This is a genomic window from Pseudomonas sp. R3-56, from assembly GCF_051132075.1.
In the GTDB taxonomy this organism is placed as follows: Bacteria; Pseudomonadota; Gammaproteobacteria; order Pseudomonadales; family Pseudomonadaceae; genus Aquipseudomonas.
The window spans coordinates 1,015,001-1,072,671 of record NZ_CP071657.1 but is presented as its reverse complement, the minus strand read 5'-3'; the positions used below and the strand labels follow the sequence as shown (position 1 = coordinate 1,072,671).

General features: G+C 60.8%; 49 protein-coding genes, 2 tRNA genes, 2 rRNA genes and 2 pseudogenes (2 of these 55 running past the window's edge). 30 read left to right on the top strand and 25 right to left on the bottom strand.

Annotated features, from left to right (window positions below; genetic code table 11):
• On the top strand, positions 1-880 hold the 3' portion of the coding sequence (gene mqo / locus J3P96_RS04990; RefSeq protein WP_434628379.1) for a malate dehydrogenase (quinone). It extends 629 nt beyond the left edge of the window; only the last 880 of its 1,509 coding nucleotides appear in the window; the start codon falls outside the window, past its left edge; it ends in the stop codon at positions 878-880.
• Positions 881-991: 111 nt separating this feature from the next.
• Here the strand turns inward: mqo and J3P96_RS04985 are convergent, their stop codons facing one another.
• Positions 992-1,279 carry a PA4642 family protein gene (locus tag J3P96_RS04985; protein WP_434628377.1) on the bottom strand — a complete coding sequence of 96 codons (288 nt, stop codon included), beginning with the start codon at positions 1,277-1,279 and terminating at the stop codon, positions 992-994.
• 61 nt (positions 1,280-1,340) lie between these two features.
• On the bottom strand, positions 1,341-1,826 hold the full coding sequence (locus J3P96_RS04980) for a hypothetical protein (RefSeq protein WP_434655730.1): 486 nt from the start codon (positions 1,824-1,826) through the stop codon (positions 1,341-1,343).
• A gap of 296 nt (positions 1,827-2,122) precedes the next feature.
• On the opposite strand from J3P96_RS04980, the gene dauA reads away from it, so the two are divergent.
• The gene (gene dauA / locus J3P96_RS04975; protein WP_434655727.1) at positions 2,123-3,862 is read left to right on the top strand and encodes a C4-dicarboxylic acid transporter DauA; all 1,740 of its coding nucleotides are present in this window, start codon (positions 2,123-2,125) and stop codon (positions 3,860-3,862) included.
• Positions 3,863-3,870: 8 nt separating this feature from the next.
• Here the strand turns inward: dauA and J3P96_RS04970 are convergent, their stop codons facing one another.
• Complete coding sequence (locus tag J3P96_RS04970) at positions 3,871-4,428, bottom strand: hypoxanthine-guanine phosphoribosyltransferase (protein WP_434571871.1); 558 nt, start codon at positions 4,426-4,428, stop codon at positions 3,871-3,873.
• Between the two features lie 163 nt (positions 4,429-4,591).
• Here J3P96_RS04970 and upp point away from each other — a divergent pair, with 163 nt between their 5' ends.
• Positions 4,592-5,230, top strand: a complete 639-nt coding sequence (upp, locus tag J3P96_RS04965; RefSeq protein ID WP_305498871.1) for a uracil phosphoribosyltransferase — start codon at positions 4,592-4,594, stop codon at positions 5,228-5,230.
• 2 nt (positions 5,231-5,232) lie between these two features.
• Positions 5,233-6,507, top strand: coding sequence for a uracil-xanthine permease family protein (locus J3P96_RS04960; protein ID WP_434655723.1), 1,275 nt, complete (start codon positions 5,233-5,235; stop codon positions 6,505-6,507).
• 126 nt (positions 6,508-6,633) lie between these two features.
• Here the strand turns inward: J3P96_RS04960 and hemH are convergent, their stop codons facing one another.
• Together hemH and J3P96_RS04950 are read right to left on the bottom strand one after the other, a co-directional pair.
• Positions 6,634-7,659: a ferrochelatase gene (hemH, locus tag J3P96_RS04955; RefSeq protein WP_434655720.1), complete on the bottom strand. Its 1,026-nt coding sequence runs from the start codon at positions 7,657-7,659 to the stop codon at positions 6,634-6,636.
• Positions 7,660-7,672: 13 nt separating this feature from the next.
• Positions 7,673-8,572, bottom strand: coding sequence for a TIGR01777 family oxidoreductase (locus J3P96_RS04950; RefSeq protein ID WP_434571863.1), 900 nt, complete (start codon positions 8,570-8,572; stop codon positions 7,673-7,675).
• Between the two features lie 196 nt (positions 8,573-8,768).
• On the opposite strand from J3P96_RS04950, the gene J3P96_RS04945 reads away from it, so the two are divergent.
• From J3P96_RS04945 to J3P96_RS04920, 6 genes are all read left to right on the top strand, one after another.
• A complete protein-coding gene (locus J3P96_RS04945) occupies positions 8,769-9,755 on the top strand; it encodes an NAD(P)/FAD-dependent oxidoreductase (protein WP_434571861.1) in 987 nt (328 codons plus the stop codon).
• 172 nt (positions 9,756-9,927) lie between these two features.
• Positions 9,928-10,890, top strand: a complete 963-nt coding sequence (locus tag J3P96_RS04940; protein ID WP_434655717.1) for a YbgA family protein — start codon at positions 9,928-9,930, stop codon at positions 10,888-10,890.
• Positions 10,890-11,828: a MerR family transcriptional regulator gene (locus tag J3P96_RS04935; protein WP_434628354.1), complete on the top strand. Its 939-nt coding sequence runs from the start codon at positions 10,890-10,892 to the stop codon at positions 11,826-11,828. The genes J3P96_RS04940 and J3P96_RS04935 overlap by 1 nt, the downstream gene beginning before the upstream one ends.
• A 12-nt stretch (positions 11,829-11,840) precedes the next feature.
• Positions 11,841-13,274 (top strand): deoxyribodipyrimidine photo-lyase, encoded by a 1,434-nt coding sequence (gene phrB, locus J3P96_RS04930; protein ID WP_434655714.1) that lies wholly within the window; start codon positions 11,841-11,843, stop codon positions 13,272-13,274.
• A 111-nt stretch (positions 13,275-13,385) separates the two neighbouring features.
• Positions 13,386-14,150 (top strand): SDR family NAD(P)-dependent oxidoreductase, encoded by a 765-nt coding sequence (locus tag J3P96_RS04925; protein ID WP_434655711.1) that lies wholly within the window; start codon positions 13,386-13,388, stop codon positions 14,148-14,150.
• A gap of 28 nt (positions 14,151-14,178) precedes the next feature.
• Positions 14,179-14,484 carry a YkgJ family cysteine cluster protein gene (locus J3P96_RS04920; protein WP_434655708.1) on the top strand — a complete coding sequence of 102 codons (306 nt, stop codon included), beginning with the start codon at positions 14,179-14,181 and terminating at the stop codon, positions 14,482-14,484.
• A 109-nt stretch (positions 14,485-14,593) separates the two neighbouring features.
• Here the strand turns inward: J3P96_RS04920 and J3P96_RS04915 are convergent, their stop codons facing one another.
• From J3P96_RS04915 to hemA, 6 genes are all read right to left on the bottom strand, one after another.
• Positions 14,594-15,112: an acyloxyacyl hydrolase gene (locus tag J3P96_RS04915; RefSeq protein ID WP_434571851.1), complete on the bottom strand. Its 519-nt coding sequence runs from the start codon at positions 15,110-15,112 to the stop codon at positions 14,594-14,596.
• Between the two features lie 112 nt (positions 15,113-15,224).
• Positions 15,225-16,016, bottom strand: a complete 792-nt coding sequence (gene murI / locus J3P96_RS04910) for a glutamate racemase (RefSeq protein WP_434655706.1) — start codon at positions 16,014-16,016, stop codon at positions 15,225-15,227.
• Complete coding sequence (locus J3P96_RS04905; protein WP_434655704.1) at positions 16,009-16,764, bottom strand: molybdopterin-synthase adenylyltransferase MoeB; 756 nt, start codon at positions 16,762-16,764, stop codon at positions 16,009-16,011. Before J3P96_RS04905 ends, murI begins: the two co-directional genes overlap by 8 nt.
• Positions 16,758-17,588: a peptide chain release factor N(5)-glutamine methyltransferase gene (gene prmC, locus J3P96_RS04900; RefSeq protein WP_434655702.1), complete on the bottom strand. Its 831-nt coding sequence runs from the start codon at positions 17,586-17,588 to the stop codon at positions 16,758-16,760. The genes J3P96_RS04905 and prmC overlap by 7 nt, the downstream gene beginning before the upstream one ends.
• 14 nt (positions 17,589-17,602) lie before the next feature.
• Positions 17,603-18,685 (bottom strand): peptide chain release factor 1, encoded by a 1,083-nt coding sequence (gene prfA / locus J3P96_RS04895; RefSeq protein ID WP_434628333.1) that lies wholly within the window; start codon positions 18,683-18,685, stop codon positions 17,603-17,605.
• Positions 18,685-19,971, bottom strand: coding sequence for a glutamyl-tRNA reductase (hemA, locus tag J3P96_RS04890; RefSeq protein WP_434571844.1), 1,287 nt, complete (start codon positions 19,969-19,971; stop codon positions 18,685-18,687). Before hemA ends, prfA begins: the two co-directional genes overlap by 1 nt.
• A gap of 181 nt (positions 19,972-20,152) precedes the next feature.
• On the opposite strand from hemA, the gene J3P96_RS04885 reads away from it, so the two are divergent.
• The 8 genes from J3P96_RS04885 (at position 20,153) to ychF (ending at position 27,069) form a co-directional block, all read left to right on the top strand.
• Positions 20,153-21,877 (top strand): tetratricopeptide repeat protein, encoded by a 1,725-nt coding sequence (locus tag J3P96_RS04885; RefSeq protein WP_434628330.1) that lies wholly within the window; start codon positions 20,153-20,155, stop codon positions 21,875-21,877.
• A gap of 3 nt (positions 21,878-21,880) precedes the next feature.
• On the top strand, positions 21,881-22,498 hold the full coding sequence (gene lolB / locus J3P96_RS04880; protein WP_434601833.1) for a lipoprotein insertase outer membrane protein LolB: 618 nt from the start codon (positions 21,881-21,883) through the stop codon (positions 22,496-22,498).
• 1 nt (position 22,499) lies between these two features.
• Entirely contained in the window at positions 22,500-23,351 is an 852-nt protein-coding gene (ispE, locus tag J3P96_RS04875; protein WP_434571840.1) for a 4-(cytidine 5'-diphospho)-2-C-methyl-D-erythritol kinase, read from the top strand.
• 37 nt (positions 23,352-23,388) lie between these two features.
• Positions 23,389-23,463 (top strand) — tRNA-Gln (locus J3P96_RS04870).
• Positions 23,464-23,510: 47 nt separating this feature from the next.
• A complete protein-coding gene (locus tag J3P96_RS04865) occupies positions 23,511-24,452 on the top strand; it encodes a ribose-phosphate pyrophosphokinase (protein ID WP_003171603.1) in 942 nt (313 codons plus the stop codon).
• Between the two features lie 142 nt (positions 24,453-24,594).
• Positions 24,595-25,197, top strand: a complete 603-nt coding sequence (locus J3P96_RS04860; RefSeq protein WP_186612429.1) for a 50S ribosomal protein L25/general stress protein Ctc — start codon at positions 24,595-24,597, stop codon at positions 25,195-25,197.
• A gap of 164 nt (positions 25,198-25,361) precedes the next feature.
• Positions 25,362-25,946, top strand: coding sequence for an aminoacyl-tRNA hydrolase (pth, locus tag J3P96_RS04855; protein WP_047735973.1), 585 nt, complete (start codon positions 25,362-25,364; stop codon positions 25,944-25,946).
• 22 nt (positions 25,947-25,968) lie between these two features.
• Positions 25,969-27,069, top strand: a complete 1,101-nt coding sequence (gene ychF, locus J3P96_RS04850; RefSeq protein ID WP_434655700.1) for a redox-regulated ATPase YchF — start codon at positions 25,969-25,971, stop codon at positions 27,067-27,069.
• A gap of 53 nt (positions 27,070-27,122) precedes the next feature.
• Here the strand turns inward: ychF and J3P96_RS04845 are convergent, their stop codons facing one another.
• Both J3P96_RS04845 and J3P96_RS04840 read right to left on the bottom strand, forming a co-directional pair.
• Positions 27,123-29,198 carry a calcium-binding protein gene (locus tag J3P96_RS04845; RefSeq protein WP_434655697.1) on the bottom strand — a complete coding sequence of 692 codons (2,076 nt, stop codon included), beginning with the start codon at positions 29,196-29,198 and terminating at the stop codon, positions 27,123-27,125.
• A gap of 298 nt (positions 29,199-29,496) precedes the next feature.
• Positions 29,497-30,714: an MFS transporter gene (locus J3P96_RS04840; protein WP_434571834.1), complete on the bottom strand. Its 1,218-nt coding sequence runs from the start codon at positions 30,712-30,714 to the stop codon at positions 29,497-29,499.
• 334 nt (positions 30,715-31,048) lie between these two features.
• Between J3P96_RS04840 and J3P96_RS04835 the strand changes: the two genes are divergently transcribed.
• The 4 genes from J3P96_RS04835 (at position 31,049) to J3P96_RS04820 (ending at position 35,432) form a co-directional block, all read left to right on the top strand.
• Positions 31,049-33,106 (top strand): methyl-accepting chemotaxis protein, encoded by a 2,058-nt coding sequence (locus tag J3P96_RS04835; protein WP_434655694.1) that lies wholly within the window; start codon positions 31,049-31,051, stop codon positions 33,104-33,106.
• Between the two features lie 103 nt (positions 33,107-33,209).
• Positions 33,210-33,286: transfer RNA gene (locus J3P96_RS04830), tRNA-Met, on the top strand.
• A 675-nt stretch (positions 33,287-33,961) separates the two neighbouring features.
• Positions 33,962-34,537, top strand: a complete 576-nt coding sequence (locus J3P96_RS04825) for a DUF6932 family protein (protein WP_434655691.1) — start codon at positions 33,962-33,964, stop codon at positions 34,535-34,537.
• Positions 34,524-35,432 (top strand): hypothetical protein, encoded by a 909-nt coding sequence (locus J3P96_RS04820; protein WP_434655688.1) that lies wholly within the window; start codon positions 34,524-34,526, stop codon positions 35,430-35,432. The genes J3P96_RS04825 and J3P96_RS04820 overlap by 14 nt, the downstream gene beginning before the upstream one ends.
• Before the next feature lie 224 nt (positions 35,433-35,656).
• Here J3P96_RS04820 and J3P96_RS04815 read toward each other — a convergent pair whose 3' ends face one another.
• Positions 35,657-36,982 (bottom strand): APC family permease, encoded by a 1,326-nt coding sequence (locus J3P96_RS04815; protein ID WP_434655685.1) that lies wholly within the window; start codon positions 36,980-36,982, stop codon positions 35,657-35,659.
• Positions 36,983-37,204: 222 nt separating this feature from the next.
• Positions 37,205-38,026, bottom strand: a complete 822-nt coding sequence (locus J3P96_RS04810) for a carbon-nitrogen hydrolase family protein (protein ID WP_434655682.1) — start codon at positions 38,024-38,026, stop codon at positions 37,205-37,207.
• A gap of 124 nt (positions 38,027-38,150) precedes the next feature.
• Between J3P96_RS04810 and J3P96_RS04805 the strand changes: the two genes are divergently transcribed.
• Together J3P96_RS04805 and ggt are read left to right on the top strand one after the other, a co-directional pair.
• Complete coding sequence (locus tag J3P96_RS04805; RefSeq protein ID WP_434655680.1) at positions 38,151-38,951, top strand: response regulator transcription factor; 801 nt, start codon at positions 38,151-38,153, stop codon at positions 38,949-38,951.
• Positions 38,952-39,075: 124 nt separating this feature from the next.
• The gene (gene ggt / locus J3P96_RS04800) at positions 39,076-40,920 is read left to right on the top strand and encodes a gamma-glutamyltransferase (protein ID WP_434655678.1); all 1,845 of its coding nucleotides are present in this window, start codon (positions 39,076-39,078) and stop codon (positions 40,918-40,920) included.
• 160 nt (positions 40,921-41,080) lie between these two features.
• On the opposite strand, the pseudogene J3P96_RS04795 reads toward ggt, so the two are convergent.
• Positions 41,081-41,512 (bottom strand): annotated as a pseudogene (locus tag J3P96_RS04795) (methyl-accepting chemotaxis protein); the annotation flags it as partial.
• Positions 41,513-41,668: 156 nt separating this feature from the next.
• Positions 41,669-42,241 (bottom strand): annotated as a pseudogene (locus tag J3P96_RS04790) (PAS domain-containing protein); the annotation flags it as partial.
• Between the two features lie 374 nt (positions 42,242-42,615).
• On the opposite strand from J3P96_RS04790, the gene J3P96_RS04785 reads away from it, so the two are divergent.
• The gene (locus J3P96_RS04785; protein ID WP_434601839.1) at positions 42,616-44,034 is read left to right on the top strand and encodes a short-chain fatty acid transporter; all 1,419 of its coding nucleotides are present in this window, start codon (positions 42,616-42,618) and stop codon (positions 44,032-44,034) included.
• A gap of 111 nt (positions 44,035-44,145) precedes the next feature.
• Positions 44,146-45,306, top strand: coding sequence for a hypothetical protein (locus J3P96_RS04780; protein ID WP_434655676.1), 1,161 nt, complete (start codon positions 44,146-44,148; stop codon positions 45,304-45,306).
• Positions 45,307-45,398: 92 nt separating this feature from the next.
• On the opposite strand, the gene can is transcribed toward J3P96_RS04780, so the two are convergent.
• A complete protein-coding gene (gene can / locus J3P96_RS04775) occupies positions 45,399-46,043 on the bottom strand; it encodes a carbonate dehydratase (protein WP_434655675.1) in 645 nt (214 codons plus the stop codon).
• Between the two features lie 133 nt (positions 46,044-46,176).
• On the opposite strand from can, the gene J3P96_RS04770 reads away from it, so the two are divergent.
• Complete coding sequence (locus tag J3P96_RS04770; protein ID WP_434628302.1) at positions 46,177-46,581, top strand: serine kinase/phosphatase; 405 nt, start codon at positions 46,177-46,179, stop codon at positions 46,579-46,581.
• A gap of 203 nt (positions 46,582-46,784) precedes the next feature.
• On the opposite strand, the gene rimI is transcribed toward J3P96_RS04770, so the two are convergent.
• Positions 46,785-47,237, bottom strand: a complete 453-nt coding sequence (gene rimI / locus J3P96_RS04765; RefSeq protein WP_003205585.1) for a ribosomal protein S18-alanine N-acetyltransferase — start codon at positions 47,235-47,237, stop codon at positions 46,785-46,787.
• Positions 47,230-47,973: an energy transducer TonB gene (locus J3P96_RS04760; protein WP_434658090.1), complete on the bottom strand. Its 744-nt coding sequence runs from the start codon at positions 47,971-47,973 to the stop codon at positions 47,230-47,232. The genes rimI and J3P96_RS04760 overlap by 8 nt, the downstream gene beginning before the upstream one ends.
• 220 nt (positions 47,974-48,193) lie before the next feature.
• Between J3P96_RS04760 and mksB the strand changes: the two genes are divergently transcribed.
• From mksB to mksF, 3 genes are read left to right on the top strand one after another with little or no spacing between them, the layout of a single operon-like run.
• Entirely contained in the window at positions 48,194-49,489 is a 1,296-nt protein-coding gene (gene mksB, locus J3P96_RS04755) for an Mks condensin complex protein MksB (protein WP_434655673.1), read from the top strand.
• Positions 49,479-50,180: an Mks condensin complex protein MksE gene (gene mksE / locus J3P96_RS04750; RefSeq protein WP_434655671.1), complete on the top strand. Its 702-nt coding sequence runs from the start codon at positions 49,479-49,481 to the stop codon at positions 50,178-50,180. Before mksB ends, mksE begins: the two co-directional genes overlap by 11 nt.
• Positions 50,177-53,017 (top strand): Mks condensin complex protein MksF, encoded by a 2,841-nt coding sequence (mksF, locus tag J3P96_RS04745; RefSeq protein ID WP_434571817.1) that lies wholly within the window; start codon positions 50,177-50,179, stop codon positions 53,015-53,017. Before mksE ends, mksF begins: the two co-directional genes overlap by 4 nt.
• 195 nt (positions 53,018-53,212) lie before the next feature.
• On the opposite strand, the gene J3P96_RS04740 is transcribed toward mksF, so the two are convergent.
• The 5 genes from J3P96_RS04740 to J3P96_RS04720 form a co-directional block, all read right to left on the bottom strand.
• Positions 53,213-55,516, bottom strand: a complete 2,304-nt coding sequence (locus J3P96_RS04740) for an MlaD family protein (protein ID WP_434655668.1) — start codon at positions 55,514-55,516, stop codon at positions 53,213-53,215.
• Complete coding sequence (locus J3P96_RS04735) at positions 55,509-56,132, bottom strand: paraquat-inducible protein A (protein WP_434655666.1); 624 nt, start codon at positions 56,130-56,132, stop codon at positions 55,509-55,511. The genes J3P96_RS04740 and J3P96_RS04735 overlap by 8 nt, the downstream gene beginning before the upstream one ends.
• Positions 56,119-56,778 (bottom strand): paraquat-inducible protein A, encoded by a 660-nt coding sequence (locus J3P96_RS04730; protein ID WP_434655664.1) that lies wholly within the window; start codon positions 56,776-56,778, stop codon positions 56,119-56,121. The genes J3P96_RS04735 and J3P96_RS04730 overlap by 14 nt, the downstream gene beginning before the upstream one ends.
• A 147-nt stretch (positions 56,779-56,925) precedes the next feature.
• A 5S ribosomal RNA gene (gene rrf, locus J3P96_RS04725) occupies positions 56,926-57,041 on the bottom strand.
• A 164-nt stretch (positions 57,042-57,205) separates the two neighbouring features.
• Positions 57,206-57,671, bottom strand: a 23S ribosomal RNA gene (locus tag J3P96_RS04720); it runs 2,426 nt beyond the window's last position.

Genomic DNA, 57,671 nt, shown 5'->3' with positions numbered 1-57,671 from the left:
CCTCAAGCGCAAGGGCGATGGCTGGACCGTGAGCATCAAGGACGTCAATTCCGGCAGCACCCGTGAAGTCGACGCCAAATTCGTCTTCCTCGGTGCCGGCGGCGCCGCGTTGCCGCTGCTGCAAGCTTCGGGCATTGAAGAAAGCAAGGGCTTCGGCGGTTTCCCGGTCAGCGGCCAGTGGCTGCGTTGCGACAACCCGGAAGTGGTCAAGCATCACCAGGCCAAGGTCTACAGCCAGGCCGCGGTGGGCTCGCCGCCGATGTCGGTGCCGCACCTCGATACCCGCGTGGTCGATGGCAAGAAATCCCTGCTGTTCGGGCCATACGCCGGCTTCACCACCAAGTTCCTCAAGCACGGCTCGCTGATGGACCTGCCGCTGTCGGTACGCGCCGGCAACATCGGCCCGATGCTGGCCGTGGCCCGGGACAACATGGACCTGACCAGGTACCTGATCAGCGAAGTGATGCAGTCCATGGAGCAGCGCCTGGAATCCCTGCGGCGCTTCTACCCCGAGGCGAAAGCCGAGGACTGGCGCCTGGAAGTGGCTGGCCAGCGCGTGCAGATCATCAAGAAAGATCCGAAGAAAGGCGGCATCCTGCAATTCGGTACCGAACTGGTGGCGGCCAAGGACGGCACTCTCGCCGCCCTGCTCGGCGCTTCACCAGGCGCTTCGGTCACCGTGTCGATCATGCTCGAACTGATCGAGCGCTGCTTCCCGGAAAAAGCCAAGGGAGAGTGGGCCGCCAAGCTCGCGGAAATCTTCCCGGCCCGGGAGAAGGTGCTGGAAACCGATGCGGCGCTGTATCGCAAGGTCAACGCGCAGAACAACATCGCGCTGGAACTGGTTGAAGCAAGCAGCGAAACCCAAAGCTACGCTTGATTCGCCCGGATAAAAAAACGCCCCGTTCTCCATGAGAGCGGGGCGTTTTTTTTGCAGCTTTTCGTGGCGAGGGAGCTTGCTCCCGCTGGCCTGCGCAGCAGGCCTAATCAATCAACCGCGAGCTTTCTTGATCAACTCAATATATTCCTCTGCATTGCGCTGATCATGGATCAACGCAACGAAATCGTTACCCTGTTCGTCCTTGCCATTCAGGTCGTAACCCGCCTCGACGAAAAAACCCAGGAAGCGCTCGAAATCGTCGACACGCAGCCCACGGTAGGCCTTGATCAGTTTGTGCAGCGACGGCGAAGTGGCATCGACGGGCTCGAAATTGAGGAACAGCTTGATCTGTTCGTCGCCAATCTCGTCACCAATCACTTGTTTCTTGTCTTTACGCATTGCCGGCTCCAGCTCGCACAGTTCACGGGGCGGGCAGTTTACCCCCGGCGGGCCTCGGGGCTCAACGCGGGCGTGCGGCGCCAGTGTGCAGGTCGGCCCAGATATGGCCGTTGGCGTAGCTGAGGAACTGCACGTAGACCGTGTCGTTGCGCAACAGATCGATCACCACCCGGTACTGGGCCTGTGGATAAGACAGCGTCAGGGTCTTGCTCGCCTCATCGAATACCGGTTTCTTCAGGCTTTTGCTTTCGCCATCAAAATTGAGGATCACCTGGTTGATGGTGGCTCCCTTGTTCAGGGGCTTGCCCTTGAGCCGCACCATCAGCGGCGAAGTGACCGGGATCGGCTGCTGGTTGGATGGGCGCTGGTTGCCCAGTACCACCGAATACTCGGTGACTTGCAGCAACTGCTGCTGTTCGGGCTGTTCCTGACGCGCCACCAGGTCATCGGGGGGCAGGAACTGGCTGTGCATCGGCGCGGCCACCGCCAGCAATGGCAGGCCGCAGATCAGCAGCAGAGCGGCACAGCGGCGGATCGATACACTCATGACAGGCTCCGGAAGGCATGGCTGGGCACGCTAGCACTCCTTGAAAAAATATGCGACCCGGGTCAATACAGCGGGGCTTGCGGCGCGGCATACTCCGTGAGGCCATCGGTGTCGGCCCGCTGGCATATGCCGTTGTGGCGAGGGAGCTTGCTCCCGCTCGGCGGCGCAGCCGTCGTAAATCGGCTAGCGCACTCCGTCTGAAAGATTTCAATGGCCCATCTTGGGTCTGCTGCGCAGCCCAGCGGGAGCAAGCTCCCTCGCCACGGGTTTATTGTCCAGTCTATGCGAGGAGCATCATGGCCTTCTCCGCCCCACCGCTGTTCGCCGCCTGGCGCCAAGCCTGGCGTGCCGGTTACACCCTTGAGCGCCTGCGCGGTGACCTCGTAGCCGGGCTTACGGTCGGCATCATCGCCATCCCCCTGGCCATGGCCCTGGCAATCGCCGTTGGCGTGCCGCCACAACACGGTCTTTACACCGTGCTGGTGGCCGCCCCCTTGATTGCCCTGACCGGCGGCTCGCGATTCAACGTGAGCGGGCCGACGGCCGCATTCGTTGTCATCCTGCTCCCCATCACCCAGCAATACGGCCTGGGCGGCCTGCTGCTGTGCACAATGCTTGCCGGCCTGATCCTGATTGCGCTGGGGCTGATGCGCGCCGGGCGCTTGATCCAGTTCATCCCTTATCCGGTGATCCTCGGTTTCACCGCCGGGATCGGCGTGGTGATCGCGACGCTGCAATTGAAGGACCTGTTGGGCCTGAACACTGCGGGCCAGGCCACGCATTACATCGAACAGCTCGGCGAATTGATCGTGGCGCTGCCCGGCGCACGGCTTGGCGATGCCATTATCGGCGCGGCATGCCTGGCCGTATTGATTGCCTGGCCGCGCTGGGTGCCACGCGTCCCGGGCCATCTGGTCGCGCTGCTGATCGGCGCGTTGCTGGGGCTGGCCATCGAGCGCGCCGGGCTGCCGGTCGCAACGCTGGGCGAACGCTTCAGCTACGTCGTCGACGGCATGGTCTACCCCGGCATCCCGCCTTTCCTGCCGAGCTTCGACTGGCCCTGGAACCTGCCGAATGGCCAGGGCGGTGCGTTGATACTTTCCTATGACCTGTTCCGCCAATTACTGGGCCCGGCCTTCGCCATCGCCATGCTCGGCGCCATCGAGTCATTGCTCTGCGCCGTGGTGGCGGATGGCATGACCGGGAGCAGGCACGACCCCAACGCCGAATTGATCGGCCAAGGCCTGGGCAACCTCGTGGCGCCGTTGTTCGGCGGCATCACCGCCACTGCCGCAATTGCCCGCAGCGCAACCAACGTGCGCAGCGGCGCGTCATCGCCCCTGGCGGCAATCATTCACAGCCTGGTGGTGCTGGTGGCGATTGTGTTGCTCGCGCCGCTGTTCAGTTATTTGCCGATGGCGGCACTGGCGGCGTTGCTGGTGATGGTCGCCTGGAACATGAGCGAGGCCGGGCATGTGCTGCATACCCTGCGCATCGCCCCGCGCAGCGACGTGCTGGTGCTGCTGACCTGCCTGGGCCTGACGGTGCTGTTCGACATGGTCCTGGCCGTCGCCGTCGGCCTGTTGTTGGCCGCCGGGCTGTTCATCAAGCGCATGAGCGAACTGACCGACAGCGCTGAACTGCCACGCCATGCCCACCAGGCCTTGCTGGACATGCCCGAGCATATTCGCTGCTACGCCATTCGCGGGCCGCTGTTCTTCGGTGCGGCGGAGAAGGCCCTGGATGTATTACGCCGGTTCGACCCGGGTGTCCGGGTGGTGGTCGTGGACATGAGCGCCGTGCCGATGCTGGACATGACGGCCCTGGCCGCGCTGGAAAATATCCTCAGGGACTATCGAAAGCAGGGCATCGGCCTGATCCTGGTCGCGACCGCACCGAGGGTACGCCTGAAATTGCGCCGCGCCGGGGTCCATCGCCAGCAGCGGCAGTTGGCGTATGTGCAGACGCTGGAACAGGCGCGGAGCAAAAGTGAGCGTTGGTTGGCCGCGAGCGCAGCGTCCTCAAGACTGGTTTGATTGTGTGGTTACATTCCCTTGACGGCAAAAATACCATTGGCGTTACGCCAGTAGCCTTTGTAGTCCATGCCGTAGCCAAAGATGTAGCGATCGATGCACGGCAGCCCGACGAAGTCGGCCTTCAGGTCGGGACGGGCCTTGCGGTCGTGGTCCTTGTCGATCAGCACGGCGGTATGTACGGCACGGGCGCCAGCGTGTTTGCAGAAGTCGATGATCGCGCCCAAGGTGTGACCTTCATCGAGGATATCGTCGATGATCAGCACGTCGCGGTCGATGAACGAGACTTCCGGCTTGGCTTTCCAGAACAGGTCGCCGCCGCTGGTTTCGTTGCGATAGCGGGTGGCGTGCAGGTAGGAAGCTTCCAACGGGAAGTTCAGGCAGGTCAGCAGCTTGCCGGAGAAAATCAGCCCGCCGTTCATCACGCAGAACACCACCGGGTTGCGGTCAGCCAACTGATCGTTGATTTGCGCACCGACACGGGCAATGGCCGCTTCGACTTCAGCTTCGGTGTACAGGCAGTCAGCCTCTCGCATGACTTGACGGATATGCTCGAGATCAGCGGACATGGCGCTCTCCAAGGGTGGCGTTTGCGGAAAAGCGGGCAAAGGTACGCATCCCGCCCGGCCAGATCAAGCGTTTGTGGACTAACGTTCTGTATTGTCTATAGGACAACACCCTCGGATAGATTAATCTAGGCCGGTTTTTTTGCCCGCCGCCGGAGCCTTCCCCATGCCCATCCTCGAGATCCGCCACCCGCTGATCAGACATAAACTCGGCCTGATGCGCCGCGCCGACATCAGCACGAAGAACTTCCGCGAGCTCGCCCAGGAAGTCGGTGCCCTGCTCACCTACGAAGCCACCAAGGACCTGCCGCTGGAATCCTACGAGATCGCCGGTTGGGCGGGCACGGTGCAGGTGGAAAAAATCGCCGGCAAGAAGATTACCGTGGTGCCGATCCTGCGAGCCGGTATCGGCATGCTCGAAGGCGTCCTGAGCCTGATTCCGGGTGCCAAGGTCAGCGCCGTCGGCGTGGCCCGCAACGAGGAAACCCTGCAGGCCCATACCTACCTGGAAAAACTGGTGCCGGAGATCGACGAGCGCCTGGCGATGATCATCGACCCGATGCTCGCGACCGGCAGCTCCATGGTTGCCACCATCGACCTGCTGAAAAAAGCCGGTTGCCGGGACATCCGCGCCATGGTCCTGGTCGCCGCGCCCGAAGGCATCAAGGCCGTGGAAGATGCCCACCCCGACGTGACCATCTACACCGCCTCCATTGACCAGAAACTCAACGAGCACGGCTACATCATCCCGGGCCTGGGCGATGCCGGCGACAAAATCTTCGGCACCAAGCAGAAGGACGCCTGAGCATGCAGGACGAATTCAACGATCCGCTCTGGCGTCAGGTGCTCTCCGGCGCGCAGATGCTGTTCGTCGCCTTCGGCGCGCTGGTGCTGATGCCGCTGATCACCGGCCTGGACCCGAACGTGGCGCTGTTCACCGCGGGCCTGGGGACGATCATGTTCCAGATCGTTACCGGGCGTCAGGTGCCGGTGTTCCTGGCGTCGAGCTTTGCCTTCATCACGCCGATCATTCTTGCCAAAGGCCAGTTCGGCCTGGCGGCGACCATGGGCGGCGTGATGGCGGCCGGTTTCGTCTATACGTTCCTGGGCCTGGCGGTGAAGATCAAGGGCACCGGCTTCATTGACCGGCTGCTGCCACCGGTGGTGATCGGCCCGGTGATTATTTCCATCGGCCTGGCGATGGCGCCAATCGCCGCCAACATGGCGATGGGCAAGGCCGGCGACGGCACCGAGCTGATTCACTATCAGACGGCGATGCTGATCTCGATGCCGGCGTTGCTCACTACTCTGATCGTCGCCGTGTTCGGCAAAGGCATTTTCCGCCTGGTGCCGATCATCTCCGGCGTATTGGTGGGTTTTGCCATGGCCTTTTTCTTCGGCGTCGTCGACACCGCGAAAATCGCCGCCGCCCCCTGGTTCGCCCTGCCGGCCTTCACCGCGCCGGAGTTCAACTGGCAAGCGATCCTGTTCATCGTGCCCGTAGCCCTGGCGCCAGCGATCGAACACATCGGCGGGGTAATTGCCGTGGGTAGCGTGACCGGTCGCGACTACCTGAAAAAACCCGGCCTGCACCGCACGCTGTTCGGTGACGGTATCGCCACCACCGCAGCCGGCCTGTTCGGTGGCCCGCCCAACACCACCTATGCCGAAGTGACTGGCGCGGTGATGCTGACCAAGAACTACAACCCGAAGATCATGACCTGGGCCTCGATCTTCGCCATCAGCCTGGCGTTCATCGGCAAGTTCGGCGCACTGCTGCAAAGCATTCCGGTGCCGGTGATGGGCGGGATCCTGTGCCTGTTGTTCGGTTCGATCGCGGCGGTGGGCATGAATACGCTGATCCGCCACAAGATCGACCTGGGCGAAGCACGCAACCTGGTGATCGTTTCGGTGACGCTGGTGTTCGGCATCGGCGGCGTACTGGTCGGCACCGGTACCGGCCCGGACGACTTCGGCCTCAAGGGCATCGCGCTGTGCGCCGTGGTGGCGATCGCGTTGAACCTGATCTTGCCGGGCAACGATGGCTGGAAGCAGAAGAAGGCGGATGAGCCGCTGATCTGAGTTTTCGTCGTCAGTCAGAAGCTTCGCGAGCAGGCTCGCTCCCACAGGGGATGTTGTGAACACAAACGTTGTGAGCACACGCTTTCCTTGTGGGAGCGAGCCTGCTCGCGAAGGGGCCGCTGAAATCTACAAAGCCAGCGGCGCCCGCTCGCAAAGGGTGCTCAACACCTTCGCCCACTGCGGATCGTCATTGAGACACGGCACCAGTACCAACTCCTCCCCTCCCGCTTCGCGAAACTGCTCGCGCCCGCGGTCGCCGATTTCTTCCAGCGTCTCGATGCAATCGGCAACGAATGCCGGGCACATCACCAATACTTTTTTCACGCCGTTTTTGGCCAGCTCGTCCAGGCGCGCCTCGGTATACGGTTCGATCCACTTGGCCCGTCCCAATCGCGACTGAAACGACACCGACCATTTGCCATCCGCCAGCCCCATCTGCCGGGCGAACAGCTCGGCGGTACGAATACACTGGGCGCGGTAACACGTGGCCATGACTTCCGGCGGCGCGTTCCGGCAGCAATCGGCGTCCTTGAAGCAGTGATAGCCCGTAGGGTCGAGCTTGGTCAGGTGCCGTTCCGGCAGGCCATGGAAACTCAGCAACAGATGATCGTAATCCTGCATCAGGTACGGCTTGGCGCTGGCAACCAGGGCATCGATATATTCCGGCTGGTCATAGAAGGGCTGGAGAATCGAGAACTGCACCTTGAGCTTTTTCTCGCGCACGACCCGCTTGGCTTCTTCGATGACCGTGGTCACGGTACTGTCGGCGAACTGCGGATACAGCGGCGCCAGGGTGACTTTCGTGTGCCCCTGGCTTGCCAGGCGCACCAGGGTCGATTCGATCGATGGCTCGCCATAACGCATCGCCAGCTCCACCGGGCCTTGGGTCCATTGCGCTTTCATGGCCTGTTGCAGGCGGCGACTGAGGACCACCAGTGGCGAGCCCTCTTCCCACCAGATCGAGGCATAGGCGTGGGCCGATTGTTCGGGGCGCTTGATCAGGATCAGCGACACCAGTAGCCGCCGCACCGGCCATGGCAGGTCGATGACGTAGGGGTCCATCAGAAATTGGTTGAGGTAGCGGCGTACATCGGCCACCGAGGTGGAGGCAGGCGAACCCAGATTCACCAGAAGCAACGCGTGATCGGTCATGCAACGTCCTATTTCAAAGGCGACCCGACAAATCTTCCAGGGCCGCAGACAACTCAGTGAACCGGAATGAAAACCCCGCCGCCTGCAATCGGGCGGGCGTGGCGCGCTGGCCTCCCAGCAACAGCAATGACAACTCCCCCAATGCGATTTTCAACGCAAGCTCCGGCATCGGCACCACGGCCGGGCGATGCAGTACGTGCCCCAGGGCCTTGGCGAAATCGCGGTTGCGCACCGGGTTCGGTGCGCAGGCATTATAAGGACCACTGGCATCGCTGCGGTGCAGAAGAAAATCAATCAGGGCGATTTGATCGTCGATATGAATCCAGGGCATCCACTGCCGCCCGCTGCCGATACGCCCGCCCATTGCCAGTTTGAACGGCAGCAACAGCCGCGACAAAAAGCCGCCCTCGGCAGACAGGACCAGGCCGGTGCGAACCAGCACCACGCGTATGCCCAGGGCTTCTGCACGTTGCGCGGTTTCTTCCCAGGCGATGCACAACTGGCTGGCGAAGTCTTCGCTGACCGGTCCGGATTCTTCGGTCAACTCCCGCTCGCCGCCGTCGCCATACCAGCCCACCGCAGAGCCTGAAATCAGCACCCGCGGTTTCTGTTCGCAACGCTCCAGCCAGGCCAGCAGAACCTCGGTCAGCGTGACGCGGCTGCTCCACAGCAGCATCTTGCGTTTATGGCTCCAGGGCCTGTCGCCGATAGGCGCGCCGGCAAGGTTGACGACCGCATCCACCGGTTCGCCAAGCTCATCGAGGCTGGCGATACCGCGCACCTGCGCGCCGCAGATTTTCGCCACCTGTTCGGGCCGACGACTCCAGACCGTCAGGCGATGTCCCTGCTCCAGCCAGTGCCGGCAGAGTTGACGTCCGATCAAACCAGTACCGCCGGTCAGCAATATGTGCATGAGATGTTCCTCGGCTCGCGTTTTACCTGGCCCATTAGTCTATTTTTATAAGTAGGCGTTGTTCATATCGGACAGGGTCTGTACCTAACAATAGGACAACCCGCCAAAACGCGAACGGTAAAACTTATACCAAAAACCAGAATTGTACAGGATTAAACGACGGCGTAGTCTGTACAGAAAGGTAAACGAGGCCCTCATGACTGTACCCATCGCAATCATCGGCACCGGCATCGCCGGACTTTCAGCCGCCCAGGCCCTGACGGAGGCCGGGCATGTCGTTCAACTCTTCGATAAAAGCCATGGCAGCGGCGGCCGCATGTCGAGCAAGCGCAGCGACGCTGGCGCGCTGGACATGGGCGCACAATATTTCACCGCCCGGGATCGGCGCTTCGTCACGGAAGTCCAGCGCTGGCAAGCCAACGGCTGGGCGGCGGAATGGAACCCGCAGCTCTATCACTTCCAGGACGGGCAGATGAGCCCCTCGCCGGACGAGCAGACCCGCTGGGTCGGTACCCCGCGCATGAGCGCGATTACCCGCGCCCTGCTCGGCGAACTGCAGGTGCAGTTCTCCTGCCGCATCACCGAGGTCTTTCGTGGCCAGGAACACTGGCACCTGCAGGACGCCGAAGGGTTTACCCACGGCCCGTTCGGCCAGGTCGTGATTGCCACGCCCGCGCCTCAGGCCACGGCATTGCTCGCCGCCGTGCCGAAACTGGCCGGCGTCGCCGCCGGGGTGAAAATGGACCCCACCTGGGCAGTGGCGCTGGCCTTTGAACAACCCCTGGATACGCCCATGGAGGGCTGCTTCGTCCAGGACAGCCCCCTCGACTGGCTGGCCCGCAACCGCAGTAAACCAGGGCGCGATGCCAAGCTCGACACCTGGGTGCTGCATGCAACCAGCGACTGGAGCCGCCAGCACATCGACATGCCCAAGGAAGCGGTGATCGAGCATTTGCACGGCGCCTTCGCAGAACTGCTGCACAGCGCGATGCCCGCGCCGAGCTTCAGCGTGGCCCATCGCTGGCTGTATGCCCGTCCCGCCGGCAGCCACGAATGGGGCGCCCTGGCCGATGCCGACCTGGGCTTGTATGTGTGCGGAGACTGGTGCCTGTCCGGCCGGGTCGAAGGAGCATGGCTCAGTGGCCAGGATGCCGCCCGTCGCTTGCACGCCAGCCTTCAGTGAGCGCATTCCCCAGGCCATCCGCTGCTGTCGCGAGAGGCAGCAGCCGGCGGCAAGGTCACAACGCCACCCTTCGGCCTGGAACAATCGGTTGACTTGTTCGCGTACCGACCTATGATGAAAATATTGTACAAATAATAGTATATGTACAAGATTTACCCAGCAGAGGTCGCCCATGCCCAACGAAGCTATCGCCAAACCGAAAATTGCCATCAGCGCCTGCCTGATGGGCGCTGAAGTGCGCTTCAATGGTGGTCACAAGCAATCGCCGTTGTGCAGCCGCACGCTGGTCGAGTACTTCGAATTCGTGCCGGTGTGTCCGGAAGTTGCCATTGGCCTGGGCGTCCCGCGCGAGCCGATCCGGCTGGTTGGCAACCCCGCGCGCCCCGACGCGGTCGGCACGGTGAAGCGAGACCTCGACGTGACCCAGCCATTGGCCGATTACGGACAACAAATGGCCGCTGAGCTGGATGACATCTGCGGCTATATCTTCATGCAGAAGTCGCCGTCCTGCGGGCTGGAGCGGGTCAAGGTCTACGACCACAACGGTGTCCCGCAGGACGGCGGCGGACGTGGTGTCTACGCCCAGGCCTTTTGCGAGCGTCACCCCGATCTGCCGGTGGAAGAAGACGGCCGCCTCAACGATCCGGTACTGCGGGAGAACTTTCTGACCCGTGTATTCGCCTATGCCGCCTGGCAACCGCTGCGCCGCCGGGGGCTGACCCGACGCGACCTGATTGAATTTCACTCACGCTACAAGTACCTGTTGATGGCCCACAACCCTGAGCAATACAAGGCGTTGGGCAACATGTTGGGCAACATGGGCAAGGCCGATCCGGACGAACTGGGCCAGCGTTATTTCAGCGCGCTGATGGCGGCCTTGAAGAAATGCGCCACCCGACGCACGCACACCAACGTCCTGCAGCACCTGAGCGGTTACCTCAAGCGCGCCATCGATGCCGATGACAAGCAGGAGGTGCAGCACCTGATCGGGCAGTACCGTCTTGGTATCGTGCCACTGGTGGTGCCGCTCACGTTGCTCAAGCATCATCTGCGTCAGCACCCCGACCCCTATCTCGCACAACAGGTCTACCTGCAACCGCACCCAGAGAACCTCAGCTTGCGAAACGCCATCTGATGAAAGACGAACTCGACTCCAGCGCCAGCGAAGACCTTGGCGCCGACTTCGCCAAGGCCCTCGCGCAGGGCTGGCTGCCCATCCGCGAAGTCGCCCGGCAAACCGGCGTCAATGCCGTCACGCTGCGAGCCTGGGAGCGGCGCTACGGGTTGATCGTGCCGCACCGTACGCCCAAGGGCCATCGCTTGTTCAATCGCGAACATGTGCAGCGGATCCTGAGCATCCTCACCTGGATCGATCGTGGCGTGGCAGTGAGCAAGATAAAACCGTTGCTCGACACACCGCAGCCGTCAGGCGAACCGTTGGAAGACGACTGGCAACGTCAGCGCCATGCCCTGATGCTGGCGGTGACGCAACTGGCCGAGCGTCAGGTCGATGAGTCGGTGAACCAGGCCATGGCGCTGTATCCGCCTTGGACTGTTTGTGAACAGTTGCTCCTGCCCTTGCTGGGCGAGTTGCAATTGCGCTGGCAGAGCCAGTTCGGCGCGCAGCTGGAAAAGGTCTTCCTGTACTCCTGGCTGCGCAGCAAATTCGGCAGCCGGATCTACCACAACAACCGCCAGTTGCGCGGCGCACCGCTGTTGATGATCAACCAGTCCGAGGTGCCGCAGGAGCCCCAATTGTGGCTCACCGCCTGGCTGGCAAGCAGCGCCGACTGTCCCGTGGAGGTGTTCGACGGGCCGCTCCCGGCCGGTGAGCTGGCGTTGGCGGTCGAACGGCTCAAGGCCCGCGGCGTGCTGCTGTATTCGAGCCAGGCACTGAATCTGTCGCAATTGCCCAGGCTGCTGAGCGGGCTCGACTGCCCGATCATCATCGCCGGCCCCGCCGCCTCGATTCACCAGGCCAAGCTGTCTGCAAGCGCGGCAATGAGCAACGTCAGCTGGGCCGAAGACCCGCTATCGGCTCATCGCGAACTGAGCCGCAGAGAACTTCTTTAGTTGGAAAAATCCATGCAATTGATCTGGCTGCGCAGCGACTTGCGCCTGCACGACAACACCGCCCTGGCGGCCGCCGCTGCCCGGGGGCCCTGCGTAGCGGTCTACCTGCCGAGCCCGAAGCAATGGGCGGCCCATGACGATGCACCCTGCAAGATCGATTTCTGGTTGCGCAACCTCGCGGCATTGAGCACGGCCCTGGCGGAACTGAACATCCCATTGCTGATCCGCAACACGGAGTATTGGAATCAGGCCCCGCAAGTGCTGGTCACTTTATGTCGCGAGCTGGGCATCGGTGCCGTACACGTCAACGAGGAATACGGCCTGAATGAAACCCGGCGCGACGCCGACGTCGCCCGGGCGCTAAAGGATGAGGGCGTGGAATTTCACAGCCATCTCGACCAGCTCCTGTTCAAGCCCGGTAGCGTCCTGACCAAGACCGGCAGTTATTTCAAGGTGTTCAGCCAATTTCGCAAGGTCTGCTATAGCCGTCTGCATTTTTCGTTACCGAGCCTGGTGCCCGCGCCTGTCCGCCAGGCGCCTACCGCCATCACCAGCGATCCGCTGCCGACGCAGGTCGAAGGATTCAACCCGCCAAATGCGGACCTGCGCGATCTCTGGCCCGCCGGCGAAAGCGAAGCCCGGCGCCGGCTCGAGTCGTTCGTCGAGCAACACATCGATTACTACCAGAGCGAACGGGATTTTCCGGCCAGACCCGGGACCAGCCAGCTGTCGGCCTATCTGGTGGCCGGCGTGGTTTCACCGCGCCAGTGCCTGCACGCCGCGCTGCAGGCCAATCAGGGCGAGTTCGAAAGCGGAAACGTCGGCGCCGTGACCTGGATTAATGAACTGCTCTGGCGCGAGTTTTATAAACACGTTCTGGTGGGATTCCCCCGCGTATCGCGCCACCGCGCGTTCCGCCCGGAAACCGAGGCCCTGGCCTGGCGCAACGACCCCCAGGCACTGGCGGCGTGGAAAGAAGCCCGTACAGGCTTGCCGATCATTGACGCTGCCATGCGCCAATTGCTGGAGACCGGCTGGATGCATAACCGCCTACGGATGGTGGTGGCGATGTTCCTGACCAAGAACCTGTTGATCGATTGGCGAGAGGGCGAACGCTTTTTCATGCAGCACCTGATCGACGGTGACCTGGCGGCAAACAATGGCGGCTGGCAGTGGAGCGCCTCGACCGGCACCGACTCGGCGCCCTGGTTCCGGATTTTCAATCCGTTGAGCCAATCGGAAAAATTCGACCGCGAGGGGTTGTTCATCAAACGCTGGTTACCCGAACTGAACGATCTCGATAAGCCGGATGTCCATAGCCCGAATACCCGTGGCGATTTGTTTGGCGCGGTGGACTACCCCGCTCCGATCGTCGACCTCAGCCAGTCCAGGGCCCGCGCCCTGGCAGCGTTTAGAAACCTGCCGTCACGGCAGGACGCCGGTTGAGAATTTGTGCGGTGAACGAACAGGGGTCGGCCGATGCGGGCTGCCATTCTCAATAGTATGACGATATAGTCGTTAAAAAAGGCGCATCGTCCGGTAAACAAGGAGTGAGGAATGGGTTCGACACCGCCACGGCGATACTGGCTGACCGGCGCCGGTAACGGAATTGGCGCCTCTTTGGCCGAATCGATACTGCGTACCGGCGCCCATCTGGCTGTCAGCTCGCGCTTGCCGTGCGATGCGCTTTTGGCAAGATATCCAGGACAGGTCCTGATCGTGGCCGGCAATCTGACCGACAGTCAAGCCGTACGCGAGGCGGGCGAGCGAATCGCCCAGGAATGGGGCTCCCTGGATACCGTGATCATCAACGCCGGAACCGCCGAATACATCAGCGGACAACCCGTTAACCCATCGATCATCGAACACATCGTGCGCAGCAACCTGCTGGCCGCCAGCCTGTGTATCGAGGCGGCCGCGCCATTGCTGCGCGCCGGCAACGGGACCCATCTGGTGGGCATCGCCAGTCCGCTGACCTATCTGCCGCCCTCGCAATTCGAGGCCGGGGACCAAGGGATGCGCTTTCTATTCGAATCGGCTCGCGGCAAACTGGCCCGCGATGGCATCGACGTGACCATCGTGCACCCAGGGTTCGACAACTCATCGCCGGCCGTCGACGATGAATTGCCGCCGTCGATTCGCTGGTCTGCTGAAGCGGCAGCCGATCACATCCTGACCCAACTGACCGAACGTCCCCCTGAAGTGATCCTGCCTGCCATGACCATGAACCTGCTTTGGCCATTGCCATCGAACGACACGGTGCTGGCGGGCGCGCATTCACGTTCGGACAGTTACCAGTGCCCGATCAAGGGACACCCCTGAACAGCGCGCTTGCCTTACACTGCGCGCCATGAAGACCATCCCGCTGCACGAAATCCCCGCCCCGGCCGTCACGTGTTCAACGTGTGCGGCGTGCTGCTGCCAACTGGAAGTCATGTTGATCACCGACACCGGCGTGCCCGAGCGCTTCATCGACACGGATGACTGGGGTGGAGAAGTGATGCTGCGTCTTGACGACGGCTGGTGCGCGGCGCTGGATCGCGACACCATGAGATGCACAATCTACGAAAGACGTCCGCTCATCTGCCGGGAATTCGAGATGGGTGCGCCAGAATGCCTGGAAGAGCGACAGGGCATTGCAACGGCATACAGATAGAAGAAGCTTTTTGTGGGAGCGAGCTTGCTCGCGATAGCGGTGGTCCAGGCGATACTTGACCGACTGACCTACCGCTATCGCGAGCAAGCTCGCTCCCACAGTTTCTCAGTTACAGCGGCATTGTGTAGTGCAATGCGTAGCTTTCCACACCGTCGTTGGTCGACTTGATGCCGGCGTTGGAATAGTGAGTGGCACGGATGCCGACTTCATGCCCGCCATTGAAGCGCAGGCCAAAGCCGATGCGGTCTTCGAACTGGAACGCTGTGCCGAGCTTGTTGCTTTCGATTTCAGTGTTTTCAAACAGCGCAACACCGACGCCTGCCTCGATGTAAGGCTTCACGTTCTGACCGGCAAACTCATACACCAGGACTGGCGAGAACGACAGGCTGTGGTTGCTCGAAGTTTCATCCCCCTCCCAGTACGTATAGGCACCGCTCCAATAACCGGTCAAGCGCCCCACGTCGCTCTGCAGCCAGCTCTTGTCCCAATCGAATTGCATGCCCAGGCGATAGGTCATGGTCGAGTCGCCGGTCTGGCCAACCCCGAATTCCACGCCCGCCGCCTGTGCGGTGTAAGTGTGCCCCAGCAACGCAGCCGCAAATGCGGCAAAGCAGAATAAACGCTTCATTAGAAACATCCTTTTCCGACAGCCTTAGTTAGTTTTTCTTACAGAAGACACAGCTATAGAAATCCACGCCAAATCAGAAGTTCAGCACGATTCACATAATTTTCACGTTTTTTTACAGAACGAAGCTTCGCACAATGCCAGACGAATTCCATAGCATCGGTAGGATATTTCTTAAATGTATCGGATCAGCGCTACTCCAGAACTGAGTTTCGCTGGCAGGCCCGTCAGCCAGTAGCGCCCGCTCCGCCAACAAGCGCTGGAGTTGCCGGGCCACGGCGGCGCCCGTATCGATCAGACTGATATGGGCCGGAATCATCTGTTTGAGCAACGGTTTGAGGAATGGATAGTGGGTACATCCAAGGATCAGTGTGTCGCAGCCAGCCGCCAGCAACGGGTTGACGTAGCCCTGTAGCAGTTGGTGCAAGGCCGAACTGTGCAGGTCGCCCGCCTCGATCAACTCCACCAGCCCCGGACAGGGCTGCGTGATCACGCGGACATCCGTGGCGAAGCGGTCGAGCAATGCGGCAAATTTGGCGCTCTGCAAGGTGCCAGTCGTTGCCAGCACGCCAACGATGCCGCTTCGCGTCGCGGCGGCAGCCGGCTTGACCGCCGGCTCCATACCGACGATGGGCCAATCGGGGTAGTCGCGACGCAGTTCAGCCACCCCGGCAACTGTCGCGGTGTTGCAAGCCACCACCAGGGCCTTGGCGCCCTCGCGCTGGAAAAAGTCGGCAATGAGCGCGCAGCGTTGCCGGATGAATTCCGGGCTTTTTTCGCCATAGGGAATATGCCCGCAGTCGCCAACGTACAGCAGCGACTCATTGGGCAACAGCCGACGGATTTCCCCCAGCACCGACAGCCCGCCGACACCCGAGTCGAACACACCGACCGGCGCCTCACGCATGCCGGTTACCGCAGACACTGCAGCGCGGATCGCGCTTGACGCGTAGTTCGCGAAAACGCGAGCCCAGGGCATCGATCAGCAGCAGGCGCCCCACCAGGGGCTCACCGAAACCCGCCAGCAACTTCAAGGCTTCCAGCGCCTGGAGACTGCCTACCAAACCCACCAGCGGCCCGAGCACACCGGCTTCGCTGCAGGTCAGCTCGGCTTCGCTGCCGTGCCCGTAAAGGCAGTGGTAACAAGGACTTTCGGGGCGACGTGGGTCGAATACCGACAGTTGCCCTTCCAGGCGAATCGCTGCGCCGCTGACCAGGGGCTTGGCGGCGGTGACACACGCCGCATTCACCGCTTCGCGGGTAGCAAAATTGTCGGAACAGTCGAGCACCACATCCACCGCCGCCACCGCGCCGACCAGGGAGTCTTCATCCATGGCGGTCGAATGGGAAACCAGGCGAACCTCGGGATTGATGGCGGTCAGGCGACGCACCGCCGAATCGACCTTGGTGAGGCCGACGCTATCGGTGTCGTGAATGATCTGTCGCTGAAGGTTGGTCAGGTCGACCGTGTCGAAATCCGCCAGGTGCAACTCGCCGACGCCAGCGGCGGCCAGGTACAACGCCACCGGGGCGCCCAGGCCACCGAGGCCGATGATCAATACGCGGCCCTGCTTGAGGCGCAGCTGCCCATCGATGTCGATGTGCTGCAACAGAATCTGGCGACTGTAGCGCAGCAGTTCTTGATCATTCAGCACGGCAGGCGTCCCAGGCTGATGCGTTCGTGATTACCCAGATCCTTGCGACTGTGGACTTCGGCAAACCCTTGCTTTTGCAACAGACCACGCACCGCCTCGGCCTGGTCATAACCGTGCTCCAGCATCAGCCAGCCGCCTGCCCCGAGATGATCGGGGGCCTGGGCGATGATTGCACGCAAGTCGTCGAGACCGTCCGCCCCCGCCACCAGCGCACTGGCCGGCTCGAAACGCACATCGCCCTCGGCCAGGTGCGGATCGCTGGCGGCTATATAAGGCGGGTTGCTGATGATCAGGTCGAAACGCTCGCCTTCCAGGGCGCTGAACCAGTGACTGCTGAGCACCGTGACATTGCGCAGGCCCAGGCGCTGGCGATTGCGCTCGGCCAGGGCCACGGCTTCCAGCACCCGGTCGACCGCCGTGACGTTCCAGGCCGGACGCTCGCTGGCCAGCGCCAGGGCAATCGCGCCGCTGCCGGTGCCAAGGTCGAGGACCCGGGCGGGCGTGGCTGGCAACAATGCCAGTGCGGTCTCGACCAACAGTTCGGTGTCGGGCCGTGGGATCAGCGTATGGGGCGCGACTTCCAGATCGAGTTTCCAGAAACCCTGCTGCCCGAGAATATAAGCCACCGGCTCGCCGGAGCGACGGCGACGCAAGTATTCGGAAAACAACAGCGCCGCCTCGCTCGGCACGATTCGCTCGGGCCAGGTGTGCAGGAAGCTGCGGGACTTGCCCAGGGCGGCGGCCAGCAACAGCTCGGCGTCCAGTCGTGGGCTGGGCGAATCCGGCAATTGCGCGGCGCGAAGCAAGCTGGCGATGATGGTCATGGGTTTACCTCTGCTTACTCGCCAATCGCGGCCAGCTGGTCAGCCTGGTATTCAGCGAGCAAGGGCTCGATGACGGCGTCGACACCACCTGCAAGAATTTCGTCGAGGGAATACAGGGTTAGGTTGACACGGTGGTCGGTGACCCGGCCCTGGGCAAAGTTGTAGGTACGGATCCGCTCGGAACGGTCGCCCGAGCCCACCAGCAACTTGCGTTCGCTGGCGATGGCATTGGCGGCGGCGCTGGTCTGCTGGTCGTTGAGCTTGGCCGACAACCAGGCCATCGCCCGCGCGCGGTTCTTGTGCTGGGAGCGCTCTTCCTGGCACTCCACCACGATGCCCGAAGGCAAGTGAGTGATGCGGATCGCCGAGTCGGTCTTGTTCACGTGCTGGCCGCCCGCGCCGGAAGACCGGTAGGTGTCGACGCGCAGGTCCGCCGGGTTGATCTCGATGGCCTCCTGTTCGTCCGGCTCGGGCAAGACCGCCACGGTGCAGGCGGACGTATGGATGCGCCCCTGGGATTCGGTGGCCGGCACGCGTTGTACGCGGTGGGCGCCGGACTCGAACTTCAACTTGCCATAGACGTTATCGCCCTCGACCCGGGCGATAACTTCTTTATAGCCGCCGTGTTCGCCTTCGTTTTCCGAGAGGATCTCGACCCGCCAGCCGCGACGCTCGGCGTAGCGCGAATACATGCGGAACAGGTCGCCGGAAAAGATCGCCGCCTCGTCGCCGCCAGTGCCGGCGCGGATTTCGAGGAACACGTTGCGCCCGTCGTTCGGGTCCTTGGGCAACAGCATGCGTTGCAGGTCGCTTTCCAGCTCGACCAGTTGCTCCTTGGCTTCGCGAACTTCTTCCACGGCCATCTCGCGCAGGTCCGGGTCGCTGTCCTTGAGCAGCGCCTGGGCGCCCTCAAGGTCGCTCTGCACCTTGAGCAACTGCTTGTAGGTCGCAACGATCGGCTCGACTTCCGCGTACTCCTTGGAGTAGGTGCGAAATTTGTTCTGGTCGGAAATGACTTCGCCATCGCCCAGCAAGGCGGTCAGTTCCTCGAAACGGTCCTGGAGAATATCCAGCTTATTGAGCAGTGACGCTTTCATTACGGTTTCTTATCCGATAAGCCATCCGGTGAAGCTTCACCGAGGGCGAAAAGTTCCTGGGCCATGGCCAGCGCATCGAGGCGGCCTTCGGCGGTCAGCTTCTTGAGCTGGACACTGGGCGCGTGAAGCAATTTGTTGGTCAGGCCACGCGCCAGTTGCACCAACACCTCTTCGGCGCTGCCGCCATTGGCCAGCAGGCGCTGGGCCTTTTGCAATTCTTCGTCGCGTAGCCGCTCGCTTTGCTGACGATACGCCTTGAGCACATCCACCGCCGCCAGCTCGCGCAGGCGCACCATGAAGTCCTCGGCGCCGACGGTGATCATTTCCTCCGCCGCCTGGGCCGCGCCTTGCCGGCTCTTGAGGTTCTCGGCGACGACTTCGTGCAGGTCATCGACACTGTAGAGGTAAACGTCGTCGAGTTCGCCCACTTCCGGTTCGATGTCACGGGGAACGGCGATATCGACCATGAAGATCGGCTTGTGCTTGCGCAGCTTCAGGGCGCTTTCCACCGCGCCCTTGCCGAGGATCGGCAGTTGGCTGGCGGTGGAACTGATGACGATGTCGCTGTGCACCAGCTCGGCGGGAATGTCCGAGAGCAGCACTGCATGAGCGCCGAACTGCTCGGCCAGGGTGCTGGCGCGCTCCAGCGTACGGTTGGCGACCACGATGCGCTTCACGCCGAGGTCGTGCAGGTGCCGGGCGACCAGGGTGATGGTCTCGCCCGCGCCGATCAACAGCGCCTGGCTGCGTTGCAAATCACTGAAAATCTGTTTCGCCAGGCTGACGGCGGCGAACGCCACGGACACCGGGTTTTCGCCAATGGCCGTGTCGGTGCGTACTTGCTTGGCGGCATTGAAGGTGGCCTGGAACAGACGCCCCAGCAGCGGGCCAACCGTTCCGGCCTCGCGGGCCACGGCGTAGGCCGATTTCATCTGGCCGAGAATCTGCGGTTCGCCCAGCACCAGCGAATCGAGCCCGGAGGCGACGCGCATCATGTGACGAACTGCCGCATCGTCCTCATGCACATAGGCACTGGCGCGCAGCTCTTCAAGGCTCAGATCATGGTATTGGGCCAGCCAGCGCAGCACCGAATCGGCCGAAACGTGATCCTGCTCTATATAAAGCTCACTGCGATTGCAGGTGGAGAGAATCGCGGCTTCTCGGCTATCGGTGAGTCGGCAGAGCTGCTGCAGGGCCTCCACCAGCTGCTCAGGCGTAAAGGCCACGCGCTCGCGGACGTCTACTGAAGCAGTCTTGTGGTTGATACCAAGTGCAAGGAAGGCCATTCAAGGTCGCTGGTGGTGACGTGAAGCCGGCAATTGTCCTACTTCGTCAGATTCAGAACAACCACCACCGACTATTGTCACAATTACCTGTGCCTATGAGGCATCCACCGAGACTCGGTTATGTTTGGCCGATGGCTTGTGTCATGATGATCCGACCGCAGGTTAGTCGCCCTCTTCCTATATGAATAGATCTTTCGCGTTGCTCCTCGCTTTTGCCTTCCTCGGCGGCTGCCAGTCCATGGCCCCCGTCTCGACGGACGGTACGCCACCGGTCGAAGACAGCACCCCGGCCCCCGAAAAGCCCAAGGTCTACGGATCGTTCAGCGAAGAAACCATCTTCAGCCTGTTGAGCGCCGAACTCGCCGGCCAGCGCAATCGCTTCGATATTGCCCTGGACAACTACGTGACCCAGGCCGTCAACACCCAGGACCCGGGCATCTCCGAGCGGGCCTTTCGCATCGCCGAATACCTGGGGGCCGACCAGCCCGCGCTGGATACGGCGCTGATCTGGGCCAGGAACGCACCCGACGATCTCGAAGCGCAACGCGCCGCCGCCGTGCAACTGGCGCGCGCCGGCCGTTACGACGACTCCATGATGTATATGGAGAAAGTCCTGCTGGGCAAGGGCGATACCCATTTCGATTTCCTCGCGCTGTCTGCGGCCGATACCGACCAGGAAACCCGCGACGGCCTGATGAAGAGTTTCGACCGCCTGCTGCAGCGTCACCCGAACAACGGGCAGCTGATTTTTGGCAAGGCCTTGCTCTTGCAACAGAACGGCGACTCCCAGGGTGCCCTCACGCTATTGGAGGACAACCCGCCGGAACCCGGCGAAGTAGCGCCTATCCTGTTGCGCGCCCGCCTCTTGCAAAGCATGAATCGCGGCGATGAAGCCCTGCCGCTGATGGAAAAAAGCATCAAGAAATACCCGGACGACAAACGCCTGCGCCTCACCTATGCACGCATGCTGGTGGAAAACAACCGCATGGACGACGCCAAGGTCGAGTTCTCCAGCCTGGTTCAGCAGTACCCTGAAGACGACGACCTGCGCTATTCGCTGGCGTTGGTCTGCCTGGAAGCCAAGGCCTGGGAAGAAGCCAAGGGCTATCTGGAGGACCTGATCGCCCGCGAAAGCCACGTCGATTCGGCCCACCTGAACCTGGGGCGCATCGCCGAAGAACGCAACGACCCCGAAAGCGCGCTGATCGAGTACGCCCAGGTCGGCCCGGGTAACGACTACCTGCCCGCGCAGCTGCGCCAGGCCGACATCCTGATCGGCAATGGTCGGGCGGCCGAGGCCCAGAGTCGCCTGGCCATCCAGCGCGACACCCAGCCGGACTACGGCATCCAGCTCTACCTGATCGAGGCCGAGACCCTGGCGGCGAACAACCAGAGCGACAAAGCCTGGGCCGTGCTGCAACAAGCCTTGAAGCAATACCCGGACGACCTGAACCTGTTGTATACCCGATCCATGCTGGCGGAAAAACGCAATGACCTGGCCCAGATGGAAAAGGACCTGCGTCTGATCATCCAGCGTGATCCCGACAACGCCATGGCGCTCAACGCCCTCGGCTACACCTTGTCGGATCGCACCACCCGCTACGATGAAGCCAAGGTGCTGATCGAGAAAGCCCATCAGATCAATCCGGAAGACCCTGCTGTGCTCGACAGCCTTGGCTGGGTGAATTTTCGCCTGGGCAATCTCGACGAAGCCGAACGCCTGTTGCGCCAGGCCCTGGAGCGCTTCCCCGATCAGGAAGTCGCCGCTCACCTGGGTGAAGTCCTGTGGGCCAACGGAAAACAGCGCGAGGCCCGGCAAATCTGGAGCAAATTCCTCAAGGAACAGCCCGACAGCCCGATTCTGCGCAGCACCATCAAACGCCTGACCGGATCAGAGACTCTTTAAGCCATGTTTTTGCGCCACTTCATCGTCTTCAGCTTCATCGCCCTGCTCGCCGGTTGCGCGGGCTTCGGCGCCCGCGAGTCCGTCCAGGGCCAAGGCAACCAGGCCCAGTGGCGCGTGCACAAGGAACAACTGAGCGGCCTCGACGGCTGGCAGATCGACGGCAAGATCGGCATTCGTGCGCCTAAAGACTCGGGCAGCGGCACCTTGTTCTGGTTGCAGCGCCAGGATTACTACGACATTCGCCTTTCCGGCCCGCTGGGTCGTGGCGCGGCACGGCTGACCGGCAGGCCAGGCCAGGTTTCGCTGGAAGTCGCCAACCAGGGACGCTACGAGGCGCCCAGCCCCGAGGCGCTACTGGAAGAACAGCTGGGCTGGAAACTGCCGGTATCGCACCTCACCTGGTGGGTCCGCGGCCTTCCGGCGCCGGACAGCAAAAGCCGCCTGACGCTGGATGCCGATAGTCGCCTGTCCAATCTGGAACAGGACGACTGGCAGATCGAATACCTCAGCTATGCCCGGCAGAACGGTTACTGGTTGCCCGAGCGCATCAAGCTGCACGGCAGCAACCTCGACGTCACGCTGGTCATCAAGCAATGGCAGCCGCGCAAGCTGGGGCAATGACATGAGCGCAACACGCCTGACGCTGCCCTCCCCGGCCAAGCTCAACCTGATGCTGCATATCCTCGGCCGGCGTCCCGACGGTTACCACGAATTGCAGACGATTTTTCAGTTTCTCGACTACGGCGACGAGATCACCTTTGCCGTGCGCGATGACGGCGTGATCCATCTTCACACCGAGTTCGACGGCGTACCCCATGACAGCAACCTGATCGTCAAGGCCGCGAAAAAACTCCAGGAGCAATCCGGTTGTTCGCTGGGCATCGACATCTGGATCGAAAAAATCCTGCCCATGGGCGGCGGTATCGGTGGCGGCAGTTCGAATGCGGCGACGACTCTGCTGGGCCTCAACCATTTGTGGCAGCTTGGCTGGGACCTGGATCGCCTGGCAGCGCTGGGCCTGACATTGGGCGCCGACGTACCGGTTTTCGTGCGTGGCCACGCGGCTTTTGCCGAGGGCGTCGGGGAAAAACTCACCCCGGTGGAACCCGAAGAACCCTGGTATCTGGTACTGGTGCCGCAAGTATCTGTAAGTACAGCAGAAATTTTTTCAGATCCGCTGTTGACACGTAACTCGGAGCCCATTAAAGTGCGCCCCGTTCCCAAGGGAAACAGTCGAAATGACTGCTTACCGGTGGTAGCAAGGCGTTATCCAGATGTTCGTAACGCTTTGAATTTGTTAGGTAAATTTACCGAAGCAAAACTCACCGGAACTGGAAGTTGTGTGTTTGGGGGCTTCCCAAGCAAAGCTGAAGCTGATAAAGTCTCGGCCCTTCTGACAGAGACCCTTACAGGGTTTGTAGCAAAGGGAAGCAACGTTTCGATGTTGCATCGCAAGCTGCAAAGTCTGCTCTAAAAGGAATCGAGTGCTGGGCACTCGCAGCAACAGATACAGGGGCGTCGCCAAGCGGTAAGGCAGCAGGTTTTGATCCTGCCATGCGTTGGTTCGAATCCAGCCGCCCCTGCCATTTTCCTATACTCATCCAGGTATACCCTCAGCCTTCAGGTACTGCGCGTGTCCAAGATGATGGTCTTTACGGGGAACGCTAACCCCGATCTGGCTCGGCGTGTAGTACGTCAGCTGCATATCCCTCTCGGTGACATTTCTGTCGGTAAGTTCTCCGACGGCGAAATCACTGCCGAGATCAATGAAAACGTTCGCGGTAAAGACGTCTTCATTATTCAGCCGACTTGCGCTCCGACCAACGATAACCTAATGGAACTCGTCGTGATGGCTGATGCCTTCCGCCGCTCCTCGGCTACTCGTATTACTGCTGTTATTCCTTACTTTGGTTATGCCCGTCAGGATCGCCGTCCGCGTTCCGCACGTGTGGCTATCAGCGCGAAAGTCGTCGCCGATATGCTCACCGTGGTCGGCATCGATCGTGTACTCACGGTCGATCTGCATGCTGACCAGATCCAGGGCTTCTTCGATATTCCCGTGGACAACATCTACGGCTCCCCGGTCCTGGTGGATGACATTGAAGATCAGCGCTTCGAAAACCTGATGATCGTGTCCCCGGATATCGGCGGCGTCGTGCGTGCACGGGCTGTTGCCAAATCCCTGGGCGTGGATCTGGGTATCATCGACAAACGCCGTGAGAAGGCCAATCACTCCGAAGTGATGCACATCATCGGCGACGTCGAAGGGCGCACCTGTATTCTGGTCGATGACATGGTCGATACCGCCGGCACCCTGTGCCACGCGGCCAAGGCCCTGAAAGAGCATGGCGCTGCCAAGGTCTTTGCCTACTGCACACACCCTGTGCTGTCGGGTCGAGCGATCGAAAACATTGAAAATTCCGTGCTGGACGAGCTGGTGGTAACCAATACCATCCCGCTGTCCGCTGCAGCACAAGCCTGTGCGCGTATCCGTCAACTGGATATCGCGCCGGTAGTTGCCGAGGCGGTTCGCCGCATCAGCAATGAAGAATCGATCAGTGCGATGTTCCGTTAAGGGCCCTGCCCTTTCCAGGATGTCTCGTTGACGAAAAGCGCCCCGCCCCGGCATCACCTGTCGGGGCGGGGCTTTTTTGCCCATACCGTGCCTGGCGCTGGTCGCAAACGCCACTCGGTCATGGCTATTTTGGAGATACAACATGAACGATTTTACTCTGAATGCTGAAGTGCGTTCCGACCTGGGGAAAGGTGCGAGCCGCCGCCTGCGTCGTCTCGCAAGCCTGGTTCCAGCTGTAGTCTACGGTGGCGACAAAGCCCCTGAGTCCATCAGCATGCTGGCCAAAGAAGTTGCCAAACTGCTCGAAAACGAAGCGGCCTACAGCCACATCATCGAGCTGAACGTTGGTGGCACCAAGCAAAACGTCGTGATCAAAGCCCTGCAGCGTCACCCGGCCAAAGGCCACGTGATGCACGCTGACTTCGTCCGCGTTGTTGCCGGTCAGAAGCTGACTGCTGTTGTTCCAGTGCACTTCATCAACGAAGCTGCTCCGGTCAAGAAAGGCGGCGAGATCTCGCACGTGACTTCCGAGCTGGAAGTTTCCTGCCTGCCGAAAGACCTGCCTGAATTCATCGAAGTCGACCTGGCTGACGCCGAAATCGGCACGATCATTCACCTGTCCGACCTCAAGGCCCCTAAAGGCGTTGAGTTTGTTGCCCTGGCTCACGGTGATGACAAGGCTGTTGCCAACGTCCACGCTCCACGTGTTGCTCCAGAAGCTACTGAAGAAGGCGCTGCAGAGTAATTTCACTCTGTCGCCGGGGTGACCGGAAACATCGCGGACTGGAACGTAGCGAGACAACGGGCAAGAACGCGAAGTTTACTTAACGGTAGATCCGCAATTTTCGTTCGTTGTCGCCATACACCTGACCGCGACATGTTATCCACACTCCAGGAAGGGCCCCTATCGTGACTGCCATCAAACTGATCGTTGGCCTGGGAAATCCAGGCGCTGAATACGAACAGACCCGGCATAACGCAGGGGCCCTTTTTGTTGAGCGCATCGCGCACGCCCAAGGCGTCAGCCTGGCTGCCGATCGCAAATATTTCGGCCTGACCGGGCGCTTCTCGCATCAAGGTCAGGATGTTCGCCTGTTGATTCCCACCACCTACATGAACCGCAGCGGCCAGGCCGTGGCGGCATTGGCCGGTTTCTTTCGCATCAAGCCTGAAGAAATCCTGGTGGCCCACGACGAACTCGATCTACCTCCGGGCGTTGCCAAGCTCAAGCAGGGCGGCGGCCATGGCGGTCACAACGGGTTGCGCGACATCATCGCGCAACTGGGCAATCAGAATACGTTCTACCGCCTGCGGCTCGGCATCGGCCACCCGGGCGTTGCCAGTATGGTTTCAAACTTTGTCCTGGGTCGCGCGCCTCGCGCCGAACAGGAAAAACTCGATGCCAGCATCGATTTTGCCCTCGGCGTGCTGCCGGATATCCTCGCCGGTGAATGGAACCGTGCGATGAAAAACCTGCACAGCCAGAAGGCTTGACACTTATCCGAGGGGAAACACCATGGGATTCAATTGCGGCATCGTCGGCCTGCCTAACGTCGGCAAGTCCACCCTGTTCAACGCCCTGACCAAATCCGGGATCGCGGCCGAGAACTTCCCCTTCTGCACCATCGAGCCGAACAGCGGCATCGTGCCGATGCCCGACCCACGCCTGGAAGCCCTGGCAGCCATCGTCAACCCCAAGCGCATCCTGCCGACCACCATGGAATTCGTCGATATCGCCGGCCTGGTGGCGGGCGCCTCGAAAGGTGAAGGCCTGGGCAACAAATTCCTGGCGAACATCCGCGAAACCGATGCAATCGCCCACGTGGTGCGCTGCTTTGAAGACGAAAACGTGATTCACGTTTCCAACAGCGTCGACCCGAAACGCGACATCGAAATCATCGACCTGGAACTGATTTTTGCCGACCTCGACAGTTGCGAAAAACAACTGCAGAAAGTCGCTCGCAACGCCAAGGGTGGCGACAAGGACGCAGTAGTCCAGAAGGGCCTGCTTGAGCAGTTGATCGCCCACTTCACTGAAGGCAAACCTGCCCGCAGCCTGATGAAGAACATGAGCACCGATGAAAAACTGGTGATCAAGGGCTTCCACCTGCTGACCACAAAGCCGGTCATGTACATCGCCAACGTCGCTGAAGACGGCTTCGAGAACAACCCGCACCTGGACGTGGTCAAGGCCATCGCCGAAGAAGAAGGTGCCATGGTCGTTCCGGTCTGCAACAAGATCGAAGCGGAAATCGCCGAGCTGGACGACGGTGAAGAGAAGGATATGTTCCTCGAGGCCCTGGGCCTGGAAGAGCCTGGCCTGAACCGCGTGATCCGCGCCGGCTACGAAATGCTTCACCTGCAGACCTACTTCACCGCCGGTGTCGAAGAAGTCCGCGCCTGGACCGTTCGTGTTGGCGCGACCGCCCCGCAAGCCGCCGGCGTGATCCACACCGACTTCGAAAAAGGCTTCATCCGCGCCGAAGTCGTCGCCTACTCGGATTTCATCCAGTACAAGGGCGAAGCCGGTGCCAAGGAAGCCGGCAAATGGCGTCTGGAAGGCAAGGAATACATCGTCAAGGATGGCGACGTGATGCACTTCCGCTTTAACGTTTGAAATAAAAAAAACACCGCGTGGCAGCAACTGTCCGCGGTGTTTTTTTATGGGCGTCAACTCAACAAATGCCATTGATCGACGTCTGGCACCACCCCGATCAGGCCTAATTCGGCGTCGGGAGCCGCAGCGGGAGCAAAGACCATGTTGTCTTCGCCAAGGCTTTCCCGCCAGTCCCCAGCCAGCGCAATCTGGAACGCATGGCCTTGCGCGTCCGCTTCCGCATCCTTCAGGTAAGTGCGGTCCAATGCCTCGTTGTAAACCAACTTCAGCGTCGTGTCCGTCCCCTCTCCGAAGCCGGTATAGCCCAGTGCCGATACATCGATCTTGTCGTCAACCGTAAAGCCTTCGATAAGGTCGGCAAAGCTCTGGCTGTCGGTACGGTAGCTGTCTTCGGTGGAGAGATAGCGGAATACGTCGGCGTTTTCCCGATTGTCCGTCCACAACGAAATGTCGGCCCTGTCTCCGCCGTTGAGACGGTCGGCGCCCGCGCCACCGATGATGACGTCTGCTCCGGCGCCGCCGTTGATACGGTCATTGCCGTCCAGGCCACGGATGATCTCTGACAAGGCCGAACCGCTGATCGTATCGCTGGCCGACGTTCCTTCAATGATGGGCGCGCTGAACACCAGATTGGTGCTGTTCAGTTGCCCTACCAGATTGCCGTCCAGGGACAGTTCAAAGCGTTGCCCGGCGGCATCGGCGTCGTAGCTCTTGAGGTAGGTGCGGGTGCCGTCCGCGCTGGACTGGATGGCCAAGGTGCCGTCATGGCCGTCGCCAATCCCGGTGAAGCCCAGGCCAATCAGGTCGATGCGGTCCTGTGAGACATCGAAGTCCCGGACCCGGTCGCTGTTGTTCAGCGCAGCCGTGCGGAAACTGTCGCCCAGTTCGGTAAAGCGGAAGATGTCCGCGCCAGCGCCACCTTGCAGAACGTCACGCCCGCCATTGCCCTGGAGCACATCGTCGCCGGCCAGGCCGTGGATGATTTCGGCGGCAGCGGTCCCCCGCAGGATTTCCTCACCGGCGTACCCATCCACATGGAGCTTGCCATCCTGGCTGCCGAAACTGCTGTCCAGACTGCCATCGGCGTTCAAGCGGATGACACTGAAATCGCCGTTGCTCGTGCCCGCGGCCAGGATCCTGCCATCTGCCTGTACCGTCAATGCCACTGGCGTGTCGGCCTCGAAGGTCACCCTGCCGTTATCGCCAAAGTGGGTGTCGAAGGACCCGTCAGCGTTAAGCCGCGCGATGGTGGCCAAGGTACCGCCCTGAGCGTGGCCCATGACAACGATCTTGCCGTCAGCCTGAATGGTGACCGTCGAGTCTTCGCCAAAACCCATCGCAGCGCTCAAGTGCAGGACACCGTTGTCACCAAAACGGGTGTCCAATTGACCGTCGGGGTTGTAGCGCTGTAATGCGAACGTCGGATCACCCGCCCCGGCGGCATTGTAGGCAGCCCCGACCACGACACCTCCATCGGCCTGCACCGCAGTAGAGATTGCTCCGTTGAAATACGGGTCTTCGGCAATGTTGACGGTCAGCACGCCCTCGTTGCCAAAGCCGTCGACGAAGGTGCCGTCATCGCCGACCTTGGTGATAGTGGCCTGGTCGAACCCACGCGCGCTGACCTGGAAGGTGCCATCCGTGTTGGCCGTCAGGTCGATGTCCTTGAAGTCATGGCTGATGGCGACCGTCACGGCGCCGTTCTGACCAAAGGCTGCATCGCGTGTCCCGTCGCTGTTGAAGCGCTCCACCTGTATGCCGGTGTTCAGCGCGACAGCGACAAGCACCTTGCCATCGGCCTGCACCGCCGTCAGCTCGTAGCGGGACGACGGGGCTATCGTGGCAGGAACAATGTCGACGCCGCCGTCGTGGAAGCCGGTGTCCAGGCTGCCATCCGCGTTCAGGCGGACAACCGAATGGTTCTGTTCGTAGCCGTAGCTTTCCTCGCCTGGCGCGCCGGGGTAACCCCATGCCAGGTATTCGGTATAACCGCCAATCAGTATCTTTCCGTCCGGCTGGATAATGATGCTCTGGTTGTCATCGGAATGGCCGGTGAGGTCGACCTGGACAGTGCCCGGGCCCGTTCTCACGATATGGGAACTGGTTCCCGTGCTATCGGTAGTTGCCATGGTTTAATCCTTTAAATGGGTGCTGGATTCGTCACTCTAGTAAAGCGATCAGGGTTTGCACGCCGCCCGACCATGAGCAAGACCAGTGGTTTTGGTGGCCACTGGCCTTGTCGGAGCTGATCGAGATGATCGCTTTTTTCGGAGATATCAAACGAGCGGCAAGTTCACTTGCGACTGGAGGAAGACGACCAAAGGAGGCTGATCTGGCGTCGGGAAGTGTTGGCAACCGTGTGGAGGGTGATTCGCCTGTGCGGATTATGTGACGGCTCCCTCCCATGGAAGGAGCATTGCGCCCGACTCAGGCCTTTTTGGTCCTCGGCAGGAAAATCGCCAACACCCCAAGCAACGGCAGGAACGAACACAACCAGTACACATATTCGATGCCACGGATGTCTGCCAGATGCCCCAGCAGCGCGGCGCCGATCCCGCCGAAACCGAACATCAGGCCGAAGAACACGCCGGCAATCATCCCGACGTTGCCCGGCACCAGTTCCTGGGCATACACCACGATGGCGGAGAATGCCGAGGCCAGGATGAAGCCGATCACTACGCTGAGGATACTGGTCCACAGCAGATCGACGTGAGGCAGGATCAGCGTGAATGGCGCCACGCCGAGGATCGAGAACCAGATCACCGCCTTGCGTCCGATCCGGTCACCGATCGGTCCGCCAAAAAACGTTCCGGCCGCTACCGCGCCAAGAAACAGGAACAGGTGCAACTGGGATGACGCCACCGACAGGTCGAATTTCTCGATCAGGTAGAAGGTGAAGTAGCTGGTGAAACTGGCCATGTAGAAATACTTGGAAAACACCAGCAACCCCAGCACCACCAAGGCGCTCAAGACCCGCCCCCTGGATAAGCCGTGGGTCGCCGCCTGGCCTTGCTTGAGCTTGAACAGGTTCAGGTGATTGGCGTACCAGCGGCTGATGCGGTACAGCACGAACAAGGCGAACAGCGCGAACAAGCCAAACCAGGCCACGTTGCCCTGTCCGTAGGGAATGATGATCGCCGCCGCCAGCAACGGCCCGAAGGCGGAACCGGCGTTGCCGCCCACCTGGAACGTCGATTGTGCCAGGCCGTAGCGGCCGCCGGAGGCCAGGCGTGCCACGCGCGACGCCTCGGGGTGGAAGGTCGAGGAGCCGATCCCGATCAACCCGGCCGCCAGCAGGATCAAGGCAAAACTGCCGACCATCGACATCATCACGATACCGACCAAGGTGCAGATTGTTCCTGCCGGCAAAAGCCAGGGCTTGGGGTGCCGATCAGTGTGATAACCCACCCACGGCTGCAGCAGCGAGGCCGTGAGCTGGAAGGTCAGCGTGATCAGGCCGACCTGGGTAAACGTCAGGCCGTAGCTTTCCTTGAGCATCGGATAGATTGACGGCAGCACGGCCTGGATCAGGTCATTGATCAGATGGGCAAGCGCCACCGCACCAATGATGCGCATGACCAACGGGCTGCTTTGAGGTGTGGCGGCTGGCGACGTCGTGTCGGCCTGGGTATTGCTGATAGCCATGGGAGTTTCCATACGGCGGATGGGTGCACACGGGCAGGTGCGTCAATGTGCCATTTTTCGGTGCGGCAAGGCTATCCCCTTAGCTTGCTATCTACCTATAAAAAATAGTCGCCGAACAAGGTGATAGCGCAACGCCATGGTCTGAATCTTGCCTTGTTTATGCTCTACGACGCGGCTCCTTACAAAGGGGACCGAGAATGGGAAGTTTCGCTACAGAGCAGGCCCACAGAGCCAGCCTGGACAAACTTTCGAGGCCTTTTAAAAGGGCACCTGTTTCGACAAGCGTGTCGAAACGCACAAAAACAGTGCAAATGGTGTTCAGGGGAGTATGGGCATGCAGGCTTTTTTATCACCGGGCATCCGGTTGCTCGGGCATTTTGGTTTCGCCCGTAAATTCCAATTGTTGTTCCTGTTGTTCATCCTGCCGCTCATGGGCAGCCTGTGGCTGATCGGCCAGGATTACCGGGACAAGCTCAACCTGATTTCGGGGGAACGTGCCGGGGTGCGTCAGTTGCTGGCGCTGGACAACCTGGACAACCTGCTCGCCGCCCAGCGCAATCGCGCGGCGCGCTGGAGAGCGACGGAAACCAACCGCCAACCGACCCCGGCGACACTGGCCGCCATGGCCGCGTTCGATGCCGTGCAACCGGCGCTCAACCAGGCCGCCAACGACCTCGGCGCAACCCTGCAGGCCGAAGGCGCGGAAGCCGACACCCTCGCCCGCTATCAGACATTGCAAACCAGCCTCAACGGCCTGGATTCCAAAAGCCTCGGCACCGTCGGTTGGTGGCCGGACGGCTATGATCGTTTCACCGCGGCCCTCGGCGCGCTGCAAGCGTTGCGTGAACAGATCGTCATGGACAATCGCCTGACGCTCGCCTCCTGGCTGGAAACCTACCTGCTGACCCAGATCTCGACCCAGCAGACACCCGACCTGATCGAACGTGTCGGCCGCCTGGCCAGCGTTGGCCAGGCCTCGGTGGTATCAGGCCAGTTCACTTTGCAGAGCCGCCTGCAACTGCGCGACTTGCGCAGCCGCATCGGCGATGCCCGGGACCAGTTGGTCAAGACCGGTGCGCTGCTGGAAACGCGCCTGCCCAGCGAGCTGCAAACCTGGGCCGGCCAGTTCCAGGGCAGCCTGAAAAACCTCGACGGTGGTTTGAAAATCCTCGATGACGGCGTGTTCGGCGGCGCCATCAATCTCAAGCCGGAAGGCTTCGAGAAACAGATGGATGCCCTCCTCCTTGATCTGGCGACCCTGCGCCAACAATCATTGACCGCTCTGGATAACCGGCTGGAGCACTATCACAGCTCGGCGATCCGTCAATTCACCTTGGTGGCCACCGTGCTGGGCTGCCTGCTGCTGGCCGCGCTGTATCTGTTCATCTGCCTGCAGACCTCGATCCGGCGCAGCGCCAGCGGCATCACCGTGCTGGCCGAAGCCCTGCGTGACGGGAACCTGAGCGTGCAAGTGCCAGTGCAGGGCCGCGACGAACTGGCGGCGATCAGCACCGCTCTCAACGTCGCCGTGGTGCAATTGCGCAACAGCCTGCTGGGCGTCGACCACGAGACCCTGCAACTGAGCGATGCCGTGCGCACCCTCAACACCCATTCCAGCGGAGCCTTGGGCGAGGTCGAGGCACAACAGATACAGATCAGCCAGATCGCCGCTGCCGCTACGCAACTGGCGGCAACGTCCCAAGGCGTCGCGAGAAGTTGTGAACAGGCATCCGACAGCGCCCAACAGACCCGCCAGATCGCCGCCGACAGCAGTCGCGACAGTCAACGCACCACGGCGAGCATCCAGCAACTCAACCAGCGTCTCAACGAAACCGCCGCGGCGCTGGGCCGGGTCAGCGAGCAGGGCCAGCAGATCCAATTGGTGGTCGACACCATTCGTGGCGTGGCCGAGCAGACCAACCTGCTGGCGCTCAACGCTGCCATCGAGGCCGCCCGCGCTGGCGAACAAGGCCGCGGGTTTGCGGTGGTTGCCGATGAAGTGCGCAGCCTGTCGCAGCGCACCCAGTCCTCGACGCAGCAGATTGCCGGCACCGTCGACAGCCTGCGCGCCACGGTGAACGAGGCCGTCAGCCTGATGGAAGCCGCCTGCGGCCAGGCCCAGACCGACGCCCAAGCCGTCACCGGGCTTGGCGAACGACTGGGCGAAATCGCCAGCGCCGTGCAAAGCGTCACCGATACCCTGGCGCAAATCGCCACCGCGGTTGACGAACAGGCCAGCACCGCCGACGAAGTCAGCGGCAATATCCAACAGGTGGATCAGGCCGCCATGCGCTTGCTGGAAGGTGCCCGCGCCGTGAACCTGGCGGCGGACACATTGAGCCAAGGCAGCCAGGCCTTGAGCGCGAACACGGGGAGATTTCAACTCGGCTGACGAGCGCTGGCGGTGGGGATGGATAAGCGGTTGAAAGCGCAGAGAAATATTTTGGATTCACGCTTGACACATCTTCGTTACCAGCGAATAATGCGCGCCACTTGGCTACATAGCTCAGTTGGTTAGAGCATAGCATTCATAATGCTGGGGTCCGGGGTTCAAGTCCCTGTGTAGCCACCAAGTCCTGTTCAAAGATGTTCTCGAATGCCTTTGAACAACAAGAAGCCCGCCTAGTGCGGGCTTTCTTGTTTCTGGCTATCTCCCTCTGTATCCCCATAAATCTTCCCTTCGGGCAATGCCCTGCTCTTCCCAGGGCGCAGTGACCGCACGAAGCCCCGAAGCGATACGGTGCCTCTAAAGACGGGTAGAAGACGGTAACTGCGCCGAGTAGCGTCTTAGGGTGATTCCATGCGGGGCCCGTCAAAGTAGCCTGTGGGGCGCCTCACACCCCTGACAGACCCCAAACGGTAATTCAGCTATCAGTACCACGCTTGATCGAAAAAGCGGAGCGGCGCCATGACGGCACCACCTTGATCGCCAGCCTGTTCGACACTTGAACCAGAATCAGCTCGCCTATGGCGTCGCGCTGGGGACTCTTCCAACTGGGCGGTACAACGTGGACCAGATGAAGTTGCTACCAATGTGCGTAGGCGCTCGAAACACTCAATGAGAACCTCGTATTCGTTCGCGAGGGGATCGCTGAGCTGATCCTTGCCGACAGCCTTGGAAATACTTGATAGCAATAAGCTTTGAGCACGCGCTAGGCCTCCAACCCCGGGTTCGTTATGATCCGTGCTTTCGTTGCAGTGCACGTCTTAAAGACATGTTCTCACTCAACAATGCACGGAGGCTGGCTTGATACCAGAATGGAACGCAGAGGGTGTTCTACCCCCTATCAACGAGGACGACCCAACCGGGTTCGATCGCGCCCCCTATGAGGTCAGTCTTGTGCAGGTCGTCGATAGGTTTGCGACCAGCCTAGAGCGATGTGATATTTTGTTTGGGTACCTCGCTCATCGTGCCGAGCTGCATAAAATGGGCATCAACAAAGGATTTCAGTGGCTGGATGGAAGCTTCACTGAAGACATAGAGATGCTTGAGCATCGACCGCCACGAGATATTGACGTAGTGACATTCACCTCTGCCGATGACACATTCTTCGGCGCCCTTGGCGTTGATGAAATCAACCTTCTGGGCGGTGATCGCGACAAGCTAAAGCAAGATTTCAAGATCGATTTCTATGTACAGTCATTGAGTGATCCAGCTGAATCCCTGGTAGCTATGACAACCTATTGGTACAGCATGTGGTCACATAGACGTACCGGCCAGTGGAAGGGTTTTTTGAAAGTTGACCTTTCCTCTACTCTGGATGTAGATGCGGAAAATTTGCTTGTTGTGCGTCGGCAGGAGCTTGCACATGAACAGATCTGAATACGTCCATAAAGCCGCAGAGCTTGGCTTTCTCGAAAAGCAGGCTGCGACGCCGGGAATTAGCCGGCTTACCCTGATGTCTATTCAGTCAAGAATTGAGCAGGCCCGCACGTTTCTTGGCGAAAATGGCAAGCATGCATATCGACCAGCGAAGGTAAGGCTGACCTACCGAGGCGTTCCTGTTTGGGGGACGCACGGAGTTCTTGCTGAGTTTGGCGCTACAGCCACCAAGGCTTTCAGCGTTGCGATAACTGCGATTGCCGCTTCGGTTTCTGGATCGCTCGCAGACAAGGGTCCAATTCCAAATAGATCAAACAACCAGCTCTTAATCACAGGGCCTGCTCGCGGGTCCTTTGGGTTCGAGCTTGAAGAAATACCAGCCGACAGACAACTTGATATCGAGGGGACTACGCCGGTATCACAAGCTATTGATATTCTCACCGAACTGCTTGAAGCAACCACCAAGAGCGATGAGGAGTTATCTGAACCAGTTTCGCGGTTGGCCGACAGAGCTATAGCAGCCGTCTCTGATTTTTTGAATGAACTATCTGAAAATGATGCGTCGTGCGCCCTTACAACAAACACTCGAAGATTTCAGTTTTCTGACGTTGAGCAGGTTAGGCGCAGCAAGGCAAGACTTAGCCGCGACAATATCAAGGAGGACGACGAGACTTTTACCGGGTCGTTTGTCGGTGTTTTGCCTGATAAAAGGGTCTTTGAATTCAAGACCGTTGGCGGAGAGGTAATTTACGGACGAATTCCCGGCGAAATAAGCAGCCCAAATGACATCAACAGCCATCTCTACACCCAGTTTACAATTCAGGTTACCGCCAGGAGGATTGGTGCAAGCAATCCGAGGTACAGGCTCAAAGCGCTGCCTTGGGCACAATCGTAGAATCAAAGCCCGGCCTAGAGCCGGGCTTCTTATTTCTGACCTTTGCCACCTTTTCACATGGTCGCATATGGTTATCCGCAGCGGCCTAAGAAGCGGGACGAGTATCAACGAAAGAGCAGCCAGAATCTTTGACCATCGTTGACGGGACCTTGACGCGGGCTTTCTTGTTTCTGGCTGTATCTCCTTCTCCCCTCCTTCGTATATCCCTCCAGGTTGCAGTGCGGTTATGCAGTCTCCTGGAAATCCATCTCCGGTGGCTGGCGCTGGAAGCCGCCAGTCAGCACCGCCAGGTACACCACGCCGATCGCCAGCCAACTCAGGCCCAGATAGATCGCCAGGTGATCGAGGCTGACCATCAGCCAGACATCCGCTGCCAGCCCTATGAACGGGAACAGCAGGAACAATACGAATTCACGCAGGCCCTTCTTCTCTGCGCCGATCCAGTAGTGAAAGATCACTGACAGGTTCACCAGGCTGAACGCCAGGAACGCGCCGAAGTTGATGAACGAGGTGGAGGTGGTGACGTCCAGTTTCAGCGCCAGCAACGCGACCACGGCGCACAACAGGATGCTGTTGATTGGCGTCCCGAAGCGCTCATGCAAGGTACCGAAGAAGGATTTTGGCAGCACACCGTCACGGCCCATGGCGAACAGCAGCCGCGAGCCGCTGGCCTGAGCCGACAGACCCGACGCGAACTGGCCAACGATCAGGCCGATCAGAAAAATCGACACAAACAGGTCGCCACCGATATTGCGGGCAATTTCATAGGCCGCCGCATCGACGCTGTCGAACTGGAACGACGGATGCGCGACCTGCACGAAATACGACACGCTGACGAAGATCAATCCGCCGATCAGGGTGATCAGCATGATCGCGCGCGGAATGGTCCGGCGTGGGTCGCGGGTTTCTTCGGTCAAGGTGCTGACCGCGTCGAACCCGAGGAATGAATAACAGGCGATGGCTGCACCGCTCATGATCAGCGGCATCTGCATGTCACCGTTGAAGAACGGCTTGACCGACCACAACGGTGTGCTCCCGTCACCACCGATGTAATGAACGCATAGCGCAACGAAGGCGATCAGTACCAGGAACTGCACCAGCATCAATAAGGCGTTGATACCGTTGGCCAGTTTCAGACCGACGATATTGATCGCACTGGTTATGCCGATGAACAGCAGCACCCAGATCCACTGCGGCACCGCCGGGAATGCGGAATGGAGGTAGGCCGCGCCGATCAGCCAGATCGCCATGGGCAGGAACAGATAATCGAGCAGCACCGCCCAACCGGCGATGAACCCGAGTTTCGGGCTGATCGCCTTGCGCACGTAGCTGTAGGCCGAACCGGCGACGGGAAACGCCGCGGCCATGCGGCCGTAGCTCATCGCGGTGAAAAACATCGCCACCAATGCCGCGAGATAAGCGGCGGGGACCATGCCGGCGGTGGATTGAGCGAGGATGCCGAAGGTGCCGAGGACAATGATCGGTGTCATATAAGCGATGCCGAACAGCACCACCGCCCCCAATGACAGGGTGCGTTGTAAACGAGCCATGAGCGACTACTCCGAATTATTGGATTTATGGCAGAGCCGAGTTCGGCGCAAGTTTTCGGGTGTTACGTTGTTGTTCTGGTTTTTCTTCAGCAAAGAGATGTTGCTGCTCAGGGCCTCTTCGCGGGCGGGCCCGCTCCCACAGTTGAACTCTGGCGTTCACACATCCAGTGTGGGAGCGGGCCTGCCCACGAATGCGTCAGCCCTACCCACACAGGATCAGGATCAACGCGCAGGAATCAGCAGCTCGCGCAACCCACAGGCATGCTCGACAATTTCCCCCGGCAACTTCAGGCGCTGATCATCCAGATACCGATAATCATGCCGCGCCGCCGTCAGTTGGTTCAGGTCCAGCTCCACCGCAAACTGCCCTTCCTCCCGCCCGGCCTCGAACAACAATTTGCCCAGCGGGTCCACCAACGCACTGCCGCCTGCAAACACCAACCCGCCGTCGCCCTCTTCCACCCGGTTGACCATCAGCGCAAACGCCTGGTTTTCCTGGGCGCGGGCCATGATCGCGGTGCGGTGGGTCGGGCCGTAGGGATCCATGTTGCCGTTGGTGACGATCAGCAGTTCGGTCCCCAGTTGCCCCAGGGCCCGGGCGGTTTCCGGGAATTCGATGTCGTAGCAGATCAGCAGGCCGACCCGCACACCCTTCCATTCACACGTGGCGTAACGGTCGCCGGCCTCGAACACCCCGCGATCCGACGCCCACAGGTGTGTCTTGCGATATTTCAGCGCAATGCCTTGTGGCGTGATCAGCAGCGTGGTGTTGTAAAAGCGGCCGCGGTCGTTCTCGGCCACGCCGATCACCACGGCAACGTCATGTTCCCGAGCCGCAGCGAGCACCGCGCTGACGGTCGGTCCGTCCAGCGGTTCGGCGGTTTCTGCCACCGTCTCAAGCGACGGAAAACCCATCAGGTGGGTTTCGGGGAACACGATCATCTGCGTATCGGCGGCACACGCGGCAATCGCCTTGAGCGCGCGTTCGAGGTTGTAAGCCGTGGCGTTATCACGGCCCGCCAACTGGGCGAGTTCAACTTTCATGGGTATTCCTTGTTCTTGATCGGCGGGTAGAAAGATTGCCCGCTCGGTGTCTGTGCGCCAGTATGCGCAGCAAGCCCGCGGCCGGGAAATCACGCCGCTGGGGTAACCCGATAGGGGTAGAGGCATGACACTTTCGCTGGATGACATCGCGTGGCACCGCTCGGTCGGGCAACTGATCGACGCCTTGGACAAGCCCAATTTCTGGACGCAGCTGGTACGGCTGCTGGATCAGTACGTCCCCTTCGACAGTTGGGTGGCGCTGCTTTTCAGTGCCGATCAGCGCCCACAAGTGTTCGCCGAATGCCCGGCCGCGGACGGCAGTCCCGATCAGTTGTTCCAGGATTACCTGCGCGGTTTGTATCTGCTCGATCCGTTCTACATTGCCTGTCGCGAGCAGTCGCGCACCGGGCTGTATCGCCTCTCGGAAGTCGCACCGGAACATTTCGAGCTGACCGAGTATTACCAACGCTACTTTCGGCTGAATGTGGTATCCGATGAAATCCAGTTCAATTGCCAGCTCGAAGGCGACCGCACGCTGTGCCTGTCGTTGGGCAGCAAGCAGCGCTTCAGTGGCGAGCAGATTGCGCTGCTGTCACTGATCCAGCCCTGGGTACTCGGCCTGTTGCGCCAGCGTCTGCCTTATGAAATCAATGAGGTCGTGGCCCTCGCGCCAGCACCGTCGCAAGTCGACTGGCGAGTGCAGCTGGAAGCGTCAGTGCAGCAGCTCAAAGGCGCGCAATTGACGGCGCGGGAGCTGGATGTCGGGCGCTTGATGCTCAGTGGCTGCTCCAGCAAGGAAGTCGCCCGCAAGCTGGAAATTTCTGTCGAGACCGTGAAAGTCCATAAGAAGCACATGTACAGCAAACTGGGGATCAAGTCCCAGTCCGAGCTGTTTTCGATTTTTCTCCAGGCGCAGAATGCCTGACGTGTCTATCGGAGCGACGCTGAAAAGCGCTTATTGAAAGAAGCACGCCCTTGCTGATTTGCGCCCCACGTCCCGCATCGCTACAGTCGGCCTCAATATCCCTGGCCCATGGATGGAGCGACACGTGCTTTCAGACCTCAAACCGAATCTTCATCGCCTGTCAGCCGTTTCGCTGCTGGCCGTCGCCCTGACACTTGTTGCCTGTAAGACGCCGCCCGCCTCCACGACTGCCCCGCCATTGCCCACCGCTCCGGAAATCGCTTCCGGCTACCGCACCGACCTGCAGACTCGCCACGCCGACCGGCACATGGCCGCTGCGGCCAATCCTTTGGCGGCCGAGGCCGGGCGGGAAATGCTCCGGCGTGGAGGCTCGGCCATCGACGCGGCGATTGCGATGCAGGCAGTGCTGACGCTGGTGGAACCGCAGTCTTCCGGCATCGGCGGTGGCGCGTTCATTGTGCTGTGGGACGGCAAGGCGGTGCGCACCTACGACGGTCGCGAAACGGCACCGGCCGGCGCCAGCGAAAAACTCTTCATCCAGGCCGACGGCAAACCCATGCCGTTTGCCGCCGCGCAGATCGGCGGCCGTTCGGTAGGCACGCCTGGCGTGTTGCGCGCGCTGGAACTGGCTCATCGCAAACACGGTCGCCTGGAATGGGCGACGCTGTTCGAGCCGGCCATCAAACTGGCGGAACAGGGCTTCAGGATTTCCCCCCGGCTGCACTCGATGATCGCCGCCGATACAGCCTTGCCCAGCTCGCCCGAGATGGCCGCCTATTTCCTCAACGCCGATGGCAGCCCGAAAGCGGTGGGCACGCTGCTGAAAAATCCTGCCTTGGCCGGCGTACTTTCGCGTATTGCCCACGAAGGTCCCAGCGCTTTGTATGAGGGGCCGGTGGCTGCGGAGATCGTCGCCAAAGTGCAAGGCCATGGCAATCCCGGCAGCCTTTCGCTGAGCGACCTCAAGGGTTACGCCGCCCGGGAACGCGCGCCGCTGTGCACCGACTACAAGCGCTGGCAAGTCTGTGGCATGGCGCCACCGTCGTCCGGCGGGATCGCCGTGGCGCAGATCCTCGGGACATTGCAGGCCCTGGAACATCGCGACAGCCGCTCGGCCCTCGCGCCGTTGAAACCGCTACCGTCAGACAAGCCCGCGGGTCTCGAGCCGGCGCCGCAAGCGGTGCACCTGATTTCCGAGGCTGAACGCCTGGCCTACGCCGACCGCGCCCAGTATGTCGCCGATGCGGACTTTGTCCCGGTGCCGCTCAAGGGCCTGGTCGATCCGGCTTATCTGGCCAGTCGCGCGAGCCTGATCGGCCCACGCAGCATGGGTATCGCCAAGCCCGGCACACCGCCGGGTATCCAGGTGGCCTACGCACCGGACCGCTCGCCCCTGCGCATTTCCACGTCGCAAGTGGTGGCGGTGGATGACCAGGGCGGCGCCGTGTCGATGACCACCACGGTGGAGTCGGCTTTCGGTTCGCACTTGATGGTGCAGGGCTTCATGCTCAACAACCAGATGACCGATTTCTCGTTCATACCCGAAGAGAACGGACAGAAAGTCGCCAACCGCGTCGAACCCGGCAAACGCCCGCGATCGTCCATGGCGCCAACGCTGATTTTCGATCGCCAGAGTGGCGAATTCCTCGCCGCGATTGGTTCGCCGGGCGGATCGCAGATCATCGAATACGTCGCCAAGTCGGTGATCGGCCTGCTGGACTGGAACCTGGACCCGCAAGCCGCCATCAACCTGCCCAACTTCGGCAGCCGCAACGCCGCCACCGAACTGGAGCAGGGCCAGTTCAGCCCGACGCTGATCCAGGCGCTGAAAGACCAGGGCCACACGGTGAGCGAGATCGACATGACCAGCGGCACCCAGGCCATCGTTCGGGTGCGCGATGCGCAAGGCAAGGCTTCACTGGCTGGCGGGGCGGATCCGCGGCGTGAGGGAGAGGCGCTGGGGGATTGAGCGCGCGGGGATCAGGTGAGGTCCGCTTGCTTTGATGGTGGATGGGTTGACGCCTTCGCGAGCAGGCTCGCTCCCACAATGGATCTGCGTGATACCTGTGACAACCCCGATCAACTGTGGGAGCGAGCCTGCTCGCTAAGGCGGCTCACTCAACAAGTTCTCAAGTCGACAGCTGATTGGCGAACTGGCTCACCGCATCGACCACCTTTTTCGCCCCGTCCTGGATCTCGACGATGACCGTTCCCGCCTCGGCTGCCAGGGCCAGGCCCTGTTCGGCCTGATGTTGACCATCGGTCATCAGCGCCACGGCATTGCGGGCCATGTCCTGGTTCTGGCGGACCACGCCAATGATCTCGTCGGTCGCCTGGCTGGTTCGCGAAGCCAGTTGCCGGACCTCATCGGCGACCACTGCGAAACCCCGTCCCTGCTCACCGGCCCGAGCAGCCTCGATGGCCGCGTTGAGCGCCAGCAGGTTGGTCTGTTCGGCGATGCCGCTGATGGTCTTGACGATGGTCCCGATGACCAGGGACTGCTCGTTCAGGGCCTCGATACCTTGACCGGCGGTTTGCATGTGTCGGGCCAGGTCACGCATCACGTCCACCGCCTGGGTCACGACGGTGGTTCCGCGCTGGGCGCTGTTATCGGTCTGCAATGACGTGCTGTAGGCGATGCTGGCGGCTTCGGCGACGGCTTTTTCCTGGTTGACCTGATCGGTGATATTGGTCGCGAACTTGACCACTTTGTAAAGGCGCTCGTTGGCGTCGAGTACCGGATTATAGGAAGCCTCCAGCCACACCTCACGGCCATTGCTGTCGAGGCGCTTGAAGCGGCCGGCGACAAATTCCCCGTTGTTCAGGCGTTTCCAGAAGTTCTGGTAGGCCGCGCTGTTGTACTCCTCGGGTTCGCAAAACGTGCGGTGGTGCTTGCCCTTGATCTGCGCAAGGCTGTAGCCCATGGCATTGAGAAAACGATCATTCGCTGTCAGGACGTGGCCGCCCAGGTCGAACTCGATCACCGCTGTCGAACGCACCAGGGCGCCGATCAGGTTTTCATGCTCGCGGGAATTTTCGATGGTACGGGTCAGGTCACTGGAATACATCGAGAAATAGCGGATTCGCCCATTGGCATCCCGTACCGGCTGGAGGATCGAGCGTAGCCAGGCCTCGTCGCCGTTGCCCCGTGCCAGGCGAACGGCACCGGAGAAGTGCTCACCGCGGGTCAGCGCAGTCTTGAAGCGAATCTGGAATTCGTTGGACCTCAGGTAGGCCGGCACCAGGTCCTCGACAGCGCGGCCAATAAGGTCCTGGCTCTTGTAATGCATCTCGTCGAGAAAGTTCTGATTGACCGATTGCACCCGCCCCTCGGCGTCGAGGGTCAGCGCCAACATCTCTCGGTCCAGGCTTTCCTTGACTTGCATGATGCTCGAGAGTTCTTGGCGAAGAGCCAGCAGCTCCTGCTTGAGGCGGGTGTTGAACATGGGCATGCTCCGGCAGGCAGAGAATCTGTTGTGTTCCCATGCCATCGGCTTGGCGATTTGTTTCTGAAGAGTGCCGCTGGTCGGCCTGAAAAATAATCCAGTGGCGCTCGAACGCCGGTCCGGCTTCCACGGTCATTGGAATGTTCCACCGTTGGCGTCCGACCGCTGATGCTTCGTCGCACCAGATACCCATAACCATAAAAACCGAGGTGATTGCCGTGACCACTGACATTGAAGACAGCCGCTCCGCCCGCTTCGCATTGCGCTGCTCCAGTTTCGCCGAGCGCTGGTTTCCCGACTCCTGGGTCTTCGCCGCGCTGGCGGTGCTGGTGGTCGCAATCGCCACGCAGTTCATCGGCGCTACGCCCACGGCAGCGGCGATGGCGTTTGGCGATGGCTTCTGGAGCCTGATTCCGTTCACGATGCAAATGGCCTTCGTGGTGATTGGCGGTTACGTGGTCGCCAGTTCGCCGCCCGCCGTCAAGCTGATCGATCGCCTGGCACGGATTCCAAAAAACGGCCGCAGCGCGGTGGCCTGGGTGGCCTTGATTTCCATGGTCGCGTCGCTGCTCAACTGGGGCCTGTCGCTGGTGTTCGGCGGCCTGCTGGTGCGGGCACTCGCCCGGCGCAGCGACTTGAAAATGGATTATCGCGCCGCCGGTGCCGCCGCCTATCTGGGCCTGGGCGCGGTGTGGGCGCTGGGATTGTCTTCATCGGCCGCGCAACTGCAGGCCAACCCGGCCAGCCTGCCGCCATCGATCCTGTCCATCACGGGCGTCATTCCGTTCACCCAGACCATTTTCCTCTGGCAGTCCGGGGTGATGTTGCTGGCGCTGATCGTGATTTCGCTGATCGTCGCCTACGCCACCGCTCCAGGGCCCAACAGCGCTCGTGACGCCGCCGCCTGCGGGATCGATCCGAGTTTCAGCATGCCGGCATTGCAGCCTCGCACCCGTCCGGGAGAATGGCTGGAACACAGCCCGCTGTTGACCATCGCCCTGGTGCTGCTGGCTGCCGGCTGGCTGTTCCATGAGTTTTCCACCAAGCCTGCGATCAGTGCCATTTCCGGGCTGAACACCTACAACTTCCTGTTCATCATGCTCGGCGCATTGCTGCACTGGCGCCCGCGCAGCTTTCTCGACGCCGTGGCCCGCGCGGTGCCGACCACCACCGGGGTGTTGATCCAGTTTCCGCTGTACGGTTCGATCGCCGCGCTGCTGACCACGGTCAAGGGCAGCGACGCGCAGACGCTGGCCCACCATATCTCGACCTTTTTCGTACAGATCGCGTCGCATGACACCTACGCCTTGTTGATGGGCGTCTATTCGGCGGTGCTGGGCTTCTTCATTCCCTCGGGCGGGGGCAAGTGGATCATCGAAGCGCCCTACGTCATGCAGGTGGCCAATGACCTGAACTATCACCTTGGCTGGGCGGTGCAGATCTATAACGCCGCCGAGGCGCTGCCGAACCTGATCAATCCGTTCTACATGCTGCCGCTGCTGGGCGTCCTGGGGCTGAAGGCCAGGGATCTGATCGGTTTTTCCTTTGTGCAACTGCTGGTGCACACCCCTCTGGTGCTGGTACTGCTCTGGGCCTTGGGGACCACGCTGACCTATTTGCCGCCAGTGATGCCATAAAGCCATAAAAAAGGGCCGATATTTACATCGGCCCACTTCTTCTTCGGCTCCGTCTGTTTCAGTATGGATACACCCTGTTCAAAGGGCCCACACGCTGAAAAGGATCTGAGCATGTCCAAACTCGCCGTATTCTCTCTCGCCGCCCTGGCCTTCAGTGCCGCCGCCCATGCCGCCGACATCGATGTACAACTGGGCAGTACCGAACGTGTCACCCGTCTCTTCGCCTACCCCAACAACTGCAACGTCATCTGTTTTCGCAACTGGACGCTGGAGCAGACCGTCGAGCATTACCTGACCCAAAGCGTACAGCGTGACGGCTACGGCGCGGCCAAGGTCAGCGTCAAGCGCGATAACGACATCGTCTACGCGAGCATCAGCGGAGTCCCGAAAAGCTACGGCCAACCGCTGGCCGCGCTGCTCAACGCCGGAGACCTGGCGTACAACGGCGCGACGAAACTCAACAATGACAAAAAGTGGGCCTACAACTGGTACCTGTTCCTGCCCCTGGGCATGGCCTTGGAAAACCGCAAGAGCGTCGAGTTGCTGCACTTCCCGCCGGATTACTCGCTGACCCAGGCCCAGGATTACCTCGAATCGGCCACCACCGACCGCTGGGCCACGCTGCTGACCGCCAATGGCATCGCCGCCGACCAGACGCCGGCTTACCAGACGATCATCGACATCGCGCCGATCGCCGCCCCGTCCAACGCCGGCCAGGCGCTGGAAGGCGTCTACGATTATTTCAACGACTACCAGACCACCATGGTCAAGCAGGTCAGCCAGAACGCCAGCGGCAATGCACTGCCGATGGTGGCCTTCGGCGCTCCGGTGCGGAACTGGATCAAGACCCAATACGGCCCGACCGTGAATGTGCTCGGCCTGGCGACCATCACACCGACAGAAGGCGTCAAGGTTCCGGTACTCGGCTCCAATCACCCCAGCTATATCTGGTACGCCGCCGACCCTGAAAGCTATGACGGTGACCAGGCCAAGGCAGATGCTGCCGGCTTGAAAGTCATGGGACAGGACCTGAGCGCCGCATGCTGGCAAGCCGGGATGGGCAGCAAGCCCGATACCGATCCGACCCAGCAACTGAACCAATGCACGCAGACCTGGCAGGTTACCCAGAAAGAGAAGACCTGCGAGTTGTTCTATACCTCGATTCGCAAACTGACGCCGGCCGAAGCGGCGACAAAATGCGCGGCGCCGGCGATCAAGTCGCAACTTCAGCAATTGAAGGTGCCGATGCCGCTGCCAGCTGAATCAGTCTGAACCTGACGGAGCCTTCCCGCGTGAGCCTTGGCTGACGCGGGAAAGCGCCGCTGCCGTCAATCAGCGACGATGCTGATCTCTGACGTCCGTGCTCAGGGCGCGTCTACAGGACGCAAGCGATACTGCGGTGGCAGCTGCTCGAAACCGCTGATCGTGGTGTCCAGGCTTTTCCAGCGCCCGTCCTTGATCCCGTAGATGCAACCATGAATGGACAGTTTCTGCCCGCGGTGCCAGGCATTCTGGACGATGCTGGTGTGACCGACGTTCGCCACCTGCTGGATCACGTTGAGTTCACATAGGCGGTCGACCTGTTCCTCTTCGGTCGGCAATTTGGCCAACGCTTCGCGGTGCTCGTAGTACAAGTCGCGAATCGAGCGCAGCCAGCCGTCGATCAGGCCGAGCTGGCGGTCCTGCATCGAGGCACGCACGCCGCCGCAGCCGTAATGGCCGGTGACCAGGATGTGCTTGACCTTGAGCACGTCCACCGCGTACTGGATCACCGAAAGGCAGTTCAGGTCGGTGTGCAACACCACGTTGGCGACGTTACGGTGCACAAACAGATCACCTGGCAACATGCCGACGATTTCGTTGGCCGGCACTCGCGCGTCGGAGCAGCCGATCCACAGGTATTCGGGGGTTTGCTGACGAGCCAGCTTGGCGAAGAAGTCAGGATCCTCCTGCTTGATCGCATCGGCCCAGCGCGCGTTGTTATCAATCAGATCTTGTAATTCATTCATGCTGTCCAGCCTCGATAGAGAGTGCGCAACTGTGACAGACGACCGCCGGTCGAGGTCACGTCGGCAGCGCGTTGGAATTCCTGGCACCGCAGCCGGTCGACTCATAGTAAGGCCCACAGTATGAGGAATTGCCATGAATGATTCACGACGTCCCTACGATGCGGTGCAACCGGAACCCATCGACGACAACGAAGACCGCATGGGCTCGATGCGTGAGCTGGAATTCGATGACGATGAATACGAAGCCAGGATCGGCGACGAGCTGCCCGAAAACGAGCGCGAGCAACTGATACCGGACGAACGTGTGCGTGAAGCAGGCATGACGGGGGCCTCGATGGATGATCGCCAGCCGACCGACGATGATCTGAGCCCCGAGACCCTGATCCGTGATGATGGCGCCAGGGACGCCCTGGAGGCCGGTGAAGGTGAACAGGCCGATTGGGACCTGAGCGTCGTGGATGAAAATGATATCGGCGGCGGCGACGGTCTGGACGAAGCGGAAATGGCCGATATCGACCCATTGGATGGCAAGCGCTGAACAAAAACCTCGCCTATCCCCTGTGGGAGCGAGCCTGCTCGCGAAAGCGGTGGTTCATTGCATCAATGCTGAATGTACCGCCGTCTTCGCGGGCAGGCCCGCTCCCACATGGGGTACCCAGGATTTGATGTACGCCGCCAAATCCCTGTGGGAGCGAGCCTGCTCGCGAAAGCGGTGGGCCAGTCAACATAGATGCCCTTAATTCAGTCCACCAAGGTACAGGCCATGACCACCGCATCTTCACGCCCGCCCACCGCCGGGTAGTAATCCCGCCGCCGGCCAATCTCGTTGAAACCATAACGCTCATACAACCGGAACGCTGTGCGATTGCTGTCGCGCACTTCCAGGAAGCATTCGCGTGCCTCCGCCTTGTAGGCAATCGACATCAAGTGTTCCAAGAGCCGCAAACCCAGGCCGCGCCCCTGGTTTTCCGGCTTGACGGTGATATTGAGCAGGTGCGCTTCATCGAGGATGATCTGCACCACGCCATGGCCGACTTGCTGCTGGCCTTCGAACATCAGCCAGATCTGGTATTTGCCCAGCCCGTCGAGAAATATCCCGCGGGTCCAGGGATGGCTGTAGGCCGCGTATTCGATCTTCAGTACAGCGTCGAGGTCCGCCTCGGTCATCGGGCGGAACGATACAGCGTCACTCATTCGATTCTTTCCAGCGCGCCATCAGCCGGCGCATGGCTTGCCAGACGTCAGCCTTGTGCCGTGGCGTTTCCATTAACGATTCCAGTCCAGGCAATGCCCAGGCCGAGCCCAGGCCTTCGACCTGCAATTCACGGTTGAACGCTTCGGCATCCGCCTCGCCGGCGAACCTCACTGCCGGCAGGCCGATGAGCCACAGACACACGCACGGTTCGTCTTCCAGACGCGCCGAAACAAATCCCTGGACAAAATCCCGCGCCGCCTCCGGCCCCTGGTCCATCGTGCCGCGCGACAACAATGGCCAGCGCACCGGCTCGCCGATGATCTGCGGGCTGTCCGGCAGGCCGGCGGCACGCAGCATGTCCTTGAGCAGCAAGTAGGCTGGATCGCGGCTCTGGAAGGGTTCGCCGGTGGGTAACTCCACCAGCAGCAGGCAACGCCCGGCTCGCAGCAGTTGCAGGGCGAAACGTGGCGGCGGCACCTGTGCGACCTTCACCGGGGCCGGCGCTTCGTCGACCTCTTCCACTTTGGCGTTGGTCCGGGTCGAGGCCAGGCTCGGACGCGGGACTTCGACTTTCGGCCGTTCGACAGCGGGCGCCAACGGTTCGGCAACGGTCTTGGCGACGGGCGCGGCCTGGGGCGGCGCGACCTCCATCGGCTCAGGCGCTTCCAGCAGCTCGGGCCGCGACGGGGCGGCAAATGGCAATTCGGTACGCGGCAGCCAGTTGACCACCTGCATGGCGGTCAGATAGGCGCGGCGGCGGGACTCGATAAGCAAGGGTCGGCCACTTGTGGATAACTGAAAGTGGGGAGGATTCTACCGCCCTTCGGCGCGGATCGCTTCCCTGTTGAGCCGATAGTTGAGCGATACGCGACGACAGTCCGTCTCGGGGGTGAATAGCAACCGGCGCGATGCAGTACAATCGCCGCTTTTAATTGCCAACCCGACGGCCATTGCGATGATCGAACCCAAGCGCGTCTTGCGCGCCCTTGCTGAACACTGGGCATTGCTGGAACCTTTGTGCGAGCACTTCGACCAGGGCACCCTGAGCCTCAACGAACTGCGTTCACAACTGGCCGCCCAACAACTGGACAGCACGCCCCAGGACATCACCCACCTGCTGGACGTGTGGATCCGCCTGGACATCCTCGTGCCGGTGGCGAAAAGCCCCAACCGTTTCGAGCTCAACGCCCAGATCCACGACTTCCTCGCCTACCTTCGCCGCGAACACCGCCTGGGCCTGTGCCTGGAGATCGAAGCCTACCTGCGCCACCTCGAGCGCCTGGCCGGTTACATCCAAGACGCTTTCGAGGTGCGCGACGGCAACGACCTGGCCCGCCAGTTGCGCTTGCTGGACATGCGCGTGCGCGACGTCCTGAAGAAGCTCGCCAACGATGAGCAAGCACTGGTGGCCGTGGCCGAACGGGCCAAGACCAGCGATCGACAGATTCCGCTGCGCCAGCGCTACGCCGAAGTACTGGCGACCTGGGACGAATACGTCGAACCGATGATCCAACTGGTGAACGCCGACGGCGCCTTCGAGCAAGGCGTGCGCAAGGTCGAGAACGTGCTGTTGCGCATGCTCACCGAACAACAGCGCCTCGGCCACCTCGTCGACGACGACATGCTGCTGCGTACCCATGCACGCATCCTCGAAATGCAGACCAGCGCCCAACTGACCCTGCGCCACGCCCGGGAACTGCTCCTGCCGCTGCGTGAAGAGGCTCGCCGCCACAACGCCGTGACCCGTGGCGCGGCGCTGGCCCTGGCGGCCATTCGCCGCAAGGGCATCGATGCCGTGCCGCAAGCCGCCATGCCGCTGTTCACCCGACCGCAAAGCACCTTCCTGGGCAGCGCCAGCCAGGTCGAAGCCTATGTCTATGCCCTGGCCCGCTTCGAACCGAAACCGGCGCGCTTCCCCAAGTCCCACAAGACCCACAAGGGCGGCGAGGCACCACGGGCTCCGCGCACCGTGCGCGAGATGGTCGAGCGTTGCGAAGACGCCCTGCCGATGCCGGACCTGATGAGCTGGCTGCTGGAGCAAGAACCGGACGGTGCCACCGACGAATTGCTGTACTGGTTCTCGCGCCTGTCGCGGGAAAAACGTTTCAAGCGCGAGCGTCTGGAACGCCGCGATTACCACACCCATGAGCATCAGGTCAGCCTGCGCTCCTTCGCCCTGCTCTCGGCCGGCGACACCGCCGCCGAGGATTCTGCGAGCACTCTTCATGCAAGTACTTCCCATGCAACTTGATCTATCCGAACTGTCCCAGCTGGCACCGATCTTTCGCGAGCTGTTCAAGGGTTACCACGTCAGCCGCCGCGACCCGGAGCTGTACGCGCAACTGTCGAACTTCCAGGACCAGTACCGCACGCTGTTCAAGGCCTTGGGCTTCGAACTGGTGTGCGACACCCGCGGCTTTTATTACTTCGTACCCGACTTGGCCGCCGCCGCGGTGAACAAGACCGCCCAGCGCCTGGCCCTGTTCACCTTCATCCTCGTCGAACACCTGGCCGATCAGGGTCGCGACCCAATCGCCGTGCTCGACGGTGGCAGCCTCGGTCGCGATGAGTTGCCGTCGCTGCTGGAAAAATACCGCGACCTGTTCATCCAGGCCGAAGTACAGACCCAGGAAGAGCTGGAAGAAAAAATCATGCGCCGCATGACCCAGCTGGGTTTTGCCAGCGAAGAAAACGGCGTGTACCGCTTCCTGCCACCGATGCATCGTTTTATCGACGTCTGCCTGTCGGTCCAGCAGGACCGCGACCTGGCCGCCAGCCTGCACAGCGTGCTGCCGTTGCCGGCGCCGGTACTGATCGACGAAGACAGCGACGAAAAACTGCTGCAGACCGATGATCCGCTAGACCTCAGTGAATTCGACGGTGAAAGCGAAGAAGACGCACTGGCCCGCGCCATTGCCGAAGAACAGGAGACCGACGCATGAGCAAGGAACGCTACGGCATCCGCCGCTTTGCCCTTTTGAACACCGCCGGCTATAGCCTCGGTTTGTTCCCGCTGGAAGAACCGCTGTCGGTGTACGGCGCGAACAACCTCGGTAAATCCGCCTCGATCAACGCTTTGCAGTTCCCGATCCTGGCGCGCATGTCGGACATGAGCTTTGGCAAGTACAGCCTGGAGCAATCCCGGCGTTTCTATTTCGCCTCGGACACCAGCTACATCCTCGTGGAAGTTGCCCTGCCCCACGGCCCGCACGTGATTGGCGTGGTCGGTCGCGGCCCTGGCGGCGGTTTCGGCCATCAGTTCTTTGCCTACGCCGGCAAACTGGACCTGGCCCACTATCAGAAAGATGACACTTGCCTGCGCCAGAAAGAGCTGTTCACCAACCTGGAGCGCGAAGGCCTGAAGGCCTACGAACTCAAGCCGGATGAACTGCGTCGCCTGCTGGTCGGCGGACACACCTCGATCCCCCTGGACCTGACGCTGATCCCGCTGCGCTCCACCAGCGAGCAAAGCCTCAAGACCTTCCGCGCGTTGTTCATCAACCTGCTGCACATGCGCGAAATCACCGCCGCCAAGCTCAAGCAACTGTTCCTCGATGCCTTCGAGCACAGCCTGCGCTCCGGCAGCGTGGACTACATAGCCGCGTGCGAAGAAGCCTTCCGCGACGTGCGACGCATGGAACAGGACTACAACTCCCTGGTGGCGGCCGGCCCGTTGGTGGAAGCCTTGGCCAACGGCGTGAAGCAGCGCGATATCCTGCGCGGCAAACTGCATCGCCTGTCGCCATTGCTCGACTCGCTGCTGGGCACCTGGTCGGACTATGCGAGTGCGCGCAAGGAAGAGCTGACCATCCAGGCCGAGCACTACCGCAACGAGCAGGATTCGCTGCAGAACGACCAGCGCGGCGGCACCCAGGAGCTGATGCGCCTGGAGCGTGAAATCAGCGGCATCCAGCGCTGGCTCGGCGAGCTGTCGGTGCTCAAGCATCGCTTTGCCCTGGTGGACGACGTCAAGGTCCTGGAGCAGCAGCTGCTCGCCGCCAAAGACGCCCACGACGAACTGGCCGGCGCTCTGGCTCAGTCCCGGCAGTTCAGCGCCGAAGACCTGGAAGAGCGCCTGCGGGATCTGGAAAAACGCCTGAAGTCGGTCAAGCAGCAACTCGATCACGCCGACAACAACAGCTACGCCCGCCTGCGCGAAGAGTTCTCCCAGCAGGACGTCGAGCGCCTGATGCGCCTGTTCAACAGCGCTTTGTTCAGCCTGCCGCTGGGCGAACATGGCATCGCGCTGGACGAGAATGGCGAGTGGGTCAAATCCATGGAGCTGATTCTCGACGGCTTCAAGGGCGAGCGCTTCGAAGTGCCCGGCCTGTCCATCGACCTGTCCCACATCGAACCGCCAGCCCTGCAAGCGCTTGCCGACCGCGCCGCGCTGCGCGATCAGAAAGAGCGTCTGGAAAAAGAGCTCAAGCAGCTCAAGACCCAACAAGCCGTGGCCGCCGACCGTGCCGCGAGCAAGACCCAGACCGAAGCGCTGTACCAGCAGGTCCTGGATGCGCAGAAAGCCCTGGAGGATTTCCGTCGCACCCAGACCTTGAGCGCCGAGGAAAGCGAGAAACTCGAGCAACTGGCGCAGATGGAAGCCGCCCAGGACGAACTCAAGCGCTCCAGCGATGCCTTCACCGAGCGCGTCCAGCAATTGTCCGCCAAGTTGCAACTGGTGGGCCGGCAGATCGCCGACATGGAAGCCAAGCAACGCACCCTCGACGATGCCCTGCGCCGTCGTCAGTTGCTGCCGGCGGACCTGCCATTCGGCACGCCGTTCATGGACCCGGTCGACGACTCCATGGACAACCTGTTGCCGCTGCTCAACGATTATCAGGACAGTTGGCAGGGCCTGTTACGGGTCGATGGCCAGATCGAAGCGCTGTACGCCCAGGTGCGCCTCAAGGGCGTGGCCAAGTTCGACAGCGAAGACGACATGGAGCGCCGTCTGCAACTGCTGATCAACGCCTATGCCCACCGCACCGACGAAGCCCTGACCCTGGGCAAGGCGCGCCGTGCGGCCGTCACCGACATTGCCCGGACCTTGCGTAACATCCGCAGCGACTACGACAGCCTCGAACACCAGTTGGCGTTGTTCAACCGCGAGATCAACAAGCGCCAGGTGTCCAACCTGCAAAGCTTCCGCATCGTCCTGGCGCCGAACAAGGAAGCGCTCAAGCACATCGACCAGATCATCCACAGCGCCGGCCAGTACGAAGAAGGCGAGACGCTGTCGGTGTTCGACCTGAGCCAGAGCGCCGAGCAGGACAACAAGAACGAAGAAGCCAAGGAATATCTGGCGCGGCTGGTGGCTGCAAACCACAACCAGCTCGGCCTCAAGGACCTGTTCGAACTGGCGTTCGAGATCACCAAGGTCAACGGCCAGCCGGTGATCCACACCGACATCGATGGCGCGGCGTCCAACGGCACGACCATGACCATCAAGGCGCTGACCAACATGTACTTGTTGCTGCACCTGATGGACCGCGAACAGGCCGGCCGTGTGCGTCTGCCGTATTACCTGGACGAAGCGGCGGACATCGACGAGAAGAACCAGGCTGCGCTGCTGGAAACCAGCTTGCAACTGGGCTTCGTGCCGATCCTCGCCAGTGTGAAGCCGCAGGTCTGCGCCAGTGTCGCCATCGACCTGGAAGGCGGCAGCGGCCCGAACGGCATCTACATCGACGAGGCGGACTGGAAGTACATCCGTCGCCACGATGCGGTGAAAGCCACGGTGAACGTCCAGGCCGATGAGCCGGAGCTGGATCCGGTCTGAGGTGAATAGCCGGGTATGAAAAAGTCCGCGATCCATTGGATCGCGGCCTTTTTTGTTATCGCAAACTCCGTGGCGAGGGAGCTTGCTCCCGCTCGACTGCGCAGCGGTCGCAGGCTTTGGGGCCGCTACGCCCGAAGCGTCGGACCGGCCCAGCGGGAGCAAGCTCCCTCGCCACAGGTGTCACATCCTATAAGCTCACTTGCCGAGCGTGATCTTCGGCGCCCAGGTCAGCCACTCATCTTCAAACTTGTCGAACAGCGGGAACGTCTGCTGCGGTCGCGCCGGGTTGCCCATCCGCTCGCCGTCCGGTGTCGCAAAAGCGATACCGCCCTGAATCAGCGTCTCCAGCGACTCGGTCCGCACCGTCGCGCCCTTGAATAAGCCGAAGTCCAGGCCAAAACCGCTGCTGTTCCAGAAGCGAGTGCCACTGCGCACCAACGGCGCATACTTGGGCTCGATCAGGATATGGACCAGCACTCGGTCCGCCGTCTGGCCCAATTCATATCCCGTGACTTTGCCCACCGTCACCTCGCGATAGGTCACCGGCACGCCAATCTTCAACGAACCACGGCGCGCCGCACTCAATACCAGGCTCAAACCAGCCTCCGGAACCGCGCTTTCGGGTGGTTCGGTCAACGCAACAAAGCTTTTCTGTGGACCCTGGCTTTTCACAGCGGGCTGCACTTCAATGTATTGACCGGTCACCAGGGTTTCCAGGTTCGACGTCTTCATCAACCCCAGCTCTGGCTTGACCACCCAGAACTGGGTCCCGACGCGGGCGATACGCTCCGGCACTTCGGTGATACGCGCGGTGACCAGCACCGACTGCATGTCGGCGCTGAGATCGACGTTCTCGATCTTGCCCACATCCAGCCCCTTGAAACGGATCGGCGTACCGCTGCGCAAGCCGTCGGCGCGATCGACCTTGATCGTCACGACCGTGCCGTTCTGCTGTGCCGCTTCGCGGTCTTCATGCAGGCGAAACCGAGGGATGCGTCTTTTCAACGGTACATTCGGCTCCGGCGTCTCGAAGGCGATCCCGCCGGCCATCAGGCTCTGCAGGGACTCGCTCTTGACCTGTATTCCGCCAGTCAGACCGCCCGTGAGGGTGACGCCGCTGGCGTTCCAGAATCGCGTCGAACCGTTCACCAGCCCTTCGTATTCCTTCTCGATGTGCACACCGATGATTAATTGTTTTTTCTTGCGGGAGAATTGGTAGCTCTGCACCGAGCCGACCTTGACCTGCTTGTAGAGAATCGGACTGCCGACTTCCAGCGATCCCAGATTCTCAGTCAGCAGCACCAGGTGCAGGCCAGGGGAACGCAAGTCCAATGGCGGAGCCTTCGCCCTGGCTTCGAATTCGCGCTGCGGCGCCGCGCCCTTGTCGCCCGGGCGCACGGCAATGTAGTTACCCTTGACCAGCGCTTCCAGCCCGGTGATACCCGCGAGGGAAATCGATGGCTTGACGACCCAGAACTGAGTGCCGGTCACCAGGTAGTCCTCGGCCAAAGGATCAAGGGTCAGCTCGGCGCTGGCGCTGGACAAGTCGGGGTCGACCTTCAACGTCTTCAGGCTACCAACCTGGATACCTTTGTACATGACCGGCGTGCGCCCCGCCTGTAACCCTTCGAAATCGCTGAGCTTGACCTTTACCCGGATCCCGGCGGCGGCCGCATCGAAGTCCTCGTACAGACGAAACGGCAGGCTTGGGTCCGTGGGCGGGCTGTCCTTGCGGTTTTCCGGCGTGGCGAACGCGATACCGCCGGCTACGATACTGGCCAGTGATTCACTGCGTACTTTGACGCCCGAAAGGTTGGCATCGATGCTGATGCCACTGGCGTTCCAGAATCGTGTGTGTTTGCGAACCAGGCTGGCGTAGGTCGGCTCGATGAAGACCTTGACCTCGACTGTGCGCTGATCTTCGGACAGGGAATAACTTTTCACCTGGCCAACTTGAATCTGTTTGTAGAAAACCGGGCTGCCACGGTCCAGCGAACCCAGGCGCTCAGCCTTGATCGTCAGGTGCAAACCTGGTTTGGCGTCCGATAGCGGCGGCTCTTCGGCCAAGGCCTTGAACTTGCGTGTCGACTCGCCTTCCCCCGGGCTTATGGCCACGTAGTTGCCTGATACCAGCGTCTCCAGGCCGGTGATCCCGGCCAGGCTCACACTCGGCTTGACCAGCCAGAAACGTGTGCCGGTCTTGAGGTATTGCTCGACGTCCTTGTTCATTTCGACGGTCGCGATAACGCCTTTCGAGCTGCCCTCGTCATCAAGCGTAAGGTCCTTTACCTTGCCCACCGTCATGCCTTTGTAGACGATCTCGGTCTTGTTGACCTGGATGCCCTCACCGCTTTCAAAACGTACGCTGATCTCGATACCGGTCTCGTTATAAGCCCGCCAGCCGAGCCAACCGCCGATGATCAAGGCAATCAACGGCAAGACCCAGATGGCCGACCAGTTCGAAGCCGGTCGGGTTTTAGCAGTAGGCAAATCAGTCATGGTCGTCATCCGACTCCGTGTTATCCCAAATCAGTCGGGGATCGAAGGTAACTGCGGCAATCATTGTCAAAATCACTACGCTGGCAAAGGCGATGGCACCGAGACCGGCTTCAACACTGGCAAGCCGCCCGAAATTGACCACCGCCACCAGGATTGCGATTACGAAAATGTCCAGCATCGACCAGCGGCCGATGAACTCAATGAAGCGATACATGAGGATGCGCTGACGCGCGGACATTGGCTGGTGCCGTTGCACCGAAAACAACAACAAGGCGAGCCCCACCAGCTTGAAAGTGGGCACGACGATACTGGCAACAAACACCACCGCGGCAATAGGGATCATGCCGTGCTGAACCAGCTCGATGACGCCGGCCATTATGGTGCTGGGCGATCCCTGACCCAGCGAATTGATGGTCATGATCGGCAGCATATTGGCCGGGATATAGAGAATCGCGGCCGTGATCAATAATGCCCAGGTCCGCATGAGGCTGTTCGGACGACGGGGATGGATGCGTGCGCCACAACGGGAGCAGGTCTGTTTGTCATCCTCTGCATCCTGTCGATTCAACTCGTGACATTCGACGCAGATCAGAATGCCCGCATCAATCGCCCGCATGAGAATCCTCTCCTGACAGCGCCTGCCAGATCTGATGCGGTGACATCACCACTTCCAGCCAGACCTGAACCAGCAACAAGCTGACAAAACACACCAGGCCCAGGCCCACGGTAATAGCCGCCATGTCGGCAAGTTTGACGATGGCAACCAGCACGCCCATGAAATAGACCTCCAGCATCCCCCAATCCCTTAAGTGATGGTAAGTGCGGTACAACAACAAGCCGTAACTTCGTCCGACGTTCCAGCGAATGGTCAGCAGCACAATCAGCTGACAGAGCAACTTGAGTAGCGGAATCCCCATGCTGCACAGGAACACCACCACCGATACACCGTGCATACCGGTATTGAACAGCCCGACCACGCCACTCCAGACGGTGTCCTGGGACGACTGTCCGAGCAGATTGAGCTGCATGATGGGTAAAAAGTTCGCCGGCACAAACAACAGCAAAGCGGCAACTACCAGGGCGAGGCTACGTTCGACCACGTTATGTCGGTGTGCATAAAGTTCGTATCCACAGCGGGGGCATTCGGCTTTTTCGCCGCGGGCAAGCTGTGGCTTGCGCATCAACAAGTCGCATTCATGACACGCCACCAGACCGTCCAAGGGTAGATCTGACAACCTATCGATGTCTGACGGATCGGGCATATAGCGCTCTGGCTCAACTAAGGTGGGGCTATTCTAGTGCGCCAGCTCGAAAATAACTGCGCAAATTTACCACGAGCTTCGGCCGGTTTTATTACAGATAAAACAAAACCCCTACCTGCGTCAGCAGATAGGGGTTTCGGAATTTAATCTTGACGATGACCTACTCTCACATGGGGAAACCCCACACTACCATCGGCGATGCATCGTTTCACTTCTGAGTTCGGGATGGGATCAGGTGGTTCCAATGCTCTATGGTCGTCAAGAAATTCGGTAGCCAGCGCGTGCCTTACGGTCACGTTCCAGCGAATGGGTATGCGATAGTTTGTGGGTTTTGACTCGAACTTTCGGTTCATTTCGTCTTCACACACCGCAATCTGGTGCCTTTCTCCGTTTCCAGAGCAGGATCAGCAAATTGCTTGGGTGTTATATGGTCAAGCCTCACGGGCAATTAGTACAGGTTAGCTCAACGCCTCACAGCGCTTACACACCCTGCCTATCAACGTCGTAGTCTTCGACGGCCCTTCAGGGGACTCAAGGTCCCAGTGAGATCTCATCTTGAGGCAAGTTTCCCGCTTAGATGCTTTCAGCGGTTATCTTTTCCGAACATAGCTACCCGGCAATGCCACTGGCGTGACAACCGGAACACCAGAGGTTCGTCCACTCCGGTCCTCTCGTACTAGGAGCAGCCCCTCTCAAATCTCAAACGTCCACGGCAGATAGGGACCGAACTGTCTCACGACGTTCTAAACCCAGCTCGCGTACCACTTTAAATGGCGAACAGCCATACCCTTGGGACCGGCTTCAGCCCCAGGATGTGATGAGCCGACATCGAGGTGCCAAACACCGCCGTCGATATGAACTCTTGGGCGGTATCAGCCTGTTATCCCCGGAGT

Bases quoted from the DNA above. Each gene is read 5' to 3' on its own strand.
- J3P96_RS04985 (WP_434628377.1), bottom strand. From the start codon at position 1,279: ATGCGTAAAGACAAGAAACAAGTGATTGGTGACGAGATTGGCGACGAA.
- J3P96_RS04980 (WP_434655730.1), bottom strand. From the start codon at position 1,826: ATGAGTGTATCGATCCGCCGCTGTGCCGCTCTGCTGCTGATCTGCGGC.
- dauA (WP_434655727.1), top strand. From the start codon at position 2,123: ATGGCCTTCTCCGCCCCACCGCTGTTCGCCGCCTGGCGCCAAGCCTGG.
- J3P96_RS04970 (WP_434571871.1), bottom strand. From the start codon at position 4,428: ATGTCCGCTGATCTCGAGCATATCCGTCAAGTCATGCGAGAGGCTGAC.
- upp (WP_305498871.1), top strand. From the start codon at position 4,592: ATGCCCATCCTCGAGATCCGCCACCCGCTGATCAGACATAAACTCGGC.
- J3P96_RS04960 (WP_434655723.1), top strand. From the start codon at position 5,233: ATGCAGGACGAATTCAACGATCCGCTCTGGCGTCAGGTGCTCTCCGGC.
- hemH (WP_434655720.1), bottom strand. From the start codon at position 7,659: ATGACCGATCACGCGTTGCTTCTGGTGAATCTGGGTTCGCCTGCCTCC.
- J3P96_RS04950 (WP_434571863.1), bottom strand. From the start codon at position 8,572: ATGCACATATTGCTGACCGGCGGTACTGGTTTGATCGGACGTCAACTC.
- J3P96_RS04945 (WP_434571861.1), top strand. From the start codon at position 8,769: ATGACTGTACCCATCGCAATCATCGGCACCGGCATCGCCGGACTTTCA.
- J3P96_RS04940 (WP_434655717.1), top strand. From the start codon at position 9,928: ATGCCCAACGAAGCTATCGCCAAACCGAAAATTGCCATCAGCGCCTGC.
- J3P96_RS04935 (WP_434628354.1), top strand. From the start codon at position 10,890: ATGAAAGACGAACTCGACTCCAGCGCCAGCGAAGACCTTGGCGCCGAC.
- phrB (WP_434655714.1), top strand. From the start codon at position 11,841: ATGCAATTGATCTGGCTGCGCAGCGACTTGCGCCTGCACGACAACACC.
- J3P96_RS04925 (WP_434655711.1), top strand. From the start codon at position 13,386: ATGGGTTCGACACCGCCACGGCGATACTGGCTGACCGGCGCCGGTAAC.
- J3P96_RS04920 (WP_434655708.1), top strand. From the start codon at position 14,179: ATGAAGACCATCCCGCTGCACGAAATCCCCGCCCCGGCCGTCACGTGT.
- J3P96_RS04915 (WP_434571851.1), bottom strand. From the start codon at position 15,112: ATGAAGCGTTTATTCTGCTTTGCCGCATTTGCGGCTGCGTTGCTGGGG.
- murI (WP_434655706.1), bottom strand. From the start codon at position 16,016: ATGCGTGAGGCGCCGGTCGGTGTGTTCGACTCGGGTGTCGGCGGGCTG.
- prmC (WP_434655702.1), bottom strand. From the start codon at position 17,588: ATGACCATCATCGCCAGCTTGCTTCGCGCCGCGCAATTGCCGGATTCG.
- prfA (WP_434628333.1), bottom strand. From the start codon at position 18,685: ATGAAAGCGTCACTGCTCAATAAGCTGGATATTCTCCAGGACCGTTTC.
- hemA (WP_434571844.1), bottom strand. From the start codon at position 19,971: ATGGCCTTCCTTGCACTTGGTATCAACCACAAGACTGCTTCAGTAGAC.
- J3P96_RS04885 (WP_434628330.1), top strand. From the start codon at position 20,153: ATGAATAGATCTTTCGCGTTGCTCCTCGCTTTTGCCTTCCTCGGCGGC.
- lolB (WP_434601833.1), top strand. From the start codon at position 21,881: ATGTTTTTGCGCCACTTCATCGTCTTCAGCTTCATCGCCCTGCTCGCC.
- ispE (WP_434571840.1), top strand. From the start codon at position 22,500: ATGAGCGCAACACGCCTGACGCTGCCCTCCCCGGCCAAGCTCAACCTG.
- J3P96_RS04860 (WP_186612429.1), top strand. From the start codon at position 24,595: ATGAACGATTTTACTCTGAATGCTGAAGTGCGTTCCGACCTGGGGAAA.
- ychF (WP_434655700.1), top strand. From the start codon at position 25,969: ATGGGATTCAATTGCGGCATCGTCGGCCTGCCTAACGTCGGCAAGTCC.
- J3P96_RS04845 (WP_434655697.1), bottom strand. From the start codon at position 29,198: ATGGCAACTACCGATAGCACGGGAACCAGTTCCCATATCGTGAGAACG.
- J3P96_RS04840 (WP_434571834.1), bottom strand. From the start codon at position 30,714: ATGGCTATCAGCAATACCCAGGCCGACACGACGTCGCCAGCCGCCACA.
- J3P96_RS04835 (WP_434655694.1), top strand. From the start codon at position 31,049: ATGCAGGCTTTTTTATCACCGGGCATCCGGTTGCTCGGGCATTTTGGT.
- J3P96_RS04820 (WP_434655688.1), top strand. From the start codon at position 34,524: ATGAACAGATCTGAATACGTCCATAAAGCCGCAGAGCTTGGCTTTCTC.
- J3P96_RS04815 (WP_434655685.1), bottom strand. From the start codon at position 36,982: ATGGCTCGTTTACAACGCACCCTGTCATTGGGGGCGGTGGTGCTGTTC.
- J3P96_RS04810 (WP_434655682.1), bottom strand. From the start codon at position 38,026: ATGAAAGTTGAACTCGCCCAGTTGGCGGGCCGTGATAACGCCACGGCT.
- J3P96_RS04805 (WP_434655680.1), top strand. From the start codon at position 38,151: ATGACACTTTCGCTGGATGACATCGCGTGGCACCGCTCGGTCGGGCAA.
- J3P96_RS04780 (WP_434655676.1), top strand. From the start codon at position 44,146: ATGTCCAAACTCGCCGTATTCTCTCTCGCCGCCCTGGCCTTCAGTGCC.
- can (WP_434655675.1), bottom strand. From the start codon at position 46,043: ATGAATGAATTACAAGATCTGATTGATAACAACGCGCGCTGGGCCGAT.
- J3P96_RS04770 (WP_434628302.1), top strand. From the start codon at position 46,177: ATGAATGATTCACGACGTCCCTACGATGCGGTGCAACCGGAACCCATC.
- rimI (WP_003205585.1), bottom strand. From the start codon at position 47,237: ATGAGTGACGCTGTATCGTTCCGCCCGATGACCGAGGCGGACCTCGAC.
- J3P96_RS04760 (WP_434658090.1), bottom strand. From the start codon at position 47,973: ATGCAGGTGGTCAACTGGCTGCCGCGTACCGAATTGCCATTTGCCGCC.
- mksB (WP_434655673.1), top strand. From the start codon at position 48,194: ATGATCGAACCCAAGCGCGTCTTGCGCGCCCTTGCTGAACACTGGGCA.
- mksE (WP_434655671.1), top strand. From the start codon at position 49,479: ATGCAACTTGATCTATCCGAACTGTCCCAGCTGGCACCGATCTTTCGC.
- mksF (WP_434571817.1), top strand. From the start codon at position 50,177: ATGAGCAAGGAACGCTACGGCATCCGCCGCTTTGCCCTTTTGAACACC.
- J3P96_RS04740 (WP_434655668.1), bottom strand. From the start codon at position 55,516: ATGACTGATTTGCCTACTGCTAAAACCCGACCGGCTTCGAACTGGTCG.
- J3P96_RS04735 (WP_434655666.1), bottom strand. From the start codon at position 56,132: ATGCGGGCGATTGATGCGGGCATTCTGATCTGCGTCGAATGTCACGAG.
- J3P96_RS04730 (WP_434655664.1), bottom strand. From the start codon at position 56,778: ATGCCCGATCCGTCAGACATCGATAGGTTGTCAGATCTACCCTTGGAC.